Origin of the sequence: Flavobacterium glaciei, assembly GCF_003350545.1 — a bacterium.
GTDB lineage: Bacteria > Bacteroidota > Bacteroidia > Flavobacteriales > Flavobacteriaceae > Flavobacterium > Flavobacterium glaciei.
In genome coordinates, this window is record NZ_QQBA01000004.1 from 173,015 (window position 1) to 226,420 (window position 53,406).

General features: G+C 35.0%; 43 protein-coding genes and 2 pseudogenes (1 of these 45 running past the window's edge). 30 read left to right on the top strand and 15 right to left on the bottom strand.

The window, feature by feature from the left end; all coding sequences use genetic code 11:
* The 9 genes from DFR66_RS05575 to proC all read left to right on the top strand — a co-directional run.
* Positions 1-164, top strand: partial view of a DMP19 family protein gene (locus tag DFR66_RS05575; RefSeq protein ID WP_114753853.1) — the final stretch only. It extends 376 nt beyond the left edge of the window; 164 of the gene's 540 nt are visible here — the last part of the coding sequence; its start codon lies off the left edge, out of view; its stop codon occupies positions 162-164.
* A gap of 243 nt (positions 165-407) precedes the next feature.
* On the top strand, positions 408-1,679 hold the full coding sequence (serS, locus tag DFR66_RS05580) for a serine--tRNA ligase (protein ID WP_114753854.1): 1,272 nt from the start codon (positions 408-410) through the stop codon (positions 1,677-1,679).
* A 78-nt stretch (positions 1,680-1,757) separates the two neighbouring features.
* Positions 1,758-3,533: a tetratricopeptide repeat protein gene (locus DFR66_RS05585; protein WP_114753855.1), complete on the top strand. Its 1,776-nt coding sequence runs from the start codon at positions 1,758-1,760 to the stop codon at positions 3,531-3,533.
* A gap of 69 nt (positions 3,534-3,602) precedes the next feature.
* A complete protein-coding gene (locus DFR66_RS05590) occupies positions 3,603-3,917 on the top strand; it encodes a DUF4286 family protein (protein ID WP_114753856.1) in 315 nt (104 codons plus the stop codon).
* Between the two features lie 2 nt (positions 3,918-3,919).
* A complete protein-coding gene (locus tag DFR66_RS05595; RefSeq protein ID WP_114753857.1) occupies positions 3,920-4,102 on the top strand; it encodes a hypothetical protein in 183 nt (60 codons plus the stop codon).
* Between the two features lies 1 nt (position 4,103).
* Positions 4,104-4,583 carry a nucleotidyl transferase AbiEii/AbiGii toxin family protein gene (locus tag DFR66_RS05600; protein ID WP_114753858.1) on the top strand — a complete coding sequence of 160 codons (480 nt, stop codon included), beginning with the start codon at positions 4,104-4,106 and terminating at the stop codon, positions 4,581-4,583.
* A 40-nt stretch (positions 4,584-4,623) separates the two neighbouring features.
* Positions 4,624-5,403 (top strand): 16S rRNA (adenine(1518)-N(6)/adenine(1519)-N(6))-dimethyltransferase RsmA, encoded by a 780-nt coding sequence (gene rsmA, locus DFR66_RS05605; protein ID WP_114753859.1) that lies wholly within the window; start codon positions 4,624-4,626, stop codon positions 5,401-5,403.
* On the top strand, positions 5,393-6,745 hold the full coding sequence (mgtE, locus tag DFR66_RS05610; protein WP_114753860.1) for a magnesium transporter: 1,353 nt from the start codon (positions 5,393-5,395) through the stop codon (positions 6,743-6,745). The genes rsmA and mgtE overlap by 11 nt, the downstream gene beginning before the upstream one ends.
* Before the next feature lie 149 nt (positions 6,746-6,894).
* Positions 6,895-7,671, top strand: a complete 777-nt coding sequence (gene proC, locus DFR66_RS05615) for a pyrroline-5-carboxylate reductase (RefSeq protein WP_114753861.1) — start codon at positions 6,895-6,897, stop codon at positions 7,669-7,671.
* Between the two features lie 244 nt (positions 7,672-7,915).
* Here proC and DFR66_RS05620 read toward each other — a convergent pair whose 3' ends face one another.
* The gene (locus DFR66_RS05620; RefSeq protein WP_114753862.1) at positions 7,916-8,365 is read right to left on the bottom strand and encodes a PA2169 family four-helix-bundle protein; all 450 of its coding nucleotides are present in this window, start codon (positions 8,363-8,365) and stop codon (positions 7,916-7,918) included.
* A 248-nt stretch (positions 8,366-8,613) separates the two neighbouring features.
* On the opposite strand from DFR66_RS05620, the gene DFR66_RS05625 reads away from it, so the two are divergent.
* Positions 8,614-8,994, top strand: a complete 381-nt coding sequence (locus tag DFR66_RS05625) for a Dabb family protein (protein WP_114753863.1) — start codon at positions 8,614-8,616, stop codon at positions 8,992-8,994.
* Between the two features lie 40 nt (positions 8,995-9,034).
* Entirely contained in the window at positions 9,035-9,631 is a 597-nt protein-coding gene (locus DFR66_RS05630; protein WP_114753864.1) for a hypothetical protein, read from the top strand.
* 219 nt (positions 9,632-9,850) lie between these two features.
* On the opposite strand, the gene nhaA is transcribed toward DFR66_RS05630, so the two are convergent.
* Positions 9,851-11,026: a Na+/H+ antiporter NhaA gene (gene nhaA / locus DFR66_RS05635; protein ID WP_114753865.1), complete on the bottom strand. Its 1,176-nt coding sequence runs from the start codon at positions 11,024-11,026 to the stop codon at positions 9,851-9,853.
* Positions 11,027-11,171: 145 nt separating this feature from the next.
* On the opposite strand from nhaA, the pseudogene DFR66_RS05640 reads away from it, so the two are divergent.
* Together DFR66_RS05640 and DFR66_RS05645 are read left to right on the top strand one after the other, a co-directional pair.
* Positions 11,172-12,110: pseudogene (locus DFR66_RS05640) on the top strand (2-hydroxyacid dehydrogenase); the annotation flags it as partial.
* A gap of 456 nt (positions 12,111-12,566) precedes the next feature.
* Entirely contained in the window at positions 12,567-12,848 is a 282-nt protein-coding gene (locus DFR66_RS05645; RefSeq protein WP_114753866.1) for a TM2 domain-containing protein, read from the top strand.
* Positions 12,849-12,958: 110 nt separating this feature from the next.
* Here DFR66_RS05645 and DFR66_RS05650 read toward each other — a convergent pair whose 3' ends face one another.
* Complete coding sequence (locus DFR66_RS05650) at positions 12,959-14,761, bottom strand: GNAT family N-acyltransferase (RefSeq protein WP_114753915.1); 1,803 nt, start codon at positions 14,759-14,761, stop codon at positions 12,959-12,961.
* Between the two features lie 116 nt (positions 14,762-14,877).
* Here DFR66_RS05650 and DFR66_RS05655 point away from each other — a divergent pair, with 116 nt between their 5' ends.
* The 3 genes from DFR66_RS05655 to DFR66_RS05665 all read left to right on the top strand — a co-directional run bounded on the left by DFR66_RS05655 (position 14,878) and on the right by DFR66_RS05665 (position 18,357).
* Positions 14,878-15,639 (top strand): exodeoxyribonuclease III, encoded by a 762-nt coding sequence (locus tag DFR66_RS05655; protein WP_114753867.1) that lies wholly within the window; start codon positions 14,878-14,880, stop codon positions 15,637-15,639.
* 274 nt (positions 15,640-15,913) lie between these two features.
* Positions 15,914-16,855 carry an OmpA/MotB family protein gene (locus DFR66_RS05660; protein WP_114753868.1) on the top strand — a complete coding sequence of 314 codons (942 nt, stop codon included), beginning with the start codon at positions 15,914-15,916 and terminating at the stop codon, positions 16,853-16,855.
* Between the two features lie 464 nt (positions 16,856-17,319).
* Entirely contained in the window at positions 17,320-18,357 is a 1,038-nt protein-coding gene (locus DFR66_RS05665; RefSeq protein ID WP_114753869.1) for an aldo/keto reductase, read from the top strand.
* A gap of 92 nt (positions 18,358-18,449) precedes the next feature.
* On the opposite strand, the gene DFR66_RS05670 is transcribed toward DFR66_RS05665, so the two are convergent.
* From DFR66_RS05670 to panC, 6 genes are all read right to left on the bottom strand, one after another.
* Positions 18,450-20,417, bottom strand: a complete 1,968-nt coding sequence (locus DFR66_RS05670; protein WP_114753870.1) for a transglycosylase domain-containing protein — start codon at positions 20,415-20,417, stop codon at positions 18,450-18,452.
* Positions 20,418-20,582: 165 nt separating this feature from the next.
* Positions 20,583-21,095: a hypothetical protein gene (locus DFR66_RS05675; RefSeq protein ID WP_114753871.1), complete on the bottom strand. Its 513-nt coding sequence runs from the start codon at positions 21,093-21,095 to the stop codon at positions 20,583-20,585.
* Positions 21,096-21,115: 20 nt separating this feature from the next.
* The gene (radA, locus tag DFR66_RS05680) at positions 21,116-22,477 is read right to left on the bottom strand and encodes a DNA repair protein RadA (RefSeq protein WP_114753872.1); all 1,362 of its coding nucleotides are present in this window, start codon (positions 22,475-22,477) and stop codon (positions 21,116-21,118) included.
* Positions 22,477-23,625 (bottom strand): alpha/beta hydrolase, encoded by a 1,149-nt coding sequence (locus tag DFR66_RS05685; protein ID WP_114753873.1) that lies wholly within the window; start codon positions 23,623-23,625, stop codon positions 22,477-22,479. Before DFR66_RS05685 ends, radA begins: the two co-directional genes overlap by 1 nt.
* Positions 23,626-23,845: 220 nt before the next feature.
* Positions 23,846-24,196, bottom strand: a complete 351-nt coding sequence (panD, locus tag DFR66_RS05690; RefSeq protein ID WP_114753874.1) for an aspartate 1-decarboxylase — start codon at positions 24,194-24,196, stop codon at positions 23,846-23,848.
* A gap of 14 nt (positions 24,197-24,210) precedes the next feature.
* Positions 24,211-25,059 carry a pantoate--beta-alanine ligase gene (gene panC, locus DFR66_RS05695; protein ID WP_114753875.1) on the bottom strand — a complete coding sequence of 283 codons (849 nt, stop codon included), beginning with the start codon at positions 25,057-25,059 and terminating at the stop codon, positions 24,211-24,213.
* A gap of 108 nt (positions 25,060-25,167) precedes the next feature.
* Between panC and DFR66_RS05700 the strand changes: the two genes are divergently transcribed.
* The 7 genes from DFR66_RS05700 to DFR66_RS05730 all read left to right on the top strand — a co-directional run bounded on the left by DFR66_RS05700 (position 25,168) and on the right by DFR66_RS05730 (position 36,276).
* On the top strand, positions 25,168-25,974 hold the full coding sequence (locus tag DFR66_RS05700; protein WP_114753876.1) for a glycogen/starch synthase: 807 nt from the start codon (positions 25,168-25,170) through the stop codon (positions 25,972-25,974).
* Between the two features lie 20 nt (positions 25,975-25,994).
* Complete coding sequence (locus tag DFR66_RS05705) at positions 25,995-27,593, top strand: DUF4270 domain-containing protein (RefSeq protein ID WP_114753877.1); 1,599 nt, start codon at positions 25,995-25,997, stop codon at positions 27,591-27,593.
* A gap of 6 nt (positions 27,594-27,599) precedes the next feature.
* Entirely contained in the window at positions 27,600-29,447 is a 1,848-nt protein-coding gene (glmS, locus tag DFR66_RS05710; RefSeq protein WP_114753878.1) for a glutamine--fructose-6-phosphate transaminase (isomerizing), read from the top strand.
* Between the two features lie 393 nt (positions 29,448-29,840).
* Complete coding sequence (locus DFR66_RS05715) at positions 29,841-32,648, top strand: TonB-dependent receptor domain-containing protein (protein ID WP_114753879.1); 2,808 nt, start codon at positions 29,841-29,843, stop codon at positions 32,646-32,648.
* Positions 32,649-32,676: 28 nt separating this feature from the next.
* Positions 32,677-34,155 (top strand): SGNH/GDSL hydrolase family protein, encoded by a 1,479-nt coding sequence (locus DFR66_RS05720; protein ID WP_114753880.1) that lies wholly within the window; start codon positions 32,677-32,679, stop codon positions 34,153-34,155.
* A gap of 259 nt (positions 34,156-34,414) precedes the next feature.
* Positions 34,415-35,926, top strand: coding sequence for a F0F1 ATP synthase subunit beta (atpD, locus tag DFR66_RS05725; protein WP_035668832.1), 1,512 nt, complete (start codon positions 34,415-34,417; stop codon positions 35,924-35,926).
* A 68-nt stretch (positions 35,927-35,994) separates the two neighbouring features.
* Positions 35,995-36,276, top strand: coding sequence for a F0F1 ATP synthase subunit epsilon (locus tag DFR66_RS05730; protein WP_114753881.1), 282 nt, complete (start codon positions 35,995-35,997; stop codon positions 36,274-36,276).
* Between the two features lie 49 nt (positions 36,277-36,325).
* Here the strand turns inward: DFR66_RS05730 and DFR66_RS05735 are convergent, their stop codons facing one another.
* The 5 genes from DFR66_RS05735 to DFR66_RS05755 all read right to left on the bottom strand — a co-directional run bounded on the left by DFR66_RS05735 (position 36,326) and on the right by DFR66_RS05755 (position 41,074).
* Positions 36,326-36,868, bottom strand: coding sequence for a GNAT family N-acetyltransferase (locus tag DFR66_RS05735; protein WP_114753882.1), 543 nt, complete (start codon positions 36,866-36,868; stop codon positions 36,326-36,328).
* 110 nt (positions 36,869-36,978) lie between these two features.
* Complete coding sequence (locus tag DFR66_RS05740; protein WP_114753883.1) at positions 36,979-37,428, bottom strand: hypothetical protein; 450 nt, start codon at positions 37,426-37,428, stop codon at positions 36,979-36,981.
* A gap of 115 nt (positions 37,429-37,543) precedes the next feature.
* A complete protein-coding gene (locus DFR66_RS05745; RefSeq protein ID WP_114753884.1) occupies positions 37,544-39,100 on the bottom strand; it encodes a phosphatase PAP2 family protein in 1,557 nt (518 codons plus the stop codon).
* Positions 39,090-40,013, bottom strand: coding sequence for a hypothetical protein (locus DFR66_RS05750; RefSeq protein ID WP_114753885.1), 924 nt, complete (start codon positions 40,011-40,013; stop codon positions 39,090-39,092). The genes DFR66_RS05745 and DFR66_RS05750 overlap by 11 nt, the downstream gene beginning before the upstream one ends.
* 521 nt (positions 40,014-40,534) lie before the next feature.
* Positions 40,535-41,074 (bottom strand): hypothetical protein, encoded by a 540-nt coding sequence (locus DFR66_RS05755; protein WP_146841105.1) that lies wholly within the window; start codon positions 41,072-41,074, stop codon positions 40,535-40,537.
* Between the two features lie 284 nt (positions 41,075-41,358).
* Between DFR66_RS05755 and DFR66_RS05760 the strand changes: the two genes are divergently transcribed.
* The 5 genes from DFR66_RS05760 to DFR66_RS05780 all read left to right on the top strand — a co-directional run bounded on the left by DFR66_RS05760 (position 41,359) and on the right by DFR66_RS05780 (position 46,307).
* Positions 41,359-42,510 (top strand): aminotransferase class I/II-fold pyridoxal phosphate-dependent enzyme, encoded by a 1,152-nt coding sequence (locus tag DFR66_RS05760; RefSeq protein ID WP_114753887.1) that lies wholly within the window; start codon positions 41,359-41,361, stop codon positions 42,508-42,510.
* A gap of 47 nt (positions 42,511-42,557) precedes the next feature.
* On the top strand, positions 42,558-42,956 hold the full coding sequence (locus DFR66_RS05765; RefSeq protein ID WP_114753888.1) for a GxxExxY protein: 399 nt from the start codon (positions 42,558-42,560) through the stop codon (positions 42,954-42,956).
* Between the two features lie 48 nt (positions 42,957-43,004).
* Positions 43,005-43,625 carry a dethiobiotin synthase gene (gene bioD, locus DFR66_RS05770; RefSeq protein ID WP_114753889.1) on the top strand — a complete coding sequence of 207 codons (621 nt, stop codon included), beginning with the start codon at positions 43,005-43,007 and terminating at the stop codon, positions 43,623-43,625.
* A 34-nt stretch (positions 43,626-43,659) separates the two neighbouring features.
* On the top strand, positions 43,660-44,931 hold the full coding sequence (bioA, locus tag DFR66_RS05775; RefSeq protein ID WP_114753890.1) for an adenosylmethionine--8-amino-7-oxononanoate transaminase: 1,272 nt from the start codon (positions 43,660-43,662) through the stop codon (positions 44,929-44,931).
* Positions 44,932-45,134: 203 nt separating this feature from the next.
* Entirely contained in the window at positions 45,135-46,307 is a 1,173-nt protein-coding gene (locus DFR66_RS05780) for a beta-ketoacyl synthase N-terminal-like domain-containing protein (protein WP_114753891.1), read from the top strand.
* A gap of 5 nt (positions 46,308-46,312) precedes the next feature.
* Here the strand turns inward: DFR66_RS05780 and DFR66_RS05785 are convergent, their stop codons facing one another.
* Positions 46,313-46,792, bottom strand: a complete 480-nt coding sequence (locus tag DFR66_RS05785; protein WP_114753892.1) for a regulatory protein RecX — start codon at positions 46,790-46,792, stop codon at positions 46,313-46,315.
* A 460-nt stretch (positions 46,793-47,252) separates the two neighbouring features.
* Between DFR66_RS05785 and DFR66_RS05790 the strand changes: the two genes are divergently transcribed.
* Positions 47,253-50,432, top strand: a complete 3,180-nt coding sequence (locus DFR66_RS05790; RefSeq protein WP_114753893.1) for a T9SS sorting signal type C domain-containing protein — start codon at positions 47,253-47,255, stop codon at positions 50,430-50,432.
* A 209-nt stretch (positions 50,433-50,641) separates the two neighbouring features.
* Positions 50,642-53,406: pseudogene (locus DFR66_RS13865) on the top strand (hypothetical protein); the annotation flags it as partial.

Sequence of the window (53,406 nt, forward strand, 5' to 3'; positions counted from 1 at the left end):
TCCGAGATTTGCTCAACAACGACACTTTTTTCGAAATTGAAGAAAATCTGATTACGTTGAACGCTAATTTCTTAAAAACACACCCTGATTTTGAAGTTCTTTCTGTAGACGACATGTTTGCAACCTTAGAAGAATTTGTGGGTCATGAAATTAAAAGAGAGTAGACAAGAAATTAGTTGTTTCACAAAGACACGCCAAGAAAAAACACGAAGTTGCACTAAGAGATATAAAGGGAAAATCTAAAAAAAACTTTGTGAATCTCTGTGTCTCCTTTGTGAACCTTCGCGGAATAGCTTTTTGCAAATACAAAGAATAAATTTTCAATTTAAACTTTCCCTCATTTCTATCAAACATTTCCTTAAATTTGCTACCATTATTATAAAATTTAGCGTTAAAAAAATCAAGCTATGTTACAAATCGCATTTATTAGAGAGAATCAAGAAAAAGTAATCACCGCTTTGGCAAAGAGAAACATCGATGCTACAAGTGTTGTTGAAGAAGTGGTACAACTGGATGAAAAACGTCGCGCTACGCAAGTGGAGCTAGACAATATTTTATCCGAATCTAATAAATTATCCAAAGACATTGGCGAATTGATGAAAGCGGGTGAGAAATCGAAAGCCGCCATTCTTAAAGAAAAAACTGTTTTAAACAAAGAGAAAAGCAAAGCTCTAGCCGAAACTGCTGACGCACTTGCTGTTGAACTTTTAGAAAAATTATATACGTTACCCAATCTTCCTGCTGACATCGTTCCTGTTGGAAAAACACCAGAGGAAAACTTAAACGTTTTTGAAGAAGGTGAGATTCCAGTTTTGCATGAAGGAGCACAACCGCATTGGGAATTGGTAAAAAAATACGACATCATTGATTTCGAATTAGGAGTAAAAATCACAGGTGCAGGATTTCCGGTTTATAAAGGAAAAGGTGCGAAGTTACAGCGTGCCTTAATTAATTATTTCTTGGATAAAAATACAGCTGCAGGATACAATGAGGTTCAGGTTCCGCACATGGTCAACGAAGCATCAGCTTATGGAACGGGACAATTGCCGGACAAAGAAGGGCAAATGTATCATGATAAAACCGATGATTTGTACTTGATTCCAACGGCTGAGGTTCCGGTAACGAATTTGTTTCGTGATGTGATTTTGAACGAAAATGAATTGCCCGTCTTAACTACGGCTTACACGCCTTGTTTCCGTCGTGAAGCAGGTTCTTACGGAGCACACGTTCGTGGATTGAACCGTTTACATCAATTTGATAAAGTGGAAATTGTACGTGTAGAACATCCTGACAAATCGTACGAAGCATTAGAAGGAATGGTGGAACACGTTAAAAATATATTACAAGAATTGAAATTACCATATAGAATTTTGCGTCTTTGTGGTGGTGATATGGGCTTCACATCGGCTTTGACGTATGATTTCGAAGTGTTTTCTACAGCGCAAGATCGTTGGTTAGAAATTAGTTCGGTTTCTAATTTTGAGACTTTTCAAGCGAATCGTTTGAAATTGCGTTTCAAAGACAAAGACGGAAAAAACCAATTGGCTCACACCTTAAACGGAAGTGCATTGGCTTTGCCAAGAGTTTTGGCTGGAATTTTAGAAAATTACCAAACTCCAGAAGGAATTGTAATCCCTGAGGTTTTACGTCCGTATTGCGGATTTGATATTATAGATTAATTAGTTTGCGGTTATCAGTCACAGTTTACAGCGCTGTGACTGAAAACTGTGAATGCGATAAAAAAACGAATATTGAAAATGAAAAAACTCTTTCTACATATCACGCTGTTTTTTTCATTGCTTTGTTTTTCGCAAAACGAACAATTGGCGCAATATTATTATGACAAAGGCGATTTTGAAAAAGCAAAAATCAGCTATGAAGAATTGCTGAAAGAGATTCCATTAAACTCCCAATATTTCTTAAGAATAATAGATTGTTCTCAGCAATTGCAACAGTTTGAAAGTGCCGAAAAAGCTATTCAAGAAAGGCTTAACAAGTACAATCAAGGAAATCTTTTAGTAGAATTAGGCTATAATTTTCAGTTACAAAAAAATGATGACAAAGCCAAAATGTACTACGAACAGGCTTTGGAACGAATCAAAAAAAATCCGAATGAAGTCTACGGAATATCAAACGCTTTTGAGAAAAAAGTACTCCTCGATTACGCATTGAAATCCTACCAGACCGCTACGGAATTACAACCGAACTTTAATTTTAATTATCAAATAGGATTGCTTTACGGTCAATTATCTAATATGGAAATGATGATTTCCACTTTTCTGGATGAAGCATTTGCCAATCCTCAAAACTCCATTAGAATCCAGAATCAATTGGTTCGTTTTATGGTTGACGAAGGCGATGCAAACTTCAATGAACTGTTGCGCAAAGCATTGATTATAAGAACCCAAAAAAATCAAGACCTTTTTTGGAATCATTATTTGAGTTGGTTTTATGTACAGCAAAAAGAATTCGAGAAAGCATTTATTCAGGAAAAAGCCATATACAAACGCAATCCGGAATCGCTAACTAATATCGTCAATTTAGGACAACTTGCAATTGAAGAAGAGAATCAGGAGGCGGCTAAGGAAATTTTAGGATTTGTATTAGAAAACACCCAGGATTTAGAATTACTGATTCAAGCAAATTCGTATTTGGTGACCATGAAAATTGAAAAAGCATCCGAAAATGACTTTTCAGCCATCGCCACAGAATTAGACGGTTTGTTGAAGCAATTCGAAATAAGTCCTTTTACCTTATCTTTGCAGCTGATTCAGGCGCATTTCACAGCATTTAATCTAAAAAAACCAGAAGAAGGAAAGGCAATTGTCAAGAGAGCATTGGAATTGAAATTGAATGATTATGAAGTGGCTAAAGCCAAAATGGAACTGGCAGATATTTTGCTTTATGAAGAAAAATTCAATCAGGCTTTGATTTATTATTCCCAGATTGAATTGGATTTAAAGAATGATGTAATGGCGCATGAGGCCACTTTAAAAGCCGCAAAAACGAGTTATTTCAAAACTGATTTTGCGTGGGCATTGAAACAGTTTAAGGAATTGAAATCCGCGAATACGCAGTTGATTGCCAATGATGCTTTGGAATATTTTCTGTTAATCAACGACAATACTGTTGCTGATTCGACACAAACTGCTTTGAAGCAATTTGCAAAAGGAGATTATCTGTTGTATCAAAACAGGAATCAGGAAGCTATTGCGCAGTTTCAATCGATTTTAAAAAATCATAAAGGACAGGAAATAGAGGCTGTGACTTTGTTAAGATTAGGAAAAATATACGAAAAGGAAAGTGATTTTGCTTTGGCTTTAAGCCAATACCAAATGATTATAGACCAACATAGCGACGGAATTTACATAGACGAAGCGTTGTATTTTTCGGCAGAAATTTATAACAAGCAATTGTTGCCTGAAAAAGCGAAGCCACTATATGAAAAGGTATTGTTCAATCATCAGGACAGTATTTATTTTGTAGAAGCCCGGAAGAAATTCAGACAATTGCGAGGAGACACTAATTTATAAAAACAGATTACTTAGATTCTTGGATTTTTTGAAAAGTCTAATAATCTAATAATCTAACAATCAAAAAAAATGATACTATACAACGTTACCACAAACATACATGAAAGCGTTCACGATCAATGGATGATTTGGATGCAACACAAGCATATTCCTGAAATTTTGGCTACGGGAAAATTCTCTTCGGCAAGAATGGTACGAGTATTAATTGAAGAGGAAATGGGCGGAGTTACGTATTCCGTTCAATATACGACGGACAGCAAAGAAACTCTGGAGAAATACTACCAAGAAGATGCACCGGGTTTTCGGGAAGAAGGAGCGAAGTTGTTTGGCGATAAAATGTTGGCGTTTAGAACAGAATTAGAGCTGATTGCAGATTATAAATAGCCATGGAACTCCATTTTCAAACCAAAGAAGAAAGCAACAGAAAACAATTGGATGATTTTTTGAAATTATCCAAAGCAGAACGTTTTTATCAATTTTTGCGTTTGATGGAAAAGGTTAATCAATTTCCAATGAAGCATAAAAACGATATTAATTCGAATTTTATTATTCAAATAAAAGCAAGCTGATATGTTTCAAAAATGGGAAGAAAATATCAATCAATTTATTTCTACAGCTAATAAGCATAAAGTAAGAATGTTGATGGTTGGCGGAGGAGCAGTAAATTTCCATGGATACCAGCGCCATTCTGCGGATGTCGATTTTTGGATAGAGACTACGGATGAAAATTTTAAAAAATTAGTAGCCGTTTTTAATGAAATGGGATATGAAATTGATGATTTCCCCGAAAATGTAAAAAATCAAGAACAAAACATTTCCGTTAAATTCTCTCCTGTAGACTTGGATTTAGAATTAATTACAAAATTTTCTGTAAATAAAACTTTTGCAGAAGCATTTGAAAGCAGCGAAGAAGTACAAGTGAATGACAATCTTTTTTTGAAATGGAATGTACTGTCACTAGAGGATTTAATAACAAGCAAAATTAAAGCAAATAGACCTAAGGATTTATTGGATATTCAGCAATTGCTAGAAATAAACAAAAAACAATAAAATTAGGACAATAAAAAATACTGAAAGTATTCAGCATAATATGGAAAAAGTAACAGCCAAAAAACACCTCGGACAACACTTCTTGAAAGACGAAAGCATTGCAAAAGATATTGCTGACACGTTAAATTTAGAAGGATATGATGATGTATTAGAGATAGGTCCAGGAATGGGAGTTTTGACAAAATATTTGTTGGATAAACCGGTGAACACCTACGTTATTGAAATCGATACGGAATCAGTGACGTATTTGGACCAGAATTATCCAAAATTAAAAGACAGAATCATTTCTAAAGATTTTTTGAAATACAATGTCAACGATGTTTTTGAAGGGAAACAATTCGCGATTATTGGGAATTTCCCGTATAATATCTCGACACAGATTGTGTTTAGAACATTGGAGTACCGCGATCAGATTCCGGAATTTGCAGGAATGTTTCAGAAAGAAGTGGCGCAACGTATTTGTGAAAAAAAGGGAACAAAAGCGTATGGAATTCTGTCCGTTTTGGTTCAGGCTTTTTATGATGCCGAATATTTATTCACGGTAGATGAAAATGTATTTATTCCGCCACCTAAGGTAAAATCAGGTGTTTTACGTTTGCGTAGAAAGAAAGATTATAGCTTGCCTTGCGGCGAAAAATTATTTTTTACGGTAGTAAAAACGGCTTTTCAACAACGACGCAAAACGTTACGAAATAGTTTGAAAACCTTAAATTTGTCGGATAGTTTGAGAGAGGATGAGATTTTCAACCTTCGACCAGAACAATTAAATGTAGAACAGTTCATAGCACTTACCCAAAAAATAGAAGCCGATGGAGTTTAAAATCAGCAAAGAATTAATACAAGAATTAGAGCTACTCATTCAAAGTAAAAACGACCAACAGCTGGAAGTGATTTTGAATGATATGCACCATGCTGATATTGCCGAGATTCTTGATGAGCTTGATTTTAATGAAGCAACCTATATTTTTAAAGTATTAGACAGTGAAAAAACCGCTGAAATTCTTCTGGAACTCGAAGATGATTTGCGGGAGAATATTCTAAGCAGGCTTTCGGCAAAGGAGATTGCGGAAGAATTAGATGAGCTGGAAACCAATGATGCTGCTGATATTATTGCGGAGCTTTCGCAAGATTTGAAAGCTGAGGTAATATCAGAACTTCAAGATGTGGAGCATGCGAAAGATATTGTAGACTTGTTGCGTTATGACGAAGATACAGCTGGTGGAATCATGCATAAGGAATTGGTTAAAGTCAATGAAAATTGGAACGTACTTACGTGTGTAAAAGAAATGCGCATTCAAGCCGAAAATATTTCCAGAGTCCATTCGATTTATGTGGTGGATGACGAAGATAGATTGAAAGGGCGTTTGTCGCTGAAAGACTTGTTGACCACTTCTTCTAGAACTCCCATTAATGATGTTTACATTCGAAAATTAAATTCAGTTAAAGTAGATACTGAAGATGTTGAGGTGGCCAGAATCATGCAAAAATACGATTTAGAAGCCATTCCTGTTGTGGATGAATTGGGAAGATTAGTGGGTCGAATCACAATTGATGATATCGTAGATGTAATCAAGGACGAAGCCGATGAGGATTACCAGTTAGCAGCGGGTATCTCGCAAGATGTTGAGGCAGACGACAGCATATTTGAGCATACAAAAGCAAGATTGCCGTGGTTGGTTTTAGCTCTTTTAGGAGGTTTTATCTCCGTAAAAGTGCTTGGATTATTTGAAGGAGCGATGCTGGAACACGGAAATTTATTCTTTTTTACGCCTCTAGTTGCGGCAATGGCAGGAAATGTTGGGGTACAATCATCTGCAATTATTGTGCAGGGTTTGGCAAATAATACGTTGAGTGGTTCATTATTTAATAGATTGGTCAAAGAAGTGTCGCTGAGTTTGTTAAACGGAGTGATTCTGGCCACGATATTATTTCTAGGAAGTCATTTTCTGTTAAACGTAGAAATTATAATAGGAGTTATTGTTACTGTAGCATTGATGTCGGTAATTATTATTGCTTCATTAATAGGAACTTTTGTTCCATTATTATTGGATAAATTTGGTATTGACCCCGCCTTAGCTACAGGGCCGTTCATCACAACGAGCAATGATATTTGTGGAATTCTAATTTATTTTTCGATAGCAAAAATGATTCTGGGATTTTAAAAGAGAATAGAACAAAGAAGAAAGATAATAGAATATTGAGAGAAAATTCAACAAAAAACTAATACAACTATAACTACACAACCAACACTTTTCCCTAATTACTCACTATACATTGGAGAGAGTTAGGGAGAGGAAAAACCACAACCAGCATGAAAGTACACATCATTGGCGGCGGAAACTTAGGTGTTTCTATCGCATTAGGATTATCAAAATTTTCAACAGAAAATCAGGTTACCGTAACCAGAAGAAATACATCAAGCATTCTATACCTTGAAAAATTAGGCGCCACGGTTTCAACAAATAATACACATCAGATTCAGGAAGCCGATGTCATTATTCTAACTATAAAACCCTACCAAGTAGATACTGTTTTAGCCGAAATTCTCCCTGTAATTTCAAATAAAATTATCGCTTCGGCTGTGAGTGGATTATCAATAGAAAATTTACAAAACAAAATCGGAGCGGCCAATAGTGCCATCCGAATAATGCCCAATATTGCGGCACAATTTGGCGCGTCAGCCACTTGTATTGCGTTCCATGAAAAAGATAAAGACAAGGCACAGGATATAGTTTCTCTTTTCCAAAGTTTGGGAACCGCTCCTATAATTGACGAAAAATTAATGGATGCAGCAACCGTTTTAGCGGCTAGCGGAACTGCTTTTGCATTGCGTTACATTCGTGCTTCTATGCAAGCCGGAATCGAAATAGGATTTGACTGGCAAACTGCTCTGGCCATATCTGCACAAACTGTAAAAGGCGCTGCCGAAATGTTGTTGGAAGAAAAAGTACACCCAGAACAATTAATAGATCGCGTAACTACTCCACAAGGCTGTACCATTGCGGGATTGAACGAAATGGAAATGCACGGATTCAGTTCGTCCTTGATTCGAGGAATCAAAACGTCATTGAAACAAATCAAGGGGTAAGTTTACTTTAGGTATGTCTTTATCCGTAAATTATTGATGGCATTTTTTCAAAAACGGTTGATGTTTTAACGAGTTAATTTATAAAGATTTATAGACAAATCTCTAAATAGAAATTGCCTAACCATTAATTAAGATTCTGAAATTGGTATCTTAATTAATAGTTAGGCAATTTTTTTTTCTTGTAATAAATAGAACTAACGGGCAGTAAATGAATTTTGACTAATGTCCTTTGCCATAAAAAGATTTAAGCCATATGATTGCTTAAATCTTTTATTTTTTGGTAGTTTGCTTTTATAGCAGCATGTTGCTCTTTTACCATCATCAGTTGTTCCAAAGATAAATCTTCAGCTTGAGTTAATGCGTCATCGTAGGTTTCAAGTGCAGCTTCTTCTCCATATTCGCATGAATTGATTATCGCTTTTCTGTCGCTACCTGTCACTGCAGATTTAATATCCATCCACACTCTAAACAATTTACCTGATGTAGTTGTTCCTTCAGTTGGTGTTCCGCCTAATCTTTTTACTTCTGCAACAAGATCTGATTTGCATTTTAAACTCGTTTCAGTAAAATGAGAAAATAATGTTTTCAAATCTGTTTCATCAGCCTCTTTTGAAGCAGTTTCGTACCCTTGGATTCTATCGTTGTTGATTTGAACTAACGAATTTAATATGTCAATTGATTTTTCAGTGTTCATCTTATTTGTATTTATAGAGTGAATTAATTTTCACTTACACAAATATCAAGATACTTAGCACCATAAGCTTTACACAATTTTTTTTAAAATTTGTAACATTGACACATTGTTAAGTATTTGACAAACAGAATTTAAAACATGCTGTAGTGAAAAACTTTAATTCTGAATTCGATGTATTAGTTACGCACATAATACTCTACATCAGGAATCATTTTATAAAATAAATCTTATATTTGAAAAAAACTATCATGAAAAAACTACTCCTATTAACGTTTATTTTAATTTCAAGTTACACTGTTAACGCCCAACAAAACAAACAAAAACAACTGCTTAGGCATGTGGTAATGTTTGGTTGGAAACCGGTAACTGATGCAGCTGCAATTGACAAAGTGGTAACAGCATTTGGGAGTTTGGAACATAAAATAAAATTAATCAAAGCGTACGAATGGGGTATCAACAACAGCCCTGAAAACTTGAATAATGGTTTAACCCATTGTTTTGTGCTGACTTTTAAGAGTGAAGCGGATAGAGATGCGTATTTGATTCACCCGGATCACAAAGCTTTTGTGGCTGTTTTGAGTCCGGCACCGGATAAAGTAACTGTAGTTGATTATTGGACGAATAAGTAAACAAAAACCGATTTAAAAATTAAAGATTATTAAATATAAAATGAAAAGAGTATTAGCAGTCCTGATATTAGCATTTAATCTAAATGTAAACGCCCAAGAAGTAAGTGTTGAAAAATCAATTTTTGGAATACAAACTGGATTTGGAGTACACACTGGAATTTGGTTCAACAATGAAAGCAAACTTTCAAATAGCATCGCTTTACGAAGTGAAATTGGGCTTGAAAAGGATTTTACCGTTGGAGATCATTACGATGGAGCTGGTTTTATTTTGCAACCTGAACTTACAGTAGAGCCAAGATATTATTACAACTTGGAAAAAAGGAACTCAAAAGGTAAAAAAACAGCCAATAACAGCGGAAACTATATTTCGATTAAAACAAGTTACCATCCGGACTGGTTTGTTATTAATTTAGCTGATAACGTAACTAAGACAGCTGATTTAGCTATTGTGCCCACTTGGGGTTTAAAACGTCAAATAGGCAATCATTTTACGTATGAAACAGCAGCGGGATTTGGATATCGCGTTGTGTATTTAAAAGAGAATTCAATTAATGGTAACGTGCAGAATGTAGACGGAGCATACAATAGAAATCAATACATTCCTTATCTACATATAGGAATTGGATATGTTTTTTAGGGAAAAAGAAAAAACAATAATGGATATCTCATCTTGTTTTATAGAATCAAAAAAGGCTGTTTAATACAGCCTTTTTTAATTCTATGTGTATATGATTAAGAGTTGGTTCTTGTCTAGATGTTTTACAATTTTTATTTATAGTTCTAATGGTAAAAAGAAAATTGCAATTAAACAAATACTATTACAATTTGCCGTAAAAGTAGACCAAAACTAAAATAGTTAATGGTTTTTTACATTTTTAACAGCGAACTTTTTAGTAGGTTTCAAATTAAATTTTAACCACAAGAAACCAATGGTTCCTGCAATAAATGAAGCAACCAGAATCGCAATTTTAGAATAGGTGATAACTTCTTCGCCATCATTTTTAAAAGCAAGCAAGGTTATGAAAATAGACATCGTAAATCCTATTCCACCCAGCATTCCAGCGCCCAGAATACTGCTCCATTTTAAATCTCGTGGTAACGTACAAATCCCTAGACTCACGGCAAGGAACGAAAATAACCATATTCCCAATGGTTTTCCTACCACAAGACCCAGCATAATTCCAATCGTGTTAGGATGATTTAGTCCCTCATGCCAATCAGTGTTTATGGCAATACATGTATTTGCTACAGCAAATAAAGGAAGGATAAAAAACGCTACCGGGTTGTGTAAAAAATGCTGTAATCGGTACGAAGATGTTTTTTTGCCCCCATTTCCAAACGGAATTACAAAGGCCAATAATACACCTGTTATCGTAGCGTGAACTCCTGAATTTAGCATGAAATACCACATTGCAGCACCACCTATTAAATAGGGAATAAGACTGTGTACTTTTCTTCGGTTCAGTATAAACAAACCACCCATAATAGCAAAAGCAATGAATAAATTCACATACGCAATAGTATCCGTATAAAAAATCGCAATTACCATGATAGCACCTAAATCATCAATCACGGCAAGTGCTGTCAAAAAAACTTTCAGTGATGTAGGTACGCGATTTCCTAAAAGAGATAAAATACCAATTGCAAAAGCAATATCAGTCGCCATAGGGATTCCTGCACCGTTTTGTGTGATAGTTCCAAAATTCAACAATAAAAAGATTCCTGCTGGAACAACCATGCCTCCAAAGGCACCAAAAATAGGTAATGCTGCATTTTTTATGCTGGATAATTCTCCTTGGTAAATTTCTCGTTCTAATTCTAATCCAATGAGGAGAAAAAAGATAGTCATTAACCCATCATTAATCCAGTGCGTAATGGAATGACTTCCAATATTAGTTTCCCAAAAAGCGATATACTCGGTTTGAATGGATGAATTAGCTAATAAAAGAGAGAGTATTGTAACAAATAGTAATAAGAGTCCGCCTGCTTTTTCACTTTCAAAAAAAGCTTTAAATGTTTTTGTCAATTTCATTTTTGGATTTTCATTTATTATAAACAGAAGGTTGATAACAAAAAATTATTAAGCGCTAATTTACGATTTTAAGCGCTAATATCCTCCGATAAATCAATAAACCGTAATTTTTTTGTTAATTTGAAGTATCAAAAACTGAATAATTATGGACATCAAAATCCTTCACATAGACAGCAATCATCCCGTACTTTGGGATCAATTACAGCATTCCGGGTTTATAAACCACAGTGATTTTACTTCGTCAAAAGAAGAAATTGAAGCTAAAATTAATGAATATCAGGGTGTTGTAATTCGTAGTAGGTTTAAAATTGATAAAACTTTCTTGGACAAAGCGACTAATTTGCAATTCATCGCGCGCGTTGGAGCCGGATTAGAAAGTATCGATTGCGATTATGCAACGTCCAGAAACGTCACGCTTATTGCAGCTCCAGAAGGAAATAGAAATGCTGTTGCCGAACATACATTAGGAATGATTTTGTCACTTTTTAATAAATTGAATCAAGCCGACAGTGAGATACGAGCAGGTCATTGGAATCGAGAAAGTAATCGCGGTCATGAGTTGGATGGCAAAACAGTGGGAATTATTGGTTACGGGAATATGGGAAAATCTTTTGCCAAAAAACTCCGTGGTTTTGATGTCAAAGTGTTGTGTTATGATATTCAGGAAAATGTAGGCGATGCTAATGCGAAGCAGGTTTCATTAGCAGAATTTCAAGAAAAAGTGGATGTACTGAGTCTACACATACCTTGGACTCCCGAAACGGATAAAATGGTTGATGCTGATTTCATCAATGGTTTTGCAAAACCTTTTTGGATTATCAATACCTCTCGCGGTAAGAACATTGTCACTGCTGATTTGGTTGCGGCTATGCAACCCGGTAAAATTCTTGGAGCAGGTTTAGATGTTTTAGAATATGAGAAGTTGTCTTTTGAAACCCTTTTTCAAGATAAAAACACACCAGAGGCTTTTCAATATTTGTTGAAGGCGAAGAATGTAATCTTGAGTCCCCATATTGCCGGCTGGACATTTGAAAGCCATGAAAGATTAGCGCAAGTCATAGTTGATAAAATTAAAGTGAAGTATTTTGGTCAAGCCAAAGTTGAAGCGTCGGAGCAACGGGTTACGGGAATTGGCGGTTTCTTTTTTAAATCAAAAAATCCCAAAGAATTGGTGGCTTGGTACGGAAAACATTTGGGTTTAAAAACAGATCAATATGGTTCTACTTTTTGGTGGAAAGACAAAGAAGGAAATGATTGCTCAACCCAGTGGTCGCCATTTGCGGAGGACACTACTTATTTTGCTCCAAGCGAAAAACAGTTCATGCAAAATTTCCGAGTGCATGATTTAGAGAATGTTATAAAAAAATTATCGGAGGAAGGTGTAACAATTGTGGGTGATATGGAGACTTATGAGTATGGAAAATTTGGTTGGATACTAGATTCCGAAGGAAATAAAATTGAACTTTGGGAGCCAGTTGACACCGCATTTCAATAACCTAAAACTTAAAACCAATACAAAACAAACTTATAGCTAGAACTTATGGAAAACCAAAAACACGAACATTGGAACAATCCAAAGCCTGTTCAACAAGATAACAAAAAAATTGCTGCAGGTCTACTTGCGATATTATTAGGACCTCTCGCAATACATAAATTCCTTTTGGGATATACCACAGTAGGGATTATCTGGTTAGTGATAAGTCTTTGTACTTGTGGAACGGTAACTGGTTTGTTAGGATTAATTGAAGGAATTATCTATTTGACCAAATCTGACGAAGAGTTTTACCAAACGTATCAAGTTGGAAAAAAAGCTTGGTTCTAAAACATAAAAAATCCCGTCTCGTCTTTTTAGGACCCGACGGGATTTTTTTGTTTTCTAATTTTTTTGATATAAATTTCAAGAACTAATTGCAGTTTGCTATAACAACGAAATTAATCTTCTTTCTCGGTAAGTTTACGTTCTAGTTCAGCCTGAAATTCTTCCATTACTGGTTTCATCGTGCTCTCTGGAATATCTGCAATTCTGATGTACATTAATCCATCTACAGCATTGTTAAAAAGTGGATCTACATTAAAAGCAACCACTTTTGCATTTTGTTTGATGTATTTTTTAATCAAAACTGGCAAACGCAAACTTCCAGGTTCCAGTTCATCGATGATTTTATCAAACTTATTCAAATCAGATTCGGCTTCATCAAAAATGAAATCTTTGTCCGCATCTTTTAGTTTTACTTTATACGCTTTCTTAGGGTGAATGTACTGCGCAATATATGGATCATAGTAATTTGATTTCATGAATTCAATCATCAGTGATTTCGAAAAATCTGAAAATTGATTGCTTATACTTACACCACCCAGTAAAAATTTATGTTCTGGGTAACGTAATGTTGTGTGCATAATCCCTTTCCAAAGCAGGAAAAGAGGCATTGGTTTTTGCTGGTATTCTTTGATGATAAAGGCGCGACCCATTTCTATGGATTTGTGCATCATATCATATAATTCAGGTTCAAATCGGAATAAGTCGTTGAGGTAGAAACCATTTATGCCATATTTAGGATAGATTTCTGAACCCAATCCCATTCGGTAGGCACCAGCAATTTTATTGGCTTCATTATCCCATAAAAACAAGTGATGGTAATATTGATCGTGTTTGTCTAAATCAATGGATTCATTAGTTCCTTCGCCTACTTCACGAAAAGTTATTTCTCGAAGACGTCCTATTTCATGCAGAATATTGGGGATTTTTTTTGCTTCTGCAAGAAACACTTCGTAATTTTTACTTTGCAAAAGGCGACAATCCGTACTTCGCAATGCATCTACTTCTTTGGTCATTTTGTCCTGACTTGCGGGAGTTACAATTTTCTTAGGACTTTTAGGAAGTTTTAAATTTGGAGGCGTAAGTAATTTACTTTCTTTCTCGAAAGGATTAGCGAGCATGTAGGTTTTCTTTCTTAAAAACTCAGAATATTCTTCAATAGTTGCATGTTCGTTTTGTTCGCTTACTGAAATGGGTTTGCCAATACGCACTTTAATCACGCGTCGTTTCTGGCTAAACACTTCCGAAGGTAATTTTGCAGTTCTAAAAGTGCCACTTATTTTAGAAAGCAAATAAAATAACCGACTGTTTTTTGCATGAAAATAAATAGGAACAACAGGAACTTGGGCTTTTCTAATGACTTTAATTGCACCTTCTTCCCAAGGTTTGTCGACCATTAATTTTCCGTCCTTATAAGTAGAAACTTCTCCAGCAGGAAACATTCCCAATGGTTTTCCATCGCTTAAATGACGAAGGGTTTCTTTGATTCCCACCACGCTAGATTTAGCATCCTTATGATTTTCAAAAGGATTTACAGGCATGATATATTTTTTGAGAGGCTCAATACGGTGCAAAAGAAAATTAGCGATGATTTTGAAATTTGGTTCTCTTTCAAGCATTAATTTCAATAATAAAACACCGTCAATTCCTCCCAGCGGATGATTTGAAATGGTGATATAAGCGCCCTCTTTAGGTATTCTTTTTAGATCCTCTTCGGGAATTTCGAATTTTATTTGTAGGTCATCTAATATCCCATTTAAAAATGCAACATCTTTTAACTGTTTATTTCTGTCGTATACTTTGTTTAAGGTAGAGATTTTTAGCACCTTCATTAGTATCCAGCCAGAAAAAGTCCCTAGGACTCCGTACTTATCTGCATTTATTGCCTTTGCAACTTCTTTCGCGGTTACTAAACCCATGTATTTTTTTGTTTTTTTAGAGCAAGAAACAAAGATAGCAAAAAACTCCATTTTCTCTATTTTTATGAATCAAACTTCTACTTTTTTGTTACATTTGGAAATCAAAAAATACTTTAATGAGAATTATTTCATACAACGTAAACGGAATCAGAGCAGCCATTTCAAAAGGATTTATCGACTGGTTGCAACACGCAAATCCGGATATTATTTGTCTTCAAGAAATTAAGGCATCCGAAGATCAAATTCCGGTAGACGATATCGCTAAAGCCGGATATCCATACCAATATTACTATCCAGCAACAAAAAAAGGATATAGCGGCGTAGCCATTCTATCTAAAATTAAACCTAATAAAGTTGTTCATGGCACTGGAATTCATCACATGGATTTTGAAGGAAGAAACCTTCGTGCTGACTTTGATGATTTTTCTGTGATGAGTTTGTACCTGCCATCGGGCACAAATATTGATCGGTTAGGCCATAAATTCACGTTCATGGATGATTTTCAAAAATATATTGACGAACTCAAAAAAGAAACGCCAAATCTAATAATTTGCGGGGATTACAACATTTGCCACGAGGCAATCGACATTCATGATCCTATCCGAAACAAAAATGTTTCCGGTTTTTTACCACAGGAAAGAACTTGGCTCGACGGATTCATGAAATCAGGTTTTGTGGATAGTTTTCGCCATTTCAATAGTGAACCGCACCAATATACATGGTGGAGTTATCGTGCGGGAGCCAGAGGAAACAATAAAGGTTGGCGCATCGATTACAATTTAGTCAGCGATTCTTTAAAACATAAATTGAAAAGAGCCGTTATTTTATCGGATGCCGTGCACTCAGATCATTGTCCAATTTTAGTGGAATTAGAGTAAAATTTTCAGGAGCTATTTACTTAGTCAGTTCGCTTCTTTTGTGTTCCGCTTTACTCTGCAAATGAAATTCAATGAACAACAAAACAAAATACTAACCTGGTGAAGTAATCTTGTTTTTTTGAAGAAAAAATAACAAGAAATTTAGTTTCAAGCGAAGTTCACTGAACTCCGCTGAAAATAGAAATTAAGTGAAGTAATCGGGGGTAGGGCATTCGGATTCAGTTTAAATTTTTAGGTTCAAAACAACATTCAAAATAACATAAATACTATCAAAATGATTAAAAGAGTTTCCATCGCGTTATTGATATTGTCGCTTTCAACTTCCTGTGTTTCCAAGAAGATATACAACGACTTAGAAAATAAGTACGCCGATTCCAAAAAAGAAAACAGAAGTTTAGCAGATGAAAATGCCGATTTGCTAAAAGCTAAAAACCAATTAGAATTAGACCGCGACGGTTTAAAAACTGATTTGGGTAAATCCAAAGCCGAACTGGATAAATTGAAAGCAGATTACGCCGCAGCTCAAAATAAATTCAAAGTCTTACAGGATTCCTATGCAGCTTTAGAAAAAAATAGTGGAGATGCTTTGCAAAGTAACATGAAGAAAAACCGTGATTTGCTGGAGCAATTAGATGAAAAAGGAAAAGCGTTGGCATTAGAACAAGACCGATTGAGCAAAAGCGCACAACGTTTGCAAGAGCTAGAAGATTTGATTGCCGCCAAAGAAGCGAGCATGAAAAAACTAAAAGAAACCTTGTCCAAAGCCTTGAATAGTTTTGAAGGAAAAGGCTTGACCGTGCAACAAAAAAACGGGAAAGTATATGTTTCTATGGAGAATAAACTACTATTCAATTCTGGAAGTTGGGCCGTAGGTTCCGAAGGAAAAAAAGCAGTTGTAGAATTGGCAAAAGTTTTGGGTGACAATCCGGAAATTTCAGTTTTAATTGAAGGTCATACGGATGATGATGCTTTTACAGCTTCGGGTCCAATTGCGGATAACTGGGATTTATCAACCAAAAGAGCAACAGCAATTGTAGCAATTTTAAGTGAAAACAAAAAAATCAATAAGGAAAATCTAACCGCTGCCGGACGAGGAGAATTTTCACCCTTAGGAAGCAATGCAACTGCTGAAGGAAAAGCGAAGAACCGTAGAATCGAAATCATATTAACCCCAAGATTAGATGAAATTGCCGAAATGTTGAATGAGATAAATTAAAAAGAAGCAAAGTTTTAAAGAAGCAAAGGTTCAGAGTATGTGCTTTGGACCTTTCTGTTTTTTAGTACAAGATATTTTGTAAAACATCCAAAATTTATAATTTTCACCATTTAGGAATTAAGAAAATTAAGTGTTGATTCTTAATGAAACTTAATCTCTTAATGGTTTTAAAAAAAAAAATTTTTTTCGAAAAATATCCAAAATCAACAAGGTTCATCATTAAGGAATTAAGAGAATTAAGCGTTGATTATTAATGAAGCTTAATTTCTTAATGGTTTAAAAAAACTATTCTTAACCGCTAATTCGCTAATTTCATCTCTTGCTTGAGGGTTTTTTAATTTGCGAATTAGCGGTTATGTTTTTAACATCCTGTAAACTTTTCTCAATTTTCTGTTAACATTAAATCGTAACAACAAACTAATTTTATCTTTGTTTTCGAAAAATAAAATACAATTTCCTTAAAAATGAAATATACTACTTTACCCAATACTGATGTAAAAGTCAGCAAGATTTGCCTTGGAACGATGACCTTTGGTGAACAAAATACGGAAGCTGATGGTCATGCCCAAATGGATTATGCTTTAGAAAACGGAGTCAATTTTTTTGATACTGCCGAAATGTATTCGGTTCCAGCGCGTCAGGAAACCTACGGAAGTACAGAGAAAATTATTGGAACCTGGTTTAAAAAAACTGGAAAAAGGGAAGAAATAGTTTTGGCTTCTAAAATTGCTGGACCTAATCCGAATTTTGGCTACATGAGAGAGAAATTAGATTTCTCACCGGCCAGCATCAAGTTTGCATTGGATAACAGTTTACAACGCTTACAAACAGATTATATTGATGTGTACCAATTGCATTGGCCAGAACGCAAAACTAATTATTTTGGACAACGCGGTTTCAAAGTACAGGACGATGCTTGGGAAGATAATATTCATAATGTGTTGGAAACATTGGACGGTTTTGTCAAAGAAGGAAAAATCAAACACATCGGACTTTCAAATGAAAATCCCTGGGGGATTATGCGTTTTCTGGAGGAAAGTAAATACAACAATTTGCCAAGAGTAAAAACGATTCAAAATCCATATTCATTATTGAATAGACTTTTTGAAAACGGTTCTGCTGAGGTTTGCCTAAGAGAAAATGTTGGTTTATTAGCGTATTCACCAATGGCTTTTGGGGTTTTATCGGGTAAATTCTTGACTGGACAAGCGCATCCAAATGCCAGAATCAAATTGTTTCCGCAGTATTCCAGATACAACAGCGCACAAAGTACTGAAGCAACTCGATTGTATCAGGAAATCGCTGAGAAAAACGGACTAACCTTGACGGAATTGTCTTTGGCATTTATAGAACAACAGCCATTTGTAACGAGTACAATTATTGGGGCAACAACACTGGAACAATTAAAAGAAAATATCGATACGATTCAAGTGTCTCTTTCGGATGAAATCTTAAAAGCGATTGATGAAGTTCAAGCAGTGATTCCTGATCCTGCTCCGTAAAGTAATTTTAACTTCAAAATTCACAAAGAAGCAATTCAAACCTTTGTGAACTTGGCGCTTTCTTTGTGAACTTTGTGGTTAAATATTAAGAATTAAAGATCAAATTCCTCGTCAACAGCTAAGGAATCCACTTTTATTTGCGTTGAATCTTGTATTTTATATTTGATAAGAGATTTTGCAGGACCGGAAATCAGTATGGGTAAGGACCTATTAATTGTGTCTTCTGGAGTCAAAAGTCCTCTTCGAAACATAATATTAGTCAGGAACGATTCTTGTTTTACAGCAAAATCTTTCAACATCCCTTGATCGTTAAACTGATACATGAATTTTTTAGGACTTGGAATAATTCGGGCGAGATACAAGCATTCGTTCAGCGATAATTCCGAAGGTGTTTTTTGAAAATAAAACTGACTTGCTTCTCCAATTCCATATACATTTGGACCCCATTCGATAATATTAAAATATACTTCGAGCATGCGTTCCTTACTCACAATTCGGTTATTTTCCAGGATGTAAACCAATAATATTTCCTCCAGTTTGCGGGATACGGTTTTCTCCCGACTCAGAAATGCATTTTTTACTAGTTGCATGCTTATGGTACTGGCGCCGCGTGAAAACTTTTTGGTTCTGATGTTTTTTACGATGGATTGTTTGAATGCTTCGCTGATGAATCCACGATGCGAAAAGAAAGAAGGATCTTCAGTAGTCAAAACCGACTTTCTTAAATACGGTGAAATTTGGTCTAGCGGCGTATAGTTTGGATTGGCTGCACCAACTAAAACTGGACGTTGCAACACATTTTTGATAAGGGCACGATATACAAATTCGCCATTGAGTTTGTTCAGGTTGGCTTCGCCATATTTGGTAATTTTTAGATTTTCTTTCTTCAATTTACTGTCAAAAACCAACTGATTGGGTTTGTTTTGGTTAAAAGCAAAGTCCAATTTGTAATCAAAAGCACCACTAGCTTCCATCCCTTGAAAATGGGTAAATAGACCTTCAGGAAGCGAAGTGATAAAATCCTGCGCTTTCATTTTTGGAATGTTGACTTTGAGTTTGTAAATGGTGTCTTTCTCCGTTTCATAAATTGCATAAGGATGAAATTTTATTTTGTTCAACTGAACCGTTGAGCTGCTGTCAATAGAAATAAAATCAGAACCTAATAAGAATCGGTAATCAAATTTAGCATTTTTCAGTAAGACATCTTTGCTGGCAATTTTCGGATGGTTGAGTTTTAAATTGGCAATAGCCATAAAGCCATCAATATGCAGTAAGTTACCGTCTTTATCGATGTTTTGAATGTTCAATCGAATAGAGTCAAAGCTTGATTTCAGGTTGAAACGCTCGTCTAAATACGGCATTTGGATTGCGCCGGTGTCAATATTTACGAAACGAATATCTGCTTTTTTGTTTCTTGGGTCAGCAAATCCTTTGATTCTCCACCGTTGTGAAATCGTATTGGTTTGAACTTTTATCGAAGTTTCGAGTTGTTTGTTGATTAATCGCAATTTTTGGAAATTGACGGTTGCCTTTTTCCCGTTATCATTAAGTCGAAAAGAAAGATTGTCTAAAATCATATCCGTAGGGACTAAATTCAGTACTTTTGAGATTATTCTGTAGGCAAACTGGGCGTAATCTCTTTTTTCATCGCGTATTTCTGTTTGATTGTCTTTTTTTAGAAAAGCATCAAAATTGCTCACTTTTCCTTTTTTTACTAACTGTACAAAACCGTTTTGGACTTCTAGAGTTCCAAGTTGGACATCGCCTGTTAGGAGGTGCCATAAATTGACGCTAGTTTTTAGTTTTTGGATTTTAAAAAGCGTGTCTCTGTGTTTTGGAACCAGAATTATTTCGGTAAGATTCAAACCTGATAATCCGTCAAAAGAAGCTTTTTTTATCGTAAAAGAGCTGTTGTAATCCACTTCCATTTCATTGGAAACTTTTGCTATGGTTTGTTGTAAAACGGCATCTCGAAAGATATAAAAACCGCCTACAATAAAGCATGTAACCACAAGGAATATCTTAAAAAAAAGACCAATTTTTTGTTTTGTGGTTTTCATGTAGCGTACTTTTATTTGGGGTGGCAAAAATAGCAACTTTTTAAGTGTTTTGCTTATGGTTAAACTAAAGTTTAATAAACCATTAGCATAAAGATTGTTTTGGTTTGTGTTTTTCTTTCAAAATTGGTGTAGTGTACTCAATTGTACCACATTCAATGTGGATTTTTACATTATGTTTAGAAGTAATAGGTCTACTTTTTGTTTTTGATTTGCGTATTTGATATGCAAAAGTGTGCCTTCGCCCATTCGGTTATAATAATCTAATGCTTTATTGGCAAAAAAGCGTTTGTGAAAATGTGAGAGTTCAGGTACTTGCGGATATTGTTCATGAAAAAGCATTTCGTAATAGGCCTGCCATTCTCTTTCATTTTTATCTTCAATCAAGTTTTCTTTCGTTTTTTGTGTCACGTGAATCATTTCATGCATCAGCAGATTGAGCATTAAGTGCAGCGGAAATTCAAAAGTGTTTTCAGGAATTCGTATGATTTGGGGCTCACCTAGAGCGCCTTCGGTTGTCATTAGGACAAATTCTGGTTTGGCTTTCTCCCTTAATTCGAAACCTTTGAAATTGGGGTTTTCTAAGCCATATTCTTGTATTAAAAACTGGGCAGCAGCAATGGTTTCTCCAAGTTCATGAAAGGTATTGACGATTTGTAGGTGTTCTGGAAACGATTTCATTTTTCATTTTGTTTTAAAAATCACCCAAACAATTCACTCGCCACATCTTCAATTTTGGCTACCAATCTGATTTTGATTCCGGTATTTTTCAGCGCAATTTTATTGTATTTGGATACAAAAATGGTCGAAAATCCTAATTTTTCTGCTTCCTGTATGCGTTGGTCCACCCGGTTTACTGGGCGAATTTCACCAGAAAGTCCCACTTCGCCGGCAAAGCAAAAATCTTTATTTACTGCAATATCTTCATTCGAGGATAAAATAGCGGCTACAACTGCTAAATCTATTGCTGGATCATCTACTGAGATTCCTCCCGTTATGTTGAGGAAAACGTCTTTGGCGCCAAGCCTAAAACCGGCTCTTTTCTCTAAAACGGCCAGAATCATATTGAGTCTTTTAGCATTATAACCTGTGGTGCTGCGTTGCGGTGTTCCATAGACTGCAGTGCTTACCAAGGCTTGGATTTCAATCATCAACGGACGCATTCCTTCTAATGTGGAGGCAATTGCGGTTCCAGATAATTCTTCGTTTTTGTGTGAAATCAATATTTCTGATGGATTCGAAACTTCACGCAAACCGTTTCCTAGCATTTCATAAATACCAATTTCAGCAGTGGAACCGAAACGGTTTTTTAACGAACGTAAAATGCGATAAACGTGGTTTCGGTCGCCTTCAAACTGCAACACCGTGTCTACCATGTGCTCCAGGATTTTTGGTCCTGCAATATTACCATCTTTGGTGATGTGACCAATCAGAATCACGGGAATATTGGTTTCTTTAGCAAATTTAATCAGTTCGGCAGTAGTTTCTCGTATTTGAGAAATACTTCCGGGAGTAGATTCAATATAATCTGTATGCAAGGTTTGAATAGAATCGATTATCACGATTTCTGGTTCGATGGCTTCAATTTGCTTGAAAATATTTTGTGTTTTGGTTTCAGTAAGAATATAGCAATTGTCGCCGCTTGGCGTGATTCTTTCGGCACGCATTTTTATTTGTTTCTGACTTTCTTCACCCGAAACATATAAAGTTTTGTAAGGTAATTTTAGAGAAATTTGCAATAAGAGCGTGCTTTTTCCAATGCCGGGTTCGCCACCCAAAAGGATTAAAGAACCGGGAACGATACCGCCTCCTAACACACGATTTAATTCGCTGTCAGTAGTGTCCATCCGGATTTCCTGAGCCGAATCAATTTCGTTTATTCGTAACGGTTTTGGTGCTTTATTACTGGAAGCTGGTTCGCTTTTCCAAGCTACTTTTTCTTGTTTTTGGATTATTTCCTCTGCTATGGTGTTCCATTCTTTACAAGAATTACATTGTCCTTGCCATTTTGCATATTGTGCGCCACAGTTTTGGCAAAAAAAAGTTGTTTTTACTTTTGACATTATTTTTTTGGTGTTTGACTGATCATATCATCATATTTCTCCATCATCATATTTTTTGTGAGGTCGCCAATTTCTTCTAATTGCGAAGCGGTTTGGTATCGTTTTGCTGCTTTTTTCAGGTCACCTGTTTTTTCATACATTAAACCCAATTCATAATCGGCAAGCATAGATTTTGGATAATTTTTATTAGCAATTTCAGCTAATTTGTCTAATTCTGAATAGGCTTTATTTTTAAGAATTGCAGCTTCAATAGCTTTGAAATCATTGACGCGAATGGGGATTTTAAGACCTAAATTTTTAGATAAAACCTCATATTTATTAGTCAAATAGTCCACATATCCGGATTGAAGAATGACAATTTTATCCGAATATTCAGTTGAGGAAATAGGTTTATACGCATCGAAAAATTGGTAAAGCGCATGGGGAATCGAATACAGAACCAGTGAATAATGGGAAGCTCCTGCAAAATTATCAAACTTGTAATTCAGTAACGGATTTGTAACTTGTTTTATATTTGTGTCTAGTTGCTTGATTGATGTTTGGAGTTTTTTTACATCGCCATCACCATTTGACTGATAATAAAAAATAGGTTGTTTAAGTTTTGAAAGCTGCTCCGGAATTCGATTTTCCATATCAGGAGCAAGTTCTGGACTCAATGAAATATAGGCATTAAAAATAGGATTGTCTTTGTATAGAAAAAAGTTCAAAAAACCAGCAGTTGTGTCGTGACCGGCTATGATGCGGAAAGGCGCAACAGGATATTTCTTTTCGATGTAGGGTAGTAATTCGGCACCAATGAATTCGAAAAATTTTGCTCCTTTTCCAGAAGGAACTCCATTTGCTTCATCATAATTGCAGTCGTCATATCGTTCGTTGTTTTTGTTTTGGCTAATGCCTACGATGATGGTTTCGGGTAAATCATCCCAATAGGCTCCATAATTTAATGTGCCGTAGAAAGGGTCAAACAGATAATCTCCGTCTAACAGAACTAGAATTGGGTATTTTTTATTTGGATTTTTTTCAAAAGAAGGCGGCAGTCCAATAGTGATTTCGCGACTTTCACCAAGCACTTGTGAATCGAAAGCAATCGTAGTTTTTTGTGAAAATACGGAAACAGAAAAGAGTAATAAGAGTATTATTTTTTTCATAATTTGGTTTATTTTAGAAAGTGTAGAAATTCTAATTATTAGCAAGCAATATAAACATAATTACTTTTATTAGAAAATGAATACCAGTAAATGTTGCGATTGCGTTTTGGTTTCAAGCGAGGAACTAGCTAAAAAAAATAGCCACTCATTATTGATTTTAAAAGTCAAAATCAGATAATCAGTGGCTAAAAATATTGTTATTTTTTTGTATGAATAGGAATTAAGTCAACGAATTGTCATTTTCATTTGGAAAAATAATCCATGGTTTGAAGGTTTTAGCTTCCTCAAAATCCATGCTTGCGTAGGAAATGATGATGATGATATCGTCTTTTTGTACTTTTCTGGCAGCAGGACCGTTGAGTGTTATGGTTCCTGAATTTTTTTCGCCTACGATCGCATAAGTGTCAAAACGCTCACCGTTATTGATGTTTACGATAGAGACTTTTTCGCCTTCAATAATATTGGAAGCTTCTAGTAATGACTCGTCAATAGTGATGGATCCGATGTAATTTAAATCGGCTCCGGTTACCTTAACGCGGTGAATTTTTGATTTTAATACTTGAATTTGCATGCTACAAAAGTAAATTAATTTAATGAAATGGTGTCAATCAAACGAATATTGTTGACTAATACGGCAATAAAAGCGCGGTATTTTTTATTTTTATTTTTTCGAGTACAGGATATAAGAGTTGCTTCGTCCGCAATGGTGAAGTATTCTAATGTAAAGTGAGGATTATTATCGAATGATTTTTGAACCCATTCTGATATTTCAGTCGTACTTTTTGTAACAAATTGCTCTTTTACTGTGCTAAGTACTTTGTAAATAATAGCAGCTTCGTCTCGTTCCATACCGGATAAACGTTCGTTTCTGGAGCTCATGGCAAGATCATTAGCTTCTCTATAAATAGGACAGCCAATGACGTTTACTTTTAAGTGATTTTTAGCGACCATCTTTTTTACAATTTGTAATTGTTGAAAATCTTTCTCGCCAAAATAAGCGTTAGTTGGATCAACAATTTCAAAAAGTCGCTTTACAATAGTCCCTACACCATTAAAATGTCCGGGTCTGAATTTGCCTTCCATTTGGTTTTCCAATCCATCAAAATCGAATGGTTCTGAGACTGGTTTTCCGTCATAAATATCTTCAACACTGGGTGCGTACAAGATGATTTCTGGATTCAAATTGGTTAATTTTTTTACATCTTCATCCAATGTTCTTGGATATTTTGCCAAGTCTTCTGGGTTATTGAATTGGGTAGGATTTACAAAAATACTGACAACGGTAGTGTCATTTTCCAGCAGTGATTTCTGCATTAAAGCTAAGTGACCTTGATGTAAAGCACCCATAGTAGGAACAAATCCAATGGAGGAATGGATGGTTTTTATAGATTTCAAATAGTCCATTAAAGAAGCTTTTCCGTAGAAAATATGCATGGCAGTATTATTAAAATTAGTTGCAAACTTACTATTTTAGTTAATAACTGCATAAATTTTTGTAATTTTGCATGGTTTTTATTGCCAATAAATTAAGTAAATTACAATATGAAAGATAAGAGGATATTATATGTATCATCTGAAGTGGTGCCGTATCTCGCTGAAAACGAGGTCTCTTTAATGTCTTATGACGTTCCAAAAATGATTAATGATCAAGGCGGACAAATAAGAATTTTTATGCCAAGGTATGGAAATATTAACGAGAGAAGACACCAATTGCACGAGGTAATTAGACTTTCGGGGATGAATTTGGTAGTGAATGACTTGGATATGCCGTTAATTATAAAAGTAGCTTCCATTCCAAAGGAAAGAATACAAGTTTACTTTATTGATAATGATGAATATTTCAAAAGAAAGGCAACGTTTGCTGATGAAGAAGGTGTGATGTATCCTGACAATGATGAGCGTGCCATATTTTTTGCAAAAGGAGTTGTGGAGACCGTTAAGAAACTCAACTGGGTTCCTGATATTATTCATGTACATGGATGGATGGCTGCTATGCTGCCTATTTATATGAAACATTTTTATAAAAATGAAGCATTGTTTTCAGAGACAAAGATTGTTACTTCTGTTTACAGTCAATCTTTTGATGGTACTTTAGATATAGAGATGATTAATAAAGTAAAATTTGATGGTATTCCTGATGAGGCAATTTCGGATTTGGAAGTTCCAGGTTATGAAAACATCATTAAGGCCACTATTAAGCATTCAGATGCGGTGATTATTGCATCAGAAAACCTGTCTCCAAGTTTAACAAAATATATAGAATCTTCAGGAAAACCTTTTTTACCTTTCGCACCGAAAGATGCATTCGCAGAAGCGTATACTAATTTCTATAGAGATGAGGTTCTTTAAATTAAACTTTTTTATTAAATATGTACAATAATTCTTTTTTTAAGAAAATTCTGTTAGTTACGAGTGTTGTTTTTTTATTTTCTTGTGATAAAGATTATAATGAAATTGGAGGGGATTTAATTGGTGAAAACAATTTTGATCTCAAAAAAGAAACGTACGATGTTTTAGCTTACAATCAAAAAACGGGTCCTATACAGTCAAATGACCTTGCGATAAATCCCTTGGGAATTTATAATAATCCAAATTTTGGTGAAACAACTGCTAATTTTGGTACGCAATTGACTCTTTCTGAAACCATGACTACAATTGGTACGAGGCCTCACATAGAAAGTGTAGTTTTGACAATTCCGTATTATTTTGATGCTTCCAAAACAGTTAAAAAAACAGATGGTAGTAATGTATATGTATTGGATTCAATATATGGTCCAGATAAAGCTGAGATGAAACTAAGCGTTTACGAATCAGGTTATTATATGAGAGATGCAGATCCTATTGGAGGGTTTGTTCAACCTCAAAGATATTTTACAAATCAAAATGCAGAATTTGATAATATTAAAAAACCAAATCGTTTAAATGACGACACCAATTTGGCTCAAAATGACAAGTTTTTCTTTGATCCATCAGAGCATGTAGTCACTACAACAGATTCAATTACTAAAGCAGTTACAACTACAAGAACTCCTCCGGGAATGCAATTGAATTTAAATAAAGGTTTTTTCAAAACTAAAATAATTGACGCCGTAGCTTCTGGAAAGTTAGCGACAAATGATGTTTTTAAAGAGTATTTCAGGGGACTTTATTTTAAAATGGAGAAATCAGGAAGTAGTGCCGGAAATTTAGCAATGTTGAATTTTAAGGATGGAAAAATCACTATAAAATATAATGAAGATCTATCAACGACAACTTCGGGTGTCACAACAGTTACAAGGGTTAAAAAGACGATAGTTCTTAATATGACTGGAAATTCAGTAAGTTTGTTGGATACAGATTTTACAGGTAGTGGACTTGCTTATAATGCATTGCCAAACACTGGAAATACAACCGAAGGTGATGAAAAATTATATCTAAAAGGTGGTGAGGGATCGGTTGCTGTTTTAAGTCTATTTAACGCCCCAGGCGAGTTAGACGCGATTAGAAAAAGTGGATGGTTGATCAATGATGCTAGTCTTGTTTTCCATATTGATGCTGCTGCAATGGCGAATAGTTTTGTACCACAAAGAATTTACCTCTATGATTTCAATAATAATCGTCCTATAGCTGATTATTATTTAGAATCGGAAAACAATACAAATCCTAAAAAGTCAAAACTAATTTTTGGTGGTAATTTAAACACAGATGCAGTTACTAAAAAGGGAACCACTTATAAAATCAGAATAACTAATCAGATAAGAAATCTTGTAAAACATGCAGATTCAACAAATGTTAAGTTGGGACTAGTGGTTACAGAGGATATTAATATAGATGCATATCATAGGGTGAGAACTCCAAATGCTTTTATTACTGGAGCGCCAAAAGCATCAGTAATGAATCCTTTAGGAACTATTTTACATGGAGGTAATTCCACAGTTCCTAATGATAAGAGATTGAAGCTTGAAATTTATTATACAAAACCTAATTAAAGAACTATGTGTGGAATCGTTGGATATATCGGTTATAGAGAAGCTTATCCTATTGTAATAAAAGGATTAAAGAGACTTGAATATAGAGGTTATGATAGTGCAGGTGTGATGTTATATGATGGTCAAGAACTAAAACTTTGTAAAACAAAAGGTAAAGTTTCAGATCTTGAAGAGAAAGCCTCTACAGCAATTACAACAAACGGAACTATTGGAATAGGACATACGCGTTGGGCAACTCATGGTGTTCCAAACGATGTTAATTCTCATCCTCATCTTTCTAATTCAGGTGATTTAGCCATAATTCATAACGGAATTATTGAGAATTATGCACCTTTAAAAGAAGAATTGCTAAAACGTGGTTATGTTTTTCATTCTGATACTGATACTGAGGTATTGGTAAATCTTATTGAAGAAGTACAAAAAAAAGAGAATTTAAAATTAGGTAAAGCAGTTCAGGTTGCCTTGAATCAAGTAGTGGGAGCTTATGCAATTGCTGTTTTTGATAAAAAGAACCCAAATGAAATTGTTGCTGCACGATTAGGGAGTCCATTAGCAATAGGTGTAGGCGAAGGTGAGTTTTTTATTGCTTCGGATGCCTCGCCTTTTATAGAGTATACGTCAAATGCAATCTATCTAGAAGATGGCGAAATGGCTAATATTAGATTGCATAAAGCTATGAAAATTAGAAAAATTAAAGATGATTCTTTAGTTGATCCTTATATTCAAGAGCTTCAAATGAACTTAGAGCAAATAGAAAAAGGTGGTTACGATCATTTTATGCTCAAGGAGATTTATGAACAACCAAGTGTTATAAAAGACACTTATCGAGGAAGACTTCATGCAAACGAGGGGATTATTCAAATGGCTGGAGTTGAGGATAATTTAGAAAAATTCCTTAATGCTGATAGGATAATCATTGTGGCATGTGGAACATCGTGGCACGCAGGCTTAGTAGCAGAATATGTGTTTGAAGAGTTTGCTCGTATTCCTGTAGAGGTTGAATATGCTTCGGAGTTTAGATACAGAAATCCAATCATAAATAAAAAAGACGTAGTTATAGCGATCTCGCAATCAGGAGAAACAGCAGACACTATGGCCGCAATAAAACTTGCCAAAGAACACGGAGCGTTTGTATTTGGTGTTTGTAATGTTGTGGGTTCTTCTATATCTAGAGAAACACATGCTGGAGCTTACACACATGCGGGGCCAGAAATAGGTGTTGCATCGACTAAAGCTTTTACTACACAAATTACAGTCTTGACAATGATTGCATTGCGTTTAGCAAAAGCTAAAGGAACGTTGTCTAACACTGATTTTCATACTTATTTGCAAGAATTGGAAATTATCCCTGAAAAAGTCAAAGAGGCTTTAGAAACAAATGATAAAGCAAAAGAAATTGCCTTAGCTTTTAAAGATGCGCATAATTGTCTTTATTTAGGAAGAGGGTATAATTTTCCTGTTGCTCTTGAAGGAGCTTTGAAGCTTAAAGAGATATCTTATATTCATGCTGAGGGATACCCTGCAGCTGAAATGAAACACGGACCAATTGCACTAATTGATGAACATATGCCAGTAGTTGTTATTGCACCTAAGCAAGGACACTATGATAAAATTGTTAGTAACATTCAGGAGATTAAATCCAGAAGTGGAAAAATTATTGCTGTTGTTACTAAAGGAGATACTCAAGTGCGTGAATTAGCTGATTATGTTATTGAAATCCCTGAAACATCAGATGCTTTGTCGCCATTAATAACTACAATACCATTACAACTATTGTCATATCATATTGCAGTTATGCGAGGTTGCAATGTTGATCAACCCCGTAATTTAGCAAAATCTGTCACTGTAGAATAAAATTTATATACTAAACAGATTTACTTTCTAATTTTTCAAAAAAAGCCTCATAAGATTTTCTTTCGAGGCTTTTTTTTTTGAATCCTTTTTTTTGAATGAATTTTATTTACATCGTTGATAAGGGTAAAAAAACGTTAAATTTACTCGGCCATGTCACTTTTGTCAAATATCTAAAAATTAAAAATTTTTTTGTGATAAATGTATTTTTAGTATGCATGCATAGTGATATTCTATTATTATTGCATAATTTTTAACATATAATAATAAAAAATAAATATAGAATAAGTGTGAATCGAGTAAAATAACTGATAAATATTAAATTTTCTAGTCACTTTTTTATTAATATCAAAAATATTTGTACTTTGGCTTCATAAACCAACAAATATTAACCCAATGAGAGTGTATTTACTTTTTTTGACATTGTTTTTTTGCAGCTTATCTTTTGCTCAAAATTCAATTTCAGGTATTGTTACAGATAGTAACAACCAACCTATTCCTGGAGCCAACATTAAAATAGTTGGAGATACATCAGGCGCGATAACCAATTTAGATGGTTCTTTTACTTTACAATCATCAAAAAAACCTCCCTTTGTTATTGAGGTTTCAAGTATCGGATTTACATCTCAAAAAATTTCAGTTTCTTCGGCTAGTCAAAAAATTTCAGTAAAGTTATTGGATGAGGAGAATAAGCTAGATGAAATCGTGGTTTCTGCATCAAGAACGCCAGAGCGCGTATTAGAGTCACCAGTTACTATTGAAAGAATGGGTATAGCTGAAATTAAGAAAACAGCCTCGCCTTCTTTTTATGATGGATTAGAAAACATGAAAGAGGTTCAAATGAACACTTCAAGTATGTCGTTTAAATCGATTAATACTCGTGGTTTTGCATCTGTTGCAAATACTCGTTTTATGCAATTGGTAGATGGTATGGATAACTCTTCGCCTTTGCTAAATTTTGTTTTAGGAAACTTAATAGGTTTATCTGAAATTGATGTTCAAAGTGTTGAATTATTGCCAGGAGCTTCGTCTGCTTTATATGGTGCAAATGCCTTCAATGGTATATTATTTATGAGCAGCAAAAGTCCATTTACAAGTCAAGGTATTACTGGCTATGCAAAATTTGGACAAACTTCTCAAAAAGCTGCTGGTACAAATGACTACATTGATTATGGTTTTCGCATGGCCAAAGCATTCAATAAGTATATTGCAGGGAAAGCAAACTTTACCTACATGAGAGGTACAGAGTGGCATGCAGTAAACTATGATGATAAAACTCGTCAAGGTATTGATAGAAATACAATTAATTATGATGGTATAAATGTTTATGGTGATGAAGTTGCAACAAATATTAAAGGGGTTGGACAAGCTTTAGCAGCACAAAATTTAATACCAGTTTCGGCAGTAAATTTACTACCTAACACTAATGTCAGTAGAACTGGTTATAATGAGGTTGATTTGACTGACAACAAGGTTTCTAATACGAAAATTGATTTGTCTTTACACGTTCGTCCTTTTGGAGATGAAAAGTTAGAAGTAATAGTGCAAAGTAAATTTGGTTACGGAAATACGGTGTATCAAGGTGCAAACCGTTATTATTTGAATAACTTTTTTATGCAACAGCACAAAATTGAATTCAAAGGGAAAAATTTCTTTTTAAGAGGATACACTACAACTGAAGACGGTGGTCAATCGTATGATATGTTATTTACAGGTATTAATATAAATAGAAAATGGAAAGACGATAGAACTTGGTTTGGTCAATATGCAGGGGCTTACATACAATCAACTTTGGGTGGATTGACTCCTGAGCAATCTCATGCTCGTGCAAGAGCTACTGCGGATACTGGTAGATTGATACCAGGGACTGATGCGTTTAAAAATGCTTTTAATCAAGTTATTAATGATCCTAGTGTATTAACAGGTTCTAAATTAGTAGATAATTCAAGAATTTACCATTCTGATGCAAATTACAATTTAAAAGATTTGGTAAAATTCGCCGAAATACAAGTAGGTGGATCATACAGGCAATATGAATTGAATTCGTTTGGACGTATTTATACTGATGCTTCCGGTCCAATACTTTACGATGAATACGGTGTATATACACAAATAATGAAAAAATTGATGGACGATCGTTTGAAACTTACCGGTTCTATGCGTTATGATAAAGCACAGAATTTTGATGGTAACTATTCACCGAGAGTTTCTGCTGTATACTCCGGAGGACAAAACAAAAATCATAATTTTAGAGGATCTTTTCAAACCGGTTTTAGAAACCCGACTACTCAAGATCAGTACATTGGATTTAATGTAGGAAGTGCAATTTTATTAGGTTCAGCTCCAGATAACTTAACACGATATGTAGAAACGTTACCTATTGCAACTGCTGTTGGTCAAGGATTTGCAGGAGGTAATTCAGTGACTATTAACGGAACGAGAGCCTACGAGAATTCATATACCGCATCATCTGTTATTGCTTTTGCAGCTGCAGGTAATCCTGCATTATTGACAAAAACAAATGCAGATTTAGTTAAACCAGAAGAAGTTAAAGCTTTTGAAATAGGTTACCGATCTTTCATAAATAAAACTTCAATTGACATCAATGGATATTACAATATTTACAACAACTTTATTGGAAACTTAAATGTTATTACTCCTTTGTACGGAGCTGCTTTAGATGGTGGAGGGTTAACTAATCCAGAAGGTCTTAAAGCGTTACATGCTTTGCAAAATGGAAATACAAGAACTTTCCAGTTGTATACAAATACTAAGTTGGAAATTAAATCATTAGGATTTGGTATTGGATTATCTAGAAAAGTGTATAAAGATTTTGAAATAGGTGCAAATTACAATTTTGCTGAATTTGAATTTGATCAATCTAAAGACCCTAGTTTCGAAGCTGGTTTCAACACTCCAAAGCACCGTATTAAAGCATCTATCGGTAATGAAAAGTTATTTCCAAATTTTGGATTTAACGTTAGCGGAAGATGGAATAGTGAATATTTATGGCAGTCTTCATTTGCTGATGGTACAATAGCAGCTGCTACAGTTATAGATGCTCAATTAAATTACCTAATTCCATCTTTGAAATCAACATTAAAGATAGGGGCTTCAAATATTGGGGGTAAAGAATACGGTCAAGTATTAGGAGCCGGTCTAATTGGTCAGCAATATTTTGCATCTTGGACAATCAATCCGTAATCATTCATAAATACTAAATTATAAAACAATGATAAAAAATTTCAAATGGTTACTATTTGCTTCTTTAGCATTTGTAGCGTGTGATAATGAGGAAGATGTAGTAGTTGACGCTAATTCATCTGATGGGAAATCTTTAACTGCTGGTTCAGCAGTAGTAACAAAATATGTAGCACTTGGGGACTCTTATGCAGCAGGTTTTAGTGATAATGGTTTGTTCATTGAAGCTCAGAAAGGTTCTTATGCTAATATTATTTCACAGCAGTTTGCTTTGACAGGTGGAGGAGAATTTAAGACACCTTTAATGGCGGATAATGTTGGTGGTTTGTTGTTAGGGGGAAATGTGATTTCAGGTACTAGACTTTTTTTTAATGGAACCGCGCCAGTTCCTGTACCGGGAAGACCATCAACAGAGGTTACTACTAAGTTAACAGGCTCTTTTAATAATATGGGTGTACCAGGAGCAAAAAGTTATCATCTAGTTGCGCCAGGTTATGGTAATATAGCTGGAGTTGCAACAGGTCAAGCTAATCCTTATTTTGCAAGATTTTCATCTTCTGCCTCAACAACAGTATTAGCAGATGCTGTGGCACAAGCTCCAACTTTTTTCTCGTTATGGATTGGAGGGAATGATGTTTTAGGATATGCTACTTCAGGAGGCAGTGGAGTAAATAGAACGGGTAATCTAAATCCGGCTACTTATGCAAGTAATGATATTACTGATCCGAATGTATTTGCTAACGCATTTAATGGAATCGTAAATGCGATGACTGCTAATGGTGCAAAAGGCGTAGTGGCTAATTTGCCTTATGTAACGGCGTTACCATACTTTACAACAGTTCCGCACAATCCCGTAAATTTGTCTGCAGCTGCAGCTGCACAGTTAAACGCAGGTTATGCAGAATATAATGGAGGTTTGCAAGCAATGGTTAATGCTAATTTATTAACTGCGGCTGAAGCAACAAGAAGAACAATAAATTTTAAAGCAGGTGCAAATGCATTAGTAATTGTAGATAGCTATTTAACTGACAGAACTTCTTTCAGAATCCCTTCTTTCAGACATGCAACTGCTGAGGATTTAGTTGTGTTACCTGCAAGTAGTTTTATAGGTACATTAGTAGGTGGTAATGCCGCTGCTGTTAATGGAGTGTCGGTTCCTCTTGCTGATAACTGGGTTTTGACTAAAGATGAAATCGCAGAGGTAAAAGCAGCAACGGATGCCTATAATGTTATTATTAAGTCTGTAGCTGATGCCAAAGGATTAGCTTTTGTAGAGTTGAAAGGAGTAACTGATCAATTAGCTAAAGGTGGTATAGTGTACAACGGTTATACAACAACTTCTACATTTGTAACTGGAGGAATGTTCTCTTTAGATGGTGTTCACCCAAGCCCAAGAGGATATGCAATTATTGCAAACTTATTTACTGAGGCTATTAATGCCAAATTTGGTTCCAATTTTAAAAATGTCAATGTAGGTACATACCGTATTTTATACCCATTATCATTATAAATTTTTATATAAAATGATATTTTAAAGACCACTTACACCTAGTAAGTGGTCTTTCTTTTTTTAAGAATAATGCTGTCTTTATTCTTTTTCAAAGTCATTTGTGGAGGATATACTAAAAATACCTTTTTTTTATAAAAAAATAATTGATTTTATATTTTAAAAAAAATTATCTTTGCGCTCTGAAAAAAGCATTTAATCGATACATTTCGGTTAGTACTATTTCATAAACCTAAATAGCTATTTAATAAATACATAAGTAATGTCAAAAGTAATAGGAAAAGTTGCCCAGATCATTGGACCAGTAGTTGATGTAGTTTTCAACGGTAAGGATGTTGAACTTCCAAAAATTTATGATTCGTTAGAAATCACAAAAAAAGATGGTACTTTATTAGTACTTGAAGTACAATCTCACATTGGTGAAAATACAGTTCGTACCATTTCGATGGACTCAACCGATGGTTTGAGTAGAGGTTATGAAGTAGTTGGAACAGGAAATCCTATTCAAATGCCTATCGGTGCCGATGTTTACGGTCGTCTATTCAACGTAATTGGAGATGCAATTGACGGTTTAGGTAATTTACCAAAAACAGGTGAAAACGGTATGTCTATACACAGACAAGCGCCAAAATTTGAAGATTTATCTACTTCTTCTGAAGTTTTATTCACAGGTATCAAAGTTATCGATTTAATTGAGCCTTACTCAAAAGGGGGTAAAATTGGATTGTTTGGTGGTGCTGGTGTTGGTAAAACAGTATTGATACAGGAGTTGATTAACAATATCGCAAAAGGTCACGGTGGACTTTCAGTATTCGCAGGAGTAGGAGAAAGAACACGTGAAGGAAATGACTTACTTCGTGAGATGTTAGAGTCTGGAATTATAAAATACGGTGATGAATTCATGCACTCTATGGAAAATGGAGGATGGGATTTGTCTAAAGTGGATATGCCAGGAATGAGAGAGTCTAAAGCTACTTTCGTTTTCGGACAAATGAATGAGCCACCTGGAGCTCGTGCACGTGTGGCACTTTCAGGATTATCTATTGCTGAATATTTCCGTGATGGAGCAGGAACTGATCAAGGGAAAGATGTATTGTTCTTCGTGGATAATATCTTCCGTTTTACACAAGCAGGTTCTGAGGTATCGGCACTTTTAGGTCGTATGCCATCTGCGGTAGGATACCAACCAACATTAGCTACTGAAATGGGAGCGATGCAAGAGCGTATTACATCAACAAATAAAGGTTCTATTACATCTGTACAAGCGGTTTACGTTCCTGCGGATGATTTAACGGACCCGGCTCCGGCTACAACTTTTGCTCACTTAGATGCAACAACAGTATTATCTCGTAAAATTGCTGAGTTAGGTATTTATCCTGCAGTGGATCCATTAGATTCTACTTCAAGAATTCTTACTCCTCAAATCTTAGGGGATGAGCATTATGACTGTGCACAGAGAGTAAAAGAAATTTTACAAAAATACAAACAATTACAAGATATCATTGCGATTCTTGGTATGGAAGAATTATCAGAAGATGATAAATTAGCCGTTTCAAGAGCACGTCGAGTACAACGTTTCTTATCTCAACCTTTCCACGTTGCTGAGCAATTTACAGGATTAAAAGGAGTTTTAGTTGATATCAAAGATACTATCAAAGGATTTAATATGATTATTGACGGTGAATTAGATCACTTGCCAGAATCAGCTTTTAACCTTAAAGGTACAATTGAAGAGGCTATCGAAGCTGGAGAAAAAATGTTAGCGGAAGCATAAATTAGTATTCAGTTACAGTCTCAGTATTCAGTACTGAGATTGTAAACTGAGACTGTAAACTAAAAAATATGTTATTAGAAATAGTTTCACCAGAAGCAAAATTGTTCTCAGCAGAAGTAACTTCAGTAACACTGCCAGGAGTTGATGGGAGCTTTCAAATTTTGAATAATCACGCTCCAGTTGTTTCTATTTTAGAAAAAGGTATTGTGAAAATTACCGCTTCAAACTTTGTATTTGCAAAAGAAGTAGCAGATAAATTCACAAAGCTCAATGCTCAAAATTATACAATTGCAATCAATTCTGGAACAATTGAAATGAAAGACAACAAAGTTATTGTTTTAGTTGACTAAAGTAATTTTGATTATATAAATGAAAGCCTCACATTTTGTGAGGCTTTTTTTATGTCCAATCCCAAAGGATGATATTCCACTCGATTTCATTTTCATAATATGAATCAATTATTTTAAACCCAATAGCTTTGTGTGCTTGCATGGAGCGAACGTTTATAGTGGCAACTTCAGTAATTAAATAATCAAATTGATGTTGCAGTTCTTTTCTGTAAAAATGATAAAGTCCTCTGAATATTCCTTGTTTTCTATAATTTTTAGCTACGCAAATTTGACCCATTACAACGTAGTTTTTATCATTGGGTACTAGTGTGTCAATTCTTTCAAACATTGGAACAAGAACCTTTATTTCGTTCCTAAAGCTAGAAAGCATCACTAGTGCAAAACCTACTACGGCATCATTGTCTTTAGCAATTATGTGTGCGCAAGAAGAATTCATTTGGTCTAGCATGGCAACGGTATGTTGCACCGTAACGAATCCTTGTTGAAGTTTTTCTTCAGAACTTATATTTTGAGAGCTATTCTGTAATTGTAGTGTTCTGATTTGTTCTAGTTCATCTAGAGCTGAAGCTCTTTTGTAAATTATAGGGTTCATTTGATTTTATTTATCACAGATTAATGAATGGTATCTTACTATCAGTAATTATAAAATTATGAAATCTTTATTTATAAGAAATGGATTTAGATTTTATTTCTTGCTTCATTTTAATTCATTTCGGCATAATACTTTTGATTGTATTTCCCTGCAACCACAAGGGTTCCTGAAATTAGAATAAGATTTTTGATTATATATTGTCCAGCTAAAGTAGGACAGTAAGGAAAAGCATCAAAACAGATGTTTTTTAGAATAAAAATAGGAAAAAATGTAGCAGCCATATGCATTAATAGCAATACAATGGTATAAGGAATGAGCTGTTTTATTAGTAAACCAACGCCTATAAGTACTTCGCAAAAACCAAGGATTGGAATGAATATTTCAGGTTTAAACCAATAAACTGTTTGTTCTACTAATTCGCCGGCTGGACTCATACCTATAATTTTCAACACCCCAAACCAAACATATATTATTGCCAATGAAAATCGCAGGATATTTATACTGTGTTTCTCCATCTTGTGACTAAATCTAAAATAGATATCTTCAAATTGTATTTTCATCGTACAGTAGTTTTTATAAAAAAGCCTAACGGATGTTTGAAATCTGTTAGGCTTGAGCTGATAAATAATTTTTAAAACAAACCATCAAACAAATTATCAACTTTATTATTTAAAGTTATTCTGCTCCATCAATAAGAGCTCTTGCTACGGCAAAACCTCCTACTTTTTCGCCTAATTCAAGCCCTTTTTCACAATCGCTTCTATAGTGAATGCATCCAAACATTCTAGAATCCGAAGCTTCTTTTGCCATAGCTATAAAACTTTTTGCTTTTTCAGGGACTAGATGAGATAAAACGACACTTGCCGCACCGCTGAAGGTGGAGTGACCTGATACATAGGAAGGAAAATTTGGAGTTCCTGTCAATGTTTTTATGGACGGATCTACTTGTGACGGTCTAGGGTTAAAGTACGTGTATTTTGCATCCCAACAACTAATAGCCGCATCCATCAAAGCTATATTTAACAATGCCATATTTCTTGCCCATCGTACTTCACTATAATTTAGTGCTACAAATGACTCTGATGCAATTGCATTCCAGTGGCCCGGAGGCGTGTAAGTCCCAACGCCATCAGCCCAAAAAGTAACTATTTGCATATTCTTTTTTGTGGCATTTTTTCCATAGCTTTTTACTTCGGCTAATTCCTTAGCAAATTGTTGTGATTTAGTAGAAGGCGGAGGAACTGGACGGCTGGCAACAACCATTTCTGGAGTCATTAAGAATGATTTTACTTTTCCAAATAATGGTAGCATTGGAGGTCTTGCAGGAACATCTAGTGATATCCATGGCGTTTCTCCTGTAGCTGCAGTTTGGGTTTCAAGTTGAGTCCAAAGTGCTTGATTACCTATAGCTGCTCCAGTTCCATCAGAAGCTGCTCTGGCGATAAATTTGCCTGCAATTTTTCTGCCTAAAATAATTCCCGCATCAACATCACTTCGAACATTGGCACCACTAATAATGCGATATAATTTTTGTTCCTCTGCTTTTTCTTGTATGTATGCAATTTCTGTTGGGAATAATAATTTTAATAATTCAACAGTAACTCCTGCTAGAACTGCGTCTTCAGATGGATATGATGGTAAGCCGCTTTTTGGGATTAAAACCGGTAATGTAGCATCAACCGTAAAAGGTGCAGCTCTATTGTACAGTTTTTTATAATGCCAAGTTGCTATCATCGCATCGTATTGTGCTGCACTTACATATGCATAAGCTCTTGCTGCATAAGGAGGATTTGAGAAAGGAAATTCGGGATTCGCAAATGGATTTGCTGGAGATGGTGTTGGATATGTTCCGTCTTCATTTTGATACGGCGGACGATTGTGTCTTGCCACTAATGTTCTCATGATTTCATTCCAACGTAAAACACCTCCGGCACTCCAGTATTTTATTATTTTTTTCTGTTCGGGCGTTATGCTCGCTTGATAACTTTTTATTTCGTTAATTTCTCTTGTAAATGCCGCTGCGTTAGTTGGTATTGGCGCATCCAAAGAAAACTCATCAGGTGTAGTCAATAGAAATGTTTTCCAGGTTCCAGCTAATTCGTCTGTGTTAGTTGGATTCAATTGAGGAAATAGCTCGTTGCGTTCATTTAACTCGTCACTACAAGAATAGTTCACCGTAAGAAACAAAACTACAAGACTATTATAGGCTATTTTTTGTATTTTATTTTTCATTTTCTTGTGTTGCTTTTTTCAAATTAAGGATATAAAATATACCACCATAAAAAGTGTTTGATTGTCCAATATTTCTGCCTTGTAAAACAAAATTGTAACCTCCAATAATAGATAATGCCGGTATTTTTTTGAGTGTATATTTAGTATTCACTCCAATTTTTAATGCATTCATGGTATTGCTGGGAAATGGCATATTATTAGTTGTAATGTCAAATCCTCCAGATTGCGTAACCCAATTATCAAGAACCGCTTCGGCTATTAATCTATTGGTACGATATCCTATTCTGTAGTTTACTGAAATAGCGTCTGGCATATCAACTTCATTGGTGTAATACATTTGGTTTGTGTAATAGGAATTTCTTTCAATAATTATATTAGCTCTTTTTATATACGCTCCAGATAGCGTGGTGAAAAAGTGACCATTTTGATAATCACCCATCAATCGTAAAGATGCAGTCTTGCTTTTTAGTCCAAGACTTAAAGGCAAATAATCAGCTGAATAATCAGAAATCGGAGCCGAAAGACCTCCTAAAGCATATAAAGAGTAGGTGGCTTTTCCAATTGTTTTTTCAAAAGGCATGTATTTTATAGTTAACGATAAATCTTGCAATCCTTTTTGACCACCCATTGTTCCTGCAGAAGCTTTTGTTTCTACATACGGAAGACTGAAAATGATATTCAATTTATCAGAAACACCGTAGTTTCCATTTAAGGTTACTGATTCTGTATAAACCGTTCCCAGATTAAGATTTTCTCTTTTAAAGGTGCCTTCCCAATATTCGTCCCAGCTGCTATGTTGGTAAACAGCTCCAAAACAAAAATTATTCTTGCTCATCATAATTCCATCAATTTCTGTTTGAGCATTCATAAATAAAGATGTCAATAGCAGACAACTTAGATAAAATTTTTTCATTAATAACTGGTTTTTAGTTAGTGGTTTGGTGTTTTACAATTTAAAAAAGTTATTGCTTTTATTGTTAGTGCTGCAAATAATTTAAAATTTGGTTGAGATACCAATGTTAATGGTATAATCAGCAAATGCTGCATCTCCCTGAACGGGAGTGCCTGTTATTATCGAATTCCTCGTATCGGTCATACTTTGCGTATAACTTTACAAGGTAAAATGGATAGATTATGGACTCCTTTGAAATAAAGAATCCTTTTGAAAATCCATTTTTGAATTTTCTAATCAATTTATGTCACGATATTGAAAGGGAATTGTACTTAAAAACAGAACAGAAAAAAATAGGCCTTTGATTTCACACAAAAAAGTGAATTCAGAAAACACAAAAGACTATTTTGTATTCATAAACGGCATGCTTTTTAAGAAAGTTTTAAGAAATGTACAGATTTAGCTAAAAAATTATTCACGAATTATCTTGGCTTTACAAATGCCAGATAAAAGCGAATGATTCAACTAAAATGAAAGAAGATTTAAACGAAATCGGGAGGTGAATACGATAAAGAAATGTAACCGGAATCTATGGACTGGTTTGGAGTAATGATAGATTCTGTTGGATGTAAGACTTTTTTTGTAGAAAAATCCAAGCAGTAAGTATTGCTAGGAATATAATCATGAAGAAAAGACTTCATCAGTTTTTTTACTGGTGATTCTTTAGATGAAGATCCGTTGAATAATTGATTGTCCACAATGTCTTTTAAATCCTGGCTTATTGCATCTTGATGTGAATTGCGCAGGTAGTATAGGCTTAAGATGTTATTTTGAATTCTTTTCTTAAAAATATGATAACTTTTATTGTTGATAACCACATCTTCATTTACATATTCAAAATCTGTGTCTTCAATAAAGGAGTATAAAGTGGCATTTAATTGGATTACTTGAAACTCGGAATCCTGCTTTTTTTCAATAGAAGCCACCCAAGCTTGCTCTTCTTGATAAGCAAACATCAGATAGTATCCTAGTGCGTTGTAGAACAACGTAACTATTAAAAAAAGTGATGCAATTCGTTTCATATCTGCCGAAAGTAGAAAACTATTTCATTGGTTGATATTTTCAATATTATTTTTAAGTTTTTTTTAACATAATTTTAAGAAGGACACAAAACGAAACCGTTTTCGTAAAAAATTATATATTTATTTTTTATTTGTGTAGTGTTATTGTTAATTTTTAATTGAACTGATTTTGATAATAAAAAACCGTGTGTTACAGAAGCAAAATTTTTATGGATTTTGATTAAAATATAAACAAATAGTTCGCAAAATCCATAAACCAAAAAAGATGCTTATTTTTGCGCACTATGAAACATTTTCCAGAAAATCTATCCACTAAACTTGAAATTCGAAAGCAGCATAATGCATTGCGAAAATTATCTTTGTCAAGTAATACCGTTGATTTTTCTTCTAATGATTACTTGGGTTTCTCACAATCAGAAATTATTTTTAGGGAGACGCACGAGTATTTAATTACTAATGGAATCATTCAAAACGGAGCAACGGGTTCCAGATTATTATCTGGAAACCATAAACTATATCAAGAAACTGAAGATTTTATTGCAAAGTTTCACAAATCTGAATCAGCTTTAATTTTCAATTCGGGTTATGATGCTAATGTTGGATTCTTTGGCTCTGTTCCACAAAGAGGAGATGTAATTTTATACGATGAATTGTCTCATGCTTCCATTCGCGACGGAATTCAACTGTCGAATGCCAAAGCCTATAAATTCAATCATAATGATTTTGAAGATTTAGAAAAGTTGATTTTACGAAATCAAAACACCATTATTTATATTGTAACGGAATCTGTTTTTTCTATGGATGGAGATTGCCCAAATCTGGAAGAATTAATTTTGGTTTCAAATAAACACAATTGTTATCTGGTTATTGATGAAGCGCATGCTTTAGGAGTTTTTGGTTCATCAGGAGAAGGATTCGTTCAAATGTTGGACTTGCAAGATCACGTTTTTGCCAGAATTATGACTTTCGGGAAAGGTCTAGGATGTCATGGAGCCGCGATTTTGGGTTCGGTAGCATTGAGGGATTATTTAGTAAATTTTGCCCGAAGTTTTATTTATACCACAGGGCTTTCGCCTCATTCTGTTGCTACGATTTTGATTGCTTATCAGCATTTAAAAAAGGATTCGGAAGCAATTTTAAGACTTCGCGAAAGAATCGTTCATTTTAATCAGGAAAAAAACATTTCGGGTTTGAAGCCCCTTTTTGTTCGAAGTAAATCGGCGATACAATCTGCTATTATTCCGGGAAATGAAAAAGTAAAAGCAATAGCTGGTCAACTACAAGAAAAGGGTTTTGATGTGAAAGCGATACTTTCGCCAACCGTTCCCGAAGGACAGGAAAGACTGCGTTTTTGTTTGCACAGTTATAATTCACAAGAAGAAATCTCGGAAGTGTTACGATTGTTGAGTACTTTTGTTTTTATGGGACACGGATAATACGGATTTAACCGATTAACACGGATTTTATATTTAAAACACATACAATGGGTGATTTATTGCACAAGAATTTGAGCGATACTATTTTGAAAATCTATTTTGAAGTATACAACGAACTTGGATATGGGTTTCTTGAAAAGGTGTATCAAAATGCCATGTATTTAGAGTTAAAATCCCAAGGGTATAAAGTAGAAGCTCAAAAACAAATTAAGGTATATTACAAAAGTCAATTGGTAGGTGATTATTTTGCGGACTTATTGATTGAAGACTCTATTATTCTTGAACTTAAAGCCTGTGGATGTTTGTTAGACGAGCATAAAGCCCAACTTTTAAATTATCTAAAGGCAACTGATGTAGAAATTGGATTGTTATTAAACTTTGGAACAACTCCAGAATTTAAAAGGTCTATTTATACCAATGACAGAAAAAAATTAAATAAATTTTAAAAAATCCGTGATAATCAGTTCAATCTGTGTTATCCGTGTGCCAAACTTATGAAACTATTTATAACAGGAATTGGAACCGATGTAGGTAAAACTATTGCATCGGCGATTATTACAGAAGCTCTAGAAGCTGATTATTGGAAACCCATTCAAGCGGGTGATTTACACAACTCTGACAGTCAAAAAGTTAAATCATTTTTATCTAATAAAAAGACAGTGATTCATCCTAATAGCTATGCTTTGAACACACCAGCTAGTCCGCATTTTGCTGCTGAATTGGATCAAGTTATAATTGATTTAAATAAAATTACAGAACCCAAAACAGAAAATCATCTGGTTGTAGAAGGAGCGGGTGGTGTTTTCGTACCATTAAATTCAATTGATTGTGTAATTGATTTGATTCAATTCGATTATAAAGTAATTGTGGTTTCCAGACATTATTTAGGAAGCATCAATCATACTCTACTTACTATCGAAGCCTTGCAAAACAGAAAAATCACAGTTGCGGGAATTGTTTTCTCTGGTGATGAAAATAAAGCGACAGAGGAAATAATTTTAAGTAAAACTGGTATAAACTGCATTGGACGAATAGAACAAGAACCTTATTTTGACCAAAATGTAGTCAAAGAATATGCTGATTTGTTTAGAGAAAATTTGCTGAAACTTCAATAGCAATTTCAATGGCAATTACAAAATCAAAAATCTAATGACTTTAACTGAAAGAGACCGCCAATATCTTTGGCATCCGTATACCCAACACAAAACCGCAGCGTTACCAATTGCTATAAAAAAAGGCAAAGGCGCTTTGCTTTGGGACGAAAACAATAAAGAGTTTATTGATGCGATTGCCTCATGGTGGGTGAATCCTTATGGGCATTCCAATACATTTATTGCGGATGCGATTTACAAACAACTCACGACTTTAGAACACGTTCTTTTTGGTGGATTTACACATGAACCCGCTATTTTAGTAGGGGAGAAGTTGATGGAGATTTTACCAAAAAACCAACAAAAAATATTCTTTTCTGATAACGGATCTACAGCCGTTGAAGTGGCGATTAAAGTTGCGTTGCAGTATTTTTTCAATAAAGGAGAAAAGAGAACTACGATAATAGCATTCGAAAATGCTTTTCACGGGGACACTTTTGGCGCTATGGCAGCAAGTGGAATCTCGTTTTTTATAGAAGCTTTTCAGGGAATGTTTATTGATGTGGTTCGTATTCCGGTTCCGGTTAAAGGTGTGGAGCAGGAAAGTTATGATGCTTTACAAATGGTTATAAAAAACCACAATTGTGCGGGTTTTATTTTTGAGCCATTGGTACAAGGAGCCGCGGGAATGGTGATGTATGAGGCGGAAGCTTTAGATAAACTGATGCGAATTTGTCAGGAGAATAATGTATTAACCATTGCCGATGAGGTGATGACAGGCTTTGGGAAAACCGGTAAAACTTTTGCGACTGATTATTTGGTGGAAAAACCAGATATGATGTGTCTTTCTAAAGCGCTGACCGGAGGTACAATTCCTATGGCGATTACGACTTTTACCCAGGATTTATTTGATGCTTTTTATGATGACGATATCAATAAAGCTTTGTTTCATGGCCATACTTTTACTGCAAATCCTACAGGTTGTGCGGCGGCTTTAGCTAGTATCGAATTGTTGCAAACCGATGAAATGCAAACAAATATAATTCGTGTAAATCAAAATCATTTGGATTTTCAGGAACGAATTAAAAATCATCCAAAAGTAACAGCAACACGTGTGTTAGGTGTCATTTTTGCTTTAGAAATAAAAACCGAAAGCTCTGCCAGTTATTATGGAACCTTGCGCAATAAACTCTATGATTTTTTTATCGAAAATGGAGTGGTTCTGCGACCTGTTGGTAATATAGTTTACATTCTGCCACCATATATTATTACGGATGAACAATTACAAAAAGTATATCAAGTCGTCGAAAATGTTTTAGAAATAGTGTGATTTTTAGCCACAGATTAAAAAATCCATTTCTATCGGTTTAGATTAGTATCATCCGCGTGGCATTTTTTGGCCACAGGTTTTACGGATTTTAACGGGTTTCCACAGATTAAAAAAATCCGTTTTTGGCCGCTAAAATCCGTGTCATCCGTGTGCTAATTTCACGAAAAACTTTGCGACCTTTGTCGCTAAATAATAATACTATCTTGTCAACAACAATCTCCATAACAGCCATAGCTTCCATTTCACCTTTGGGTGCCGACTCAAAAATTGTTTGGGAAAATTATCTCGATGAAAATCATTGTTTTACAGAACATGTTTTAGACGATAAGAAAACTTTCGTTGCTAAGTTGGATAAATATTCTGAGGCAGTTGTTGCTGACATACGAATATCAGATAGTAAATATAAATCCTTAGATAAATCAGTTTTGTATGCGATGGCAGCTTCGCAAAAAGCAATGCAAAATGCGGGTTGGACGCATAACGATATTTTTGGAATTAACATTGGTTCCTCTCGAGGTGCAACTGATTTATTCGAAAAACATTATCAGGAGTACCTGCAAACAGGGAAAGCACAAACTTTAGCTTCGCCAACGACTACTTTGGGAAATATTTCTTCTTGGGTGGCTCATGATTTACAAAGTTCCGGCCCTGAAATTTCGCATTCTATAACTTGTTCTACTGCTTTGCATGCGGTATTGAATGGCGTGGCGTGGCTCAGAGCAGGAATGGCAGATAAATTTTTGGTTGGAGGCAGTGAAGCGCCGTTGACTGATTTTACGATCGCCCAAATGCGTGCTTTAAAAATTTATTCGAATAATAAGAACTTTCAGCCTGAGCTTGCCGAATGGCCGAATCGTGCACTTGATTTAGAAAAGAAACAAAATACCATGATTCTTGGTGAAGGTGCCGGCGTATGTTGTCTCGAAAATGGGAAAAAAGAAAATGCCTTAGCTTACATTGAAGGAATTGGTTATGCTACGGAAATTTTGGAACATAACATTTCTATTTCGGCGGAAGCGACTTGTTTTCAAAAATCTATGAAAATGGCGTTGCAAAATACTGATTTGTCCGAAGTTGATGCTATTGTTATGCATGCACCAGGAACCATAAAAGGAGATTTAACGGAGTATACAGCTATTCAGAAGGTTTTTGGCGAAAGCCTACCTTTATTGACTACCAATAAATGGAAGATTGGGCACACTTTTGGCGCATCGGGAATATTAAGTATGGAACTCGCTATTTTGATGATGCAACACAATAAATTTATCGGAGTTCCTTTTGCAGAAGCACAAAAACAAACAAAACCAATAAGAAAAGTATTGATTAATGCCGTAGGTTTTGGCGGAAACGCGGTGAGTTTATTGTTGAGTTTGTAATTTTATTATTCCTCTTGTAAATTTTCCAGCTCTTTTACTTTTTCATATACCAAATTGCTCTCGAATCCTTTGCGTAGCAAATAATCACAGCATTTTTTTCGTTTTTTTAGATTGTTGGTTTCTAAAATGGATTCCCAGTTTCTTTCTGCCAACGTATGGAAAGTGGATAAGTATTCTTCAGTTGAGATTTCTTTTAACGCAATATTAATCAGAGTTTTTGATATTTTTTTTGCGTTTAATTCATTGGTAATCCTGATTTTCCCCCAATGTTTGATGCGGTGTTTTCCACGTGCAAAACTACAGGCAAAACGTTCTTCATTTAGAAAATTATCACTAATGAGATGCACTATAATTGTATCTATTTCATCAGCGTCCATTTTCATACTTCTCAGTTTTTGTATGACTTCTTCGTGACAACGTTCCTGATAAGCACAATAATGCTCAATTTTAATGATGGCTTCTTTTACAGAAAAAACATCTTTCATGATAAAAATTTTTAATGTACGTGCAAATTTGCAACAATAGCAACTAATAACCTAATGCAACAGTTTTTGTAAAAAGTGATTTTATCTATGAAACAATACTTAATGAAGCGATTAGAGTATAAATTGTTGAAAAACATAATTTAAAAATTAGATCTAAAATCTAAACCTTAAATTTTTTAAATGATATTAAGTTAAAAACAATTTTAAAATCATTTTAGTCTTATTCAACAGCGTTTTTTTATCAAAATTTAATATTTATTTTTTTACAAGGCTAATTTCGTAATTCCTTTTGATTAGGTATTACAAAAGCTGATTTGCTATGTATTTAATCGTTAAAATTTGCATTACGCCGATTAATTTGTTTTTATTTTAAAACGTTAGGTTATATTGTTAAGATTTATATACTCTGAAATATCAAACCCAAATATCAAATTTTATTTACCTACCATAACAATGCCTTATGAATAAAAAAATACTTTTATCAATAACATGTTTATTGTGTGCTTTATCAACTTATTCTCAATGCGCATACACAGGAACACCGCTTACATCTGTAAACACTACACCATATACTTTTTCTTCATTATGTATTGGAACGCCAATAAATAGTGGAAATGTAAGAGCAGGGCAATATGCTTTAGTAAATGTATTGCAGGGTTTTAGGTATCGTTTTTCTGTCGGAAATCTCTTTTCGGATAATGAGAATTTAACCATTCTAAATGCCATTGATGATTCTAATTTTGGTGTTGCTGGTTTTGCATCAGGGACCAATGGCGCATCGATAATGGACTGGGTTTCGCCAATTACGGGGCAAATAAAAGTACTTGTATCAAGAGGTGCTTGCGTTAACAATAATACTGTTAATACAGCAGGACCAATAATAATGTTTGAAGTTGCAAGAGGTAATGCTACTGATGATCAAACAGCTATGGGTGTAAATCAGTGGGTAGGACATGTTTATGGTTACAGTGGAGGTGTAAGTCCTGGAGGCACGTCCCCAAATCATTTGTCTACAAGTACGGTTCCTTTTATCACAGCAAATTATGAAGGGTTTATCACAGTGCCATCAGAAACAATAAATACAACCTTTGGTGGCGGTGCAGTTTGTTTGCCCATAACTAGAAACGGTGCTGCTGGTACAACCGTTTACACAGACACATTTGCTGTTAGATATAGAATGAGATCTACTAGGCCCGCTGGCTGTTATATTTTAAACGTTAATGGTGATGATGGTGTACGAGTTTATGTAGATGGTGTGCTAGTATTTAACCGTTGGGTAGATCAAGGGAATACTACGTATTGTAATAATTTAATAAATCTAACAGGAAATAGTGTTATTGTATTAGATTATTATGAAAATGCTGGTGGGAATCGAGTAGGTTTTAGTTTAGCTCCTTTTGATGGGTCAGGTAATGCCATAACAAGTTCAGCTGATGTTGGAGTTTGTTCTAACACGCCATCAACTATAACAGCAACAAATCTTATCAGTTGTAACGTAAACACGAATACGGTGTATCAGTGGCAATCGTCATTAGATAACATTACTTTTACAAACATTTCAGGTGCTACAAATAGGGATTATACAGCTCCTGCTGTAGTAGTTACAACAACTGATGCAAATAATGTTCGCTATTTTAGGAGGGTTTTTAAACCAAATGCCTTAACCGCTGTAGCATGTGAGTTTTTCTCTAATGTGGTAACTGTAACTACAAGTGGAGCACCTCCTGCTTTGCCGGGAACAATTACAGGAGATCTAAGTCAATGTATTTCTTCTACAGCAAGGTATAGTATTGCTCCGGTTCCTAATGCTGTAAGTTACAATTGGACTACTACTGGTTTAGGATGGACGATTACGCCTGATGCTAATGGATTGTCAGTTACGGTGGCTTTTATTGCTGGAGCTACTTCTGGAAACCTTCAAGTTACGGCTACAAATGGTTGCAATACATCTGCTCCACGAGTAGCTACTGTGACAATAAGTACTGTAGTTAATACATGGAATGGTAGTGTGTGGTCGACGGGATTGACACCAACAAGTACACCAAAACAAAGAATTGTTTTTGCGGGTAATTTTAATCAAAATGTAGATTTAGTAGCTTGTTCTTGTTTAGTAACAGGGTCTGCAGCTGTCACAATTAATGAGAATAGGACATTGTTAGTTACTAATGAGGTTGAAGTAGTAGGAGGAGCAGTTTTGACTTTTGAAAACAATGCAAGTTTGGTTCAGGAAAATAATAATGCATCTAACCTTGGGAATATAGTATACAAACGCAGGACTAATTTGATTGATAAATTTGACTATACCTACTGGTCTTCTCCTGTTTTTAATCAGCGACTATTAGACGTATCTCCTGAAACATTGTTTGATAAGTTTTTTTCCTTTAATGCAAGTACAGATACTTGGCAACAAGAGAGTACGTCTAATTCAATGGATGTTGGAAAAGGTTACATTATTCGAGGTCCTCAGTTTTTTCCTGCACCTAATCCGCCATCAGGGATACACGAAGCTATTTTTGTGGGGCGTCCAAATAACGGTATTATTGGAATTGCAATTCCGTTTATAAGTTCTGATACATCAAATCTTATTGGGAATCCCTATCCTTCGGCTATAGATGCTGACTTGTTCTTAGCGGCTAATAATTTAATTTTAGATGGGACGCTTTATTTTTGGACACATAACTCACCGCCAAGTAATGCTATTCCTGGTGATGCAACTTATAACTATACTTCTGATGACTATGCTTCTTATAACGGTGTAGGGGGTGTGGCAACACTACCTGCTTTCTTGGGAGGGGTAACTCCATCGGGGAAAATTGCAACAGGACAAGCTTTTTTCGCAACAGGTATAGCTGCTGGTACAGCGGTGTTCAACAATGGTATGCGCGTGTCTGGTGGCCCTTTAGGACAGAATAATTCTCAGTTTTTTAAGACAAATAATACAAAATCAAAAGGAACTAACTCAGTCGAGAAACACCGTATTTGGCTTAATTTGACCAACACGCAAGGAGCTTTTAAGCAAATGCTAGTTGGCTATGTTACAAATGCTACTAATGGATTCGATAAGGCTTATGATGGGCAGAGTTTTGATGGAAATGAGTTTATAGATTTTTATAGCATCAATGATGATAAAAATTTGACAATACAAGGAAGAGCATTGCCATTTGATAAAAACGATGAGGTAGCATTGGGCTATAGTTCTACAATTGAAGGTGCTTTTTCAATAAGTATTGATCAAGTGGATGGAATACTAATCTCTGAGGATGTTTTTATTGAAGATAAAATGACTAATGCAATTAAAAACCTTAAAGAAGGGGCATATAATTTTTCTACGAAAGCAGGGTCTTTCAACGATCGTTTTGTATTGCGTTATAAAGACAAAACTTTGGGTACAGGGGAATTTGAAACAGCAGATAATAATATTATCATTTCTGTCAAAAATAAGCAGATAAAAATTGATTCTCAAAAGGAAACAATTGATAAAGTTTTAATTTTTGACCTTCTTGGAAAACAAATATTCAGAAAGTTAAGTGTTGAAAATAATGAACACATAATATCTAATTTACCCTCAAGTGAGCAAGTTTTAATTGTAAAAGTTGTATTGCAAAATGGTCAAACAGTTTCTAAGAAAATTATATTCTAAATAAGCTTAAACAGAATAATTTTGATTGTTTGTTAGAAGTGATGGTAATTTAAGGTGTTGATAAGTAGTTATTTGACGAATATAATTGCAGGTTGACGACTTTATTGTATTTTTTCAGTTTATTCTATTATCTTGTTCTGACCATGTGAACTTTATTTTGAATAACCTACAATATTAATTGATTTTGGACCCCAAACAAATGAATTATTATGAAAATACTTTTACATAAATACCTTTATTTAGTTTTCGTAACGATAACTTTCTTTTGTTTTTCCTCTCTTTATGCACAATGTCCTGCAACCGGATCTTACAATGTAAATTCAAGCCAAAATTGGAATGATATAACAGCGATGGGAATATGTAGCCCTTTATTAGTAACGCCTAATAGTACCTTTAATGGTAATGTTTCTATTAATTACTCTGGATCGAATAACAATTTGAATTTCAATGTTAATAACCTTACTATCAACGGAAATTTAGTAATTACAAGTACAGCAAATGGAAATGTTTTTACTATCGAAGCTAATACCACGCTTACCATAATAGGAAATTTAGGGGATGCAACTAATAATAATATTCAATATTTTTTACAACCCGGTGCAGTTTTAATAGTTACCGGAACCATTTTTGGAAAAAATGGTAACACTGTTGGGGGTACAGGTGGAACGTTATCCGCTGGTAACTTAGACTTCCAAGGGGATTTCAATTGTGCTGCTGGTGGATGTCCCGTTATAAACACGAGTACGTGCACAGAGTCAGGTACAGTTTGTACTGTGAATAATAATACGCAAATATGCACCACTAATTACGGAGGAGTAGTTAGTAGTGATCAAACCTCATGTATAGGTTTTAATCCCGCTCCTATAACCGCAAGCGGTTTTTCAGGAAGAATACTTCGCTGGGAGAGTAGTAATAACGGTACAACTTGGACTGGAATAAATAGTGTCAGTGCTACTTATGACCCACCAGCAATAACAAGTACTACTTTTTATAGAGTTGTTATATTGAATACAATTTCTGGTTCTTGCATTTCTTATTCTACGGTTGCGAGAGCTATTGTGGGTTCTAATTCTGTTGGAGCTCCTTCGGTTTTGCCTACAGTATGCGTTGGTACACTTTTACCTAATATTACTCATGCAACTACTGGAGCTACAGGGATTGCTAATAATGGCATTTCGGGGGCTAATGGTCTTCCAGCAGGAGTAAATGCAGTTTGGGCAGCAAATTCGATTACAATTAGCGGAACTCCTACTGCATCAGGAACTTTCAATTATAGTATTCCATTAACCGGTGGATGTGGAACAGCTTTAAATGCTACAGGTACTATTGTTGTAACTTCAAACAAAACCGTTAGTGTGGCATCTTCGAATCCTATAGTTTGCATTGGGTTGTTAATGTCAAGTATTAATCATACAACAGTAGGCGCTACAGGAATTGCTGGTAATGGTCTATCAGGAGCTAATGGTCTTCCTGTAGGAGTAAACGCAATTTGGTTAGGTAATGTAATTACAATTAGTGGAACTCCCACTGAGTCAGGGGTGTTTAATTATAGTATCCCTTTACTAGGAGGTTGCGGTATAGTGAATGCTACAGGAACAATAACAGTTAATTTAAACCTTTCTCCTAGTGTAAGTATCACTGCATCTCTATCGGGTATTATTTGTCCAGGCACGAGTGTGACATTTACCGCAACGACACTAAACGGAGGAACGCCAACCTATCAATGGCAAAATAATGGAGTTGATATTGTGGGAGCTACCAATCCTACATATACTTCGTCAACACTTTTAAATAACAATGTGATTACAGTAAGAATGATTCCTAGTTCAACTTGTGGATCAACTTTGCCAATTATATCAAATGCAGTAACAATCATTTCTAAGGTAAACAGATGGAATGGGACAGCGTGGTCAACTGGTTCACCGCCAGATATATCAGAACAAATTATTTTTGAAGGTAATTTTAATCAGAATGTTGATTTAGAATGTTGTTCTTGTATAATAACTGGAACTTCATCCGTTACAATTAGTAGCAACAGAACTTTTCTTGTTACTAACGAAATTTCAATTCCAGTTGGTGCGTCATTAATATTTGAAAATAACGCCAGTTTGGTCCAGACAAACGATGCTGCTGCGGCAAATTCAGGGAATATAACTTATAAGCGTAGAACGAATATTATCAACAAATTTGACTATACTTATTGGTCCTCTCCTGTTTTTAATCAGAGACTATTAGACGTATCTCCTAATACATTGTTTGATAAGTTTTTTTCCTTTAATGCAAGTACAGATACGTGGCAACCAGAGAGTACGTCTAATTCAATGTTAGTGGGAAAAGGATATATTATCCGAGGCCCTCAGTTTTTTCCTGCACCTAATCCGCCATCAGGGATACACGAAGCTATTTTTGTGGGGCGTCCAAATAACGGTATTATTGGAATTTCAATTCCGTTTATAAGTTCTGATACATCAAATCTTATTGGGAATCCATATCCTTCGGCTATAGATGCTGACTTGTTCTTAGCGGCTAATAATTTAATTTTAGATGGGACACTTTATTTTTGGACACATAACTCACCGCCAAGTAATGCTATCCCTGGTGATGCGACTTATAACTATACTTCTGATGACTATGCTTCTTATAACGGTGTAGGGGGTGTGGCAACACTACCTGCTTTCTTGGGAGGGGTAACTCCATCGGGGAAAATTGCAGCAGGACAAGCTTTTTTTGCAACAGGTATAGCTGCTGGTACAGCGGTATTTAACAATGGTATGCGCGTTTCTGGTGGCGCTTCGGGAGAGAATAATTCTCAGTTTTTTAAGACAAATAATACAAAATCAAAAGGAACTAACTCAGTCGAGAAACACCGTATTTGGCTTAATTTGACCAACACGCAAGGAGCTTTTAAGCAAATGCTAGTTGGCTATGTTACAAATGCTACTAATGGATTCGATAAGGCTTATGATGGGCAAAG

Excerpts from the sequence above, each read along its gene's own strand:
- DFR66_RS05700 (WP_114753876.1), top strand. The coding sequence starts at position 25,168 with ATGAAAGATAAGAGGATATTATATGTATCATCTGAAGTGGTGCCGTAT.
- DFR66_RS05685 (WP_114753873.1), bottom strand. The coding sequence starts at position 23,625 with ATGAAAAAAATAATACTCTTATTACTCTTTTCTGTTTCCGTATTTTCA.
- DFR66_RS05745 (WP_114753884.1), bottom strand. The coding sequence starts at position 39,100 with ATGAAAAATAAAATACAAAAAATAGCCTATAATAGTCTTGTAGTTTTG.
- DFR66_RS05730 (WP_114753881.1), top strand. The coding sequence starts at position 35,995 with ATGTTATTAGAAATAGTTTCACCAGAAGCAAAATTGTTCTCAGCAGAA.
- DFR66_RS05645 (WP_114753866.1), top strand. The coding sequence starts at position 12,567 with ATGGAAAACCAAAAACACGAACATTGGAACAATCCAAAGCCTGTTCAA.
- mgtE (WP_114753860.1), top strand. The coding sequence starts at position 5,393 with ATGGAGTTTAAAATCAGCAAAGAATTAATACAAGAATTAGAGCTACTC.
- DFR66_RS05660 (WP_114753868.1), top strand. The coding sequence starts at position 15,914 with ATGATTAAAAGAGTTTCCATCGCGTTATTGATATTGTCGCTTTCAACT.
- DFR66_RS05715 (WP_114753879.1), top strand. The coding sequence starts at position 29,841 with ATGAGAGTGTATTTACTTTTTTTGACATTGTTTTTTTGCAGCTTATCT.
- DFR66_RS05630 (WP_114753864.1), top strand. The coding sequence starts at position 9,035 with ATGAAAAGAGTATTAGCAGTCCTGATATTAGCATTTAATCTAAATGTA.
- DFR66_RS05720 (WP_114753880.1), top strand. The coding sequence starts at position 32,677 with ATGATAAAAAATTTCAAATGGTTACTATTTGCTTCTTTAGCATTTGTA.
- DFR66_RS05755 (WP_146841105.1), bottom strand. The coding sequence starts at position 41,074 with ATGAAACGAATTGCATCACTTTTTTTAATAGTTACGTTGTTCTACAAC.
- DFR66_RS05625 (WP_114753863.1), top strand. The coding sequence starts at position 8,614 with ATGAAAAAACTACTCCTATTAACGTTTATTTTAATTTCAAGTTACACT.
- DFR66_RS05760 (WP_114753887.1), top strand. The coding sequence starts at position 41,359 with ATGAAACATTTTCCAGAAAATCTATCCACTAAACTTGAAATTCGAAAG.
- DFR66_RS05650 (WP_114753915.1), bottom strand. The coding sequence starts at position 14,761 with ATGGGTTTAGTAACCGCGAAAGAAGTTGCAAAGGCAATAAATGCAGAT.
- DFR66_RS05735 (WP_114753882.1), bottom strand. The coding sequence starts at position 36,868 with ATGAACCCTATAATTTACAAAAGAGCTTCAGCTCTAGATGAACTAGAA.
- serS (WP_114753854.1), top strand. The coding sequence starts at position 408 with ATGTTACAAATCGCATTTATTAGAGAGAATCAAGAAAAAGTAATCACC.
- bioA (WP_114753890.1), top strand. The coding sequence starts at position 43,660 with ATGACTTTAACTGAAAGAGACCGCCAATATCTTTGGCATCCGTATACC.
- DFR66_RS05655 (WP_114753867.1), top strand. The coding sequence starts at position 14,878 with ATGAGAATTATTTCATACAACGTAAACGGAATCAGAGCAGCCATTTCA.
- DFR66_RS05670 (WP_114753870.1), bottom strand. The coding sequence starts at position 20,417 with ATGAAAACCACAAAACAAAAAATTGGTCTTTTTTTTAAGATATTCCTT.
- DFR66_RS05665 (WP_114753869.1), top strand. The coding sequence starts at position 17,320 with ATGAAATATACTACTTTACCCAATACTGATGTAAAAGTCAGCAAGATT.
- DFR66_RS05620 (WP_114753862.1), bottom strand. The coding sequence starts at position 8,365 with ATGAACACTGAAAAATCAATTGACATATTAAATTCGTTAGTTCAAATC.
- proC (WP_114753861.1), top strand. The coding sequence starts at position 6,895 with ATGAAAGTACACATCATTGGCGGCGGAAACTTAGGTGTTTCTATCGCA.
- DFR66_RS05600 (WP_114753858.1), top strand. The coding sequence starts at position 4,104 with ATGTTTCAAAAATGGGAAGAAAATATCAATCAATTTATTTCTACAGCT.
- DFR66_RS05595 (WP_114753857.1), top strand. The coding sequence starts at position 3,920 with ATGGAACTCCATTTTCAAACCAAAGAAGAAAGCAACAGAAAACAATTG.
- DFR66_RS05590 (WP_114753856.1), top strand. The coding sequence starts at position 3,603 with ATGATACTATACAACGTTACCACAAACATACATGAAAGCGTTCACGAT.
- DFR66_RS05785 (WP_114753892.1), bottom strand. The coding sequence starts at position 46,792 with ATGAAAGATGTTTTTTCTGTAAAAGAAGCCATCATTAAAATTGAGCAT.
- nhaA (WP_114753865.1), bottom strand. The coding sequence starts at position 11,026 with ATGAAATTGACAAAAACATTTAAAGCTTTTTTTGAAAGTGAAAAAGCA.
- DFR66_RS05705 (WP_114753877.1), top strand. The coding sequence starts at position 25,995 with ATGTACAATAATTCTTTTTTTAAGAAAATTCTGTTAGTTACGAGTGTT.
- DFR66_RS05790 (WP_114753893.1), top strand. The coding sequence starts at position 47,253 with ATGAATAAAAAAATACTTTTATCAATAACATGTTTATTGTGTGCTTTA.
- atpD (WP_035668832.1), top strand. The coding sequence starts at position 34,415 with ATGTCAAAAGTAATAGGAAAAGTTGCCCAGATCATTGGACCAGTAGTT.
- panC (WP_114753875.1), bottom strand. The coding sequence starts at position 25,059 with ATGCATATTTTCTACGGAAAAGCTTCTTTAATGGACTATTTGAAATCT.
- panD (WP_114753874.1), bottom strand. The coding sequence starts at position 24,196 with ATGCAAATTCAAGTATTAAAATCAAAAATTCACCGCGTTAAGGTAACC.
- DFR66_RS05740 (WP_114753883.1), bottom strand. The coding sequence starts at position 37,428 with ATGAAAATACAATTTGAAGATATCTATTTTAGATTTAGTCACAAGATG.
- bioD (WP_114753889.1), top strand. The coding sequence starts at position 43,005 with ATGAAACTATTTATAACAGGAATTGGAACCGATGTAGGTAAAACTATT.
- DFR66_RS05750 (WP_114753885.1), bottom strand. The coding sequence starts at position 40,013 with ATGAAAAAATTTTATCTAAGTTGTCTGCTATTGACATCTTTATTTATG.
- DFR66_RS05675 (WP_114753871.1), bottom strand. The coding sequence starts at position 21,095 with ATGAAATCGTTTCCAGAACACCTACAAATCGTCAATACCTTTCATGAA.
- DFR66_RS05585 (WP_114753855.1), top strand. The coding sequence starts at position 1,758 with ATGAAAAAACTCTTTCTACATATCACGCTGTTTTTTTCATTGCTTTGT.
- glmS (WP_114753878.1), top strand. The coding sequence starts at position 27,600 with ATGTGTGGAATCGTTGGATATATCGGTTATAGAGAAGCTTATCCTATT.
- rsmA (WP_114753859.1), top strand. The coding sequence starts at position 4,624 with ATGGAAAAAGTAACAGCCAAAAAACACCTCGGACAACACTTCTTGAAA.
- radA (WP_114753872.1), bottom strand. The coding sequence starts at position 22,477 with ATGTCAAAAGTAAAAACAACTTTTTTTTGCCAAAACTGTGGCGCACAA.
- DFR66_RS05765 (WP_114753888.1), top strand. The coding sequence starts at position 42,558 with ATGGGTGATTTATTGCACAAGAATTTGAGCGATACTATTTTGAAAATC.